Source organism: Methylophilus sp., assembly GCF_052437885.1.
In the GTDB taxonomy this organism is placed as follows: domain Bacteria; phylum Pseudomonadota; class Gammaproteobacteria; order Burkholderiales; family Methylophilaceae; genus Methylophilus.
Genome location: NZ_JBQVPB010000009.1, coordinates 57,672 through 114,515, shown reverse-complemented (window position 1 = coordinate 114,515; position 56,844 = coordinate 57,672). Strand labels below are relative to the sequence as shown.

Here is a 56,844-nt window from a genome sequence, read left to right as displayed (position 1 = left end):
AGCTGGGCGCCGAATACTTCAGGCTCAAACGTTACGACGTCGCGCTTGAAGAGTTCAACACCGCCACCGAACGCAGCCCCGGTTATGCACTGGCGTATAACGGTCTCGGTTTAGTGTATGCGTCACTGGGGGATAAACCGCGTGCAGAAGCGGCTTTCGTACGCGCCATCCAGCTGCAGCCGGCCAACTCCGAATCACATAATAACTATGGACGCTTTTTATGTGACCAGGGCCGTTATGAAGATTCGCAAAAAGAATTCTTGCTGGCAGTTAAAAACCCTTTGTATAAAACACCGCAGGTGGCTTATTACAATGCCGGCGTGTGCGCCCTGCGCAGCAAACAGAAACCGCAAGCCGAAAGCTATTTCAGCAAAGCCTTGCAGGTGGACCCTCTGGCGCACGCCAGTGCTTACCAGCTCGCTAACCTGCAGTTTGCGCGAGGTGATGCCAGCGCGGCTTTGAATTCACTGCAAAACAGCGTCAGTGCCGCCCCTACCCCTGAATCACTGTTACTGGCTGTGCGCATCTACCGTGCATTGCAAATGCCGGATGAGGCGCATCATTACAGTGTACAGTTGCATAAACTGTTTCCAAATTCCAACGAAACCAAACAACTGTTGAAAATGGAGTAAATGCAAGTGACGTCAGAAGATAACATCAACGTCAGCGCCCTTAACACTGAGGCGGCAGATAAACCAAAACGTGGGCGCAAACGTAAGGTCGATACTGAAGCCACGCCTGAACTGGTGCCCGATACCGGCGTTGAGACCCAGACTTCTGATCCACAGCCACCGGCGTTAACAGGCGACACACACAGCATGCAACCTTCTACACCAGAAACGGCCACTCCACTGATTGAAGAGACTTCGGTCATTGAAGAAACCCCACCAATTGAAGAGACCCCGATAGTCACGATACCGGGTTCGGGATGTGGCAATGTGCTGAAAGCCGCACGCGAAACGCTAGGGCTGAGTATCCATGATGTCAGCAGCCATCTGCGTCTGGGGCCAAAACAAATCCAGGCCATAGAGCAGGATGATTTTGACAAGCTGCCACAACCCAGCATAGTGCGCGGCTTTATCCGCAACTATGCCAAGTTGCTGAATATAGACGTGACGCCGGTGCTGGCAGCTTATCAGCGTATCGTGCCCAGCACCGCGCCTTTGCCATTGAGCGTCAGGTCGAATGCCAGCCCGTCGGTGATAGACAAACCGGCCCGCACCATACGTCCGCAGCGCATATTGACGTTTTTTATCTTTCTGATCCTGGCGGCGATACTGGCTTATTTCTATATCAACCATATCAAACCGCAGGCGCTTAAAAATGCTTCGCTGGCGCTGGATGTGGATGAGATCAGTGAAACGACCGGGCAAGAGATCAATGTGCCACCGGCAGTGACCGATGCGGTCACACTGCCGGCAGCAACGGCAGATGCAACCGCCACCACTGACCAGACAGCCACGGCGCCCATAGCAGCAGCGACTGAACCCGCTGCTAGCAGCGCGCCTGAATCGGCACCTGCCCCCGCAGCGGAGCCAGCCACAGTCGCGTCCTCCACGCCTGACAGCACCATAGTCAGCACCCCTACCCCGTCTGCCAGCAATGCGGTGGAAAGCACCACGCTTAAATCTGCAGACCCGCAAAAAGCCATGCTGGTGTTCCGCGTCACTGAAGACTCCTGGGTGCGTATCGAAGATATGCAAGGCAAAAAGATCCTCAGCGAAGTCCTGAATGCGGGCTCTGAACACAATGTAGTGGCCGAAAAACCGGTCAATGTCATTGTTGGCCACGCCCAGGGCACACAGCTGACCATAGATAACCAGCCTTATGACCTGACCCAGGCCACCCGTGGCCGTGTGGCACGCATACAATTGAAATAAGCATGATACAACGTCGAAACACCCGCCAGGTCATGATAGGCCACGTCGCAGTCGGCGGTGGCCTTTATGGCACTACCGCTTCGCCCGTCGTGGTGCAAAGCATGACCAATACCGATACCGCCGATGCCGAAGCCACCATACGCCAGGTGTATGAGCTATGGCAGGCCGGTTCTGAAGTGGTGCGTATCACGGTCAACTCGGCAGAAGCAGCCGCACAGGTAGCGACTATCCGCAAAGGCCTGGATGCCCTGGGTTGCAGCGTACCGCTGGTCGGTGACTTTCATTTTAATGGCCATAAACTGTTACAGGCTTATCCTGAATGCGCACAAGCGCTGGCTAAATACCGCATCAACCCGGGCAATGTCGGCAAAGGCAGCAAGCGCGATGAGCAGTTCGGCGCCATGATAGAAGCCGCCATCCACTACAAAAAAGCAGTGCGCATAGGCGTCAACTGGGGCAGCCTGGACCAGGCCAAAATGGCGCAGATGATGGATGATAACGGCAAGCTGGCCGAGCCGCTGTCTGCCGATGCGCTGATGCGCGAAGCGCTGATCCAGTCTGCGCTGGAAAGTGCCCAGCAAGCCATAGACCTGGGCCTGAGCCCGGACCAGATCATTATTTCCTGCAAGGTCAGCAATGTGCAAGACCTGATCCAGGTCTACAGTGACCTCGGCCAGCGTTGTGACTACCCGCTGCACCTGGGCTTGACCGAAGCCGGCATGGGTTCCAAAGGCATAGTGGCCTCAACGGCTGCACTGGCCATCTTGCTGCAGTCAGGCATAGGCGACACCATACGCGTCTCGCTGACGCCAGAACCTAACGAATCCCGTACCAAAGAAGTGGTGGTCGCCCAGGAGATCCTGCAGACCATGGGCATACGCTCGTTCACCCCTTTAGTGACGGCCTGCCCCGGTTGCGGCCGCACCACCAGCACCTATTTCCAGGAGCTGGCGATGCAGATCCAGACCTGGTTGCGCCAGCAGATGCCGGTATGGCGTGGCCAATATCCCGGGGTGGAGACATTGAACGTCGCGGTCATGGGCTGCGTGGTCAATGGCCCGGGCGAATCCAAACTGGCTAATATCGGCATCAGCTTGCCTGGCACCGGCGAAACGCCGGTAGCACCAGTGTTTGTCGATGGTGAAAAAACGGTGACGCTGAAAGGCGAACGCATTGCGCAGGACTTTCAGTTGCTGGTGGATGAATATGTGCGTACCCATTATGCCGAAGGCGGCAAATTGCGCGCCCTTAAACCCAGCGTGATCCCGATAGTCGCCATCCCACAATAATTAAAGCAAACGGCTGTTAGCAATGACCCAAAAATTCCAATCCATCAAAGGCTTCTATGACATTTTGCCGGAAGCCACCCCGCTGTGGTTTAAGCTGGAAGACACCGCACGCCACATTTTGAGCCAGTATGGCTACAACAATATCCGCATGCCTGTGGTAGAGCCTACCGAATTGTTCGTGCGCAGTGTAGGTGAACACACCGACATCGTCGAAAAAGAAATGTATGCCTGGCAAGATGCGCTTAACGGCGACAAACTCACCTTGCGCCCGGAAGGTACCGCCGGCTGTGTACGCGCGGTGGTTGAACATAACCTGACCTATAACGGCCCGCAACGCCTGTGGTATATGGGCCCCATGTTCCGCCATGAGAATGTACAAAAAGGCCGTCAGCGCCAGTTCCACCAGATAGGCGTGGAAGCCTTTGGTTTTGATGGCCCGGATGTAGACGCTGAACAGATAGTGCTGCTGGCACGTTTGTGGCAGGCGCTGGGTATCAAGGATGTAGAACTACAGATCAACAGCATAGGCGACGCCGATGAGCGTGCGCAATACCGCAATACACTGATCCACTATTTTGAGCAGCATGCCGAGTTACTGGATGAAGATGCCAAACGCCGTTTGCACAACAACCCCTTACGCATCTTGGATAGCAAGAACCCGCGCATGCAGGCCATGTGCGAAGCGGCACCCAAACTGATGGACGGCCTGGGTGATGCCTCTAAACAGCACTTCGCACAGCTGTGTGCCCTGCTCACGCAGGCGGGCATCGCCTACACCATCAACCACAGGCTGGTGCGCGGGCTGGATTACTACAACCGTACCGTATTTGAATGGGTGACCACCAAGCTGGGGGCACAGGGCACGATCGCCGGCGGTGGCCGCTACGACACGCTGGTAGAACGCATCGGTGGCAACGCGACCACCGCCTGTGGTTTTGGCATAGGCCTGGAACGCGTATTCCTGCTCATGCAGGAATATGGTGTCAGCGCCCAGAACCAGCCGGACATTTACCTGGTCAATGTCGGCGAGCTGGCAGAACAAAAAGCCTTTACCGTGGCGGAAACCCTGCGTAATATGGGGCTTAGCGTGGTGCTACATGCCGGTGGTGGCAGCTTTAAATCACAGATGAAGAAAGCCGACCGTAGCGGTGCCCGCTACGCCGCCATTTTTGGCGATGATGAAGCGGCGGCCAATGAGATCAGCCTGAAACCGATGCTGGGCCAGGGTGAACAGGCCCGCGTGCCATTCGAGCAAGTACTCGCCATAGTGCAAGCCGCATGATATGCCACGCCAGCAGGCCAGCAGTTGAATGACACGCAGCTTGCAACCCCAAAGCAGTTACGAACTGTGGCCACTTGTGAACTGTGGTCACTTATGCACCGGGGCCACTTATACACTGACTGGTTTTTTCATGATTAGCACCCTAGCACCCTCAATCAGATGACTGAAATTTTACGCATAGACCAGTTAAACATCGTTCCGGCGCACGCGCCGGAGCGCAAACTGGTGCGTAACGTATCGCTCTCATTGTCGCGCGGCAAAACCACCTGCATCGTCGGCGAATCGGGCAGTGGCAAAAGCCTGACCGCGCTCAGCGTGATGAAACTGTTATCCCCGCAACTGCATATGCAAGGCCATATTGTGTTTCAGGGCCAGGACCTTGCCACTCTGGATGAAAAAGCCATGCAAACACTGCGTGGCCGGCAGATAGGCATGATCTTCCAGGAGCCTATGACTTCATTGAACCCGGTTCTGACAGTCGGTTTTCAGATCGGTGAGCCTTTGCAGACACACCTGGGCCTGAGAGGCGCTGCCTTAAAACAGAAAGTCGCTGAGCTGTTGCAGCAGGTGGGCATAGACCCTGGCCGCGCCAACAGCTACCCCGATGAGCTCTCGGGTGGCCAGCGCCAACGCGTAATGATCGCCATGAGCATCGCCTGCGAACCGGCCCTGCTGATCGCAGACGAGCCGACCACGGCGCTGGATGTGACAGTGCAGGCACAGGTATTGCGCTTGTTGAAACAACTCAAAGACCGCATGCATATGGCCATGCTGTTCATCACGCATGATTTTGGCGTGGTGGCTGATATCGCCGATGAAGTGGTGGTGATGTTCAGGGGCGAGATTGTCGAAGTCGGCAGCGTCAGCCAGGTGCTGACCCGGCCGCAACACCCTTACACCAAAGCATTGCTAGCCTGTGTGCCGGATGCCGAAGGTAAAAAAGTATTGCAGCCTATGACCTATGACTGGCTGACCCCGGCCTGATGGAACGCATATGACTGATCTGATCCTGCAAGCGCGTCACCTGAGCAAGACCTATATACAGCGCACCGGCGCGCTAGGGTTAGGCAAGCAGACCATCCCCGCGCTGGATGATGTCAGCCTGCAACTCAAACGCGGCACCACCCTGGCGGTAGTCGGCGAATCGGGCAGTGGAAAATCGACCCTGGCGCGCGGCATTTTACGTTTACTGGCGCTGGATAGCGGCGAAGTGGAATTTGATGGCAGCGACTTCCTGGCTCTGGATAAATCAGCCTTACGCAGCGCGCGCCGCAATATCCAGATGATATTCCAGGACCCGTTCGCCTCGCTCAACCCGAGAATGCGGGTAGGCGATATTGTTGGCGAAGGGCTGGTGATACACGGCATGGGCACTGCCAGCCAGCAACAAGACAGTGTGCGGCAGATGCTGGAAAAAGTCGGTTTGCAGGCTGAAGACGCACAAAAATATCCTCACCAGTTTTCTGGCGGCCAACGGCAACGCATAGGTATCGCGCGTGCCCTGATACTGCAACCGAAACTGGTGGTATGCGATGAGCCGGTATCGGCACTGGATGTCTCGGTGCAGGCGCAGATCCTGCTGCTGTTAAAGCAGTTGCAGAAAGAAATGGGGCTCAGTTACCTGTTTATCACCCACGATTTAAGGGTGGTCAGACATATTGCCGACGAAGTGCTGGTGATGCAAAAAGGCAAAGTAATTGAGCAAGGAAGCGTAGAAAACATTTATAATGCACCCGATCAAATTTATACACAACAATTACTTAGCGCGATTCCCGGTCATGGCTTGCGCTCGGCGATCACCTAATCACTCACACAAAAAATAAGCAGGAAAATATCATGGCGTACGATTTGGAAGAACAGGAACAGCTGGACGAATTCAGAGTCTGGTGGAACAAGAACGGCAAGATGGCGATACGCTTGCTGCTGGCCGCCATCCTTGCCTTTGCCGGCTGGCAGGGTTACCAGACATGGATGAACAACAAAGCGACTGATGCTTCTACGGCTTATCAGACCCTGGTCAGCAACTCCCTGCTGGACGTAGACGCTAAAAAAGCCGAGCAGATCAGCAAAGATGCCGAAGCCATGCAAAAAGATTACAGCATGACCCCTTATGCTGGCAGAGCAGCCTTGTTTGCTGCACGCGCCTTGCACCAGGCCAAACAGGGCGAAGCGGCCGAAAAACAGCTGCAATGGGCAGTGGCCGAAGCCAAAGAGCCTGCTATCCAGCACATGGCAGCGATAGAGATCGCCGGCCTGCAGATAGAGCGTAATGCGCTGGATGATGCCAAAAAAACACTGGAAGCCATCAACGACAGCGGTTTTGACGGCTTGAAAAACAGCATGCTGGGTGATATCTATATCGCCAAAAAGCAGGAAAAAGAAGCAAAACAGGCTTATATTCAAGCACTTAAAGGCCTGGACCCGGAAGGCAAACTGTTCTACCTGACCCAGCAAAAACTGGACGCATTGGGTTAACATGCAACGCTTGCCGAGCTCAACTATCCTGCCTATGAAAAAAACGCATTTGCTCAACAGCCTGACTCTGGCTGCCATTTTGCTGCTAGGCAGCGGCCTGTCCGCCTGCACCGCTTTTAATGATGTCAAAACCAATCTGAGCGAAAGCATTTTTGGCGCGGAACCTGCCAATCCGCCAGTCGAACTCGAAGATATCAAGAGCTCTTACGAAACACGTATCGCCTGGTCTACCGACGTCGGTGAGCCGGGCCGTTTCACCTATGCGCCAGTGCTGGCTGATAACCAGATCTATGCGGTCAATGCCGAAGGCACAGTCACGCAACTGGCTGCTGATACCGGCAAGATACAGTGGCAAACCGAGCTGAACGAGCCTATCAGCAGCAGCGTCGGCCTCGGTGGCGGCCTGATATTGGCAGGCACCAGTAAAGGTCATTTGTATGCATTGAATATGAATGGCAAAAAATTGTGGAATGCCATCCTCAGCAGCGAGATCCAAGGCCAGCCACGTTATTTTGATGGCACAGTGATAGTGCGTACCAGTGATCACCATATTTACGGCATAGACGCCGCTGATGGCCGTCGCAAATGGGTTTATGAACGCGCCACCCCTTCGCTCTCGCTTAAGAACCAGGCGGGTATCGTGGTTGACGGCGGCGCTGTCTATGCCGGTTTCCCTGGTGGCAAACTAGTTGCGATCCGCGCCGACAATGGCAAACTGCTGTGGGAAGCCACCGTGGCGCAGCCTAAAGGCGTGACCGAGATCGAGCGTATCGCCGATATCACCAGCCTGCCATTCGTGGATGGCGCTATGGTCTATGTGGTGGCCTACCAGGGCAAAGTCGCCGGCGTAGACCGCCAGCGCGGCCAGGTCGCCTGGAGCCGCGATATTTCCAGCTATGTAGGCCTGACCGTTGATAACAACAAGATCTACTTAAGCCACACCATAGGTTCTGTCTACTCGCTGGATACCACCAATGGCAAAACCTTCTGGCGCCAGGGCAACCTGGGTTACCGCCACCTGACCGTACCATTACCAATGAGCTCTGTGGTCGCGGTGGGTGATCTTGAAGGCTATATACACCTCCTCAGTCAGGATGATGGCAGCTTCGTAGGCCGCACTCAGCTTGGCTCCAAACCAATCATGTCACTGGTTGCAGGGACTAATAACCAGTTTCTAGCACAATCACGTGATGGGCACATTTATGCCGTCACTTATAAGTAATGTTACCTACCATTGTTCTAGTTGGCCGGCCAAATGTCGGCAAATCCACTCTCTTTAACCGCCTGACAAGGTCGCGGGACGCGCTGGTTGCAGACCTGCCCGGCCTGACACGCGACCGTCACTACGGCCGCGGCCTGGGCGCAAGCCAGCCTTACCTGGTGATAGATACCGGCGGTTTTGAACCCACCGCCGATAGCGGCATCCTCAAGGAAATGGCCAAGCAGACCCTGCTGGCCATTGATGAAGCCGATGTCATTATCTTTCTGGTCGATGCACGTGCCGGACTGACCCCGCAGGAATTCACCATTGCGCAGACCTTGCGCAAGGCACAACGCCCGGTCCTGCTGGCTGTGAATAAAACCGAAGGCATGCGCAAAGCAGTGGTCAGTGCCGACTTTCACGAACTGGGCATAGGTGAACCCCTATCCATCTCCTCCGCCCATGGCGAAGGCGTGCGTGACCTGATAGAGATCGCACTGGAAACCATGGTCGCGAAAGAGGAAGAAGCCTCGCCACCTATCAACCCGGATACGCCAAGGATAGCCATCGTCGGCCGCCCTAACGTAGGCAAATCCACCCTGGTCAACGCCCTGCTCGGTGAAGACCGTGTGATCGCCTTTGACGAGCCGGGCACCACGCGCGATTCAATCGAGATAGACCTAGAAAAAGACGGCAAACACTACACCATCATAGACACTGCCGGTGTGCGCAAGCGCGGCAAAGTATTTGAAGCAGTAGAAAAATTCTCAGTGGTGAAAACCATGCAGGCGATCGAAGACGCCAACGTCGCCATCCTGGTGGTCGATGCCAAGGAAGGCATCACCGAGCAGGATGCGCACGTCGCCGCCTATATCCTGGACTCAGGTCGGGCACTGGTGGTCGCCATCAACAAGTGGGATGGTTTGCAGGACGATGAACGCGAATGGATCAAACGCGAGATCGACCGCAAACTGCAATTCCTGGACTTTGCCAAATTCCACTACATTTCTGCCCTGCGCAAAAAAGGCCTCAACGAGTTACTGGGTTCAGTTGATGTCGCCTTCAAAGCCGCCATGGCCAAGCTGGCAACGCCACAACTCACTCGCGTACTCGGCGAAGCCACTACCCAGCACCAGCCACCGATCACGCGCGGCATACGCCCCAAATTGCGCTACGCGCACCAGGGCGGCAGCAACCCGCCTATCGTGGTGGTACACGGCAACCATATCGATGGCATCAAGGATAGCTATACCCGCTACCTGGAAGGCATCTTCCGCAAAGCCTTCCAGCTGGTAGGTACGCCATTACGCGTGCAATATCACAAAGGCGATAACCCGTTTGATAAAGAAGACGAGCGCAAACAAGGCGAAGGCCTGGTCACCATGCGCCGCCGCAAAAACGAGTTGCGCGCCAAACTGAAGCAGCGTAACGAAAAGAACAAGACAAAAAAATAATTCTTTATTAAATCAGGTTTTGGCTGAGGCATGCTTGGTTCAAAACCTGATTTAAGCAGAAGACTTTAAAGTACTCGTTTTAAATCTGGATTTGATACGTCTGCCAGTGGGTGTGCTCTGCAACACCGTCATAACAAGCCCTTGCACGCAGATTGTCTTCTGCAGTCATCCAACGTATCACTGACCACTGGTTGGTCTGTCCGATAACAACCACGGCTTTAATCAATTGTCTGGCGACCCCCCGCCTCCTTAGCTCAGGCAGTACAAATATATCGTCTACATAACCACCCATACTAGCGGCAAGTGGACGCACAAATGCCCGGAAATGCAAAAGCCCGACGACATTTCCCTCCTCATCTAGCGCCACCAGCGCGTGAATCAATGGCTGGGATTGATGTATCCACTGCCAGACCTGATCTCGCATGAACTGACTCTGCTTAACGGTATAAAAGTTTGCGTAGGCAGCATATAGCTGATTCCAGGCTGCATAATCATCTGTTTTGAGTGTACGTATCGTAACGGAAAAGTTATTTGTCATGCCGAGCATTCTGATCAATTAAAGTTGCGACATAAAAAAAGGGACCTAAGGTCCCTTTTCCCAAAAAACGATAGTCAGGGCTATCGCAGCATAGGTAACAGGTTTTTAGCATTCAGGCCCAGCTCATGGCCCATGCTCGCACCCAGTTTTTTGGCGAAACGGTCGACCACGGTCTCCTGATAGGTGAAATCCACGATCTCGGACTCTTTGATCACTTCACGCGCCACAAAGTCGGCGCTGCCTTCGGCATCGGCCAGGCCGAGCTTGATGCTTTCTTCGCCGTTCCAGAACAAGCCGCTGAAGGTTTCGTTGGTCTCTTTCAGGCGATTGCCACGGCCGTCACGCACCACCTTGATAAACTGCTGGTGTATCTGGTCCAGCATGTTTTGTGCAAAGGCTTTTTGCTTGGGATTCTCAGGCGAGAACGGGTCCAGCATGCCTTTGTTATCACCGGCGGTCATCAGGCGGCGTTCAACACCGACTTTTTTCATTAATTCGGTAAAACCGTAGCCATCCATCAGCACGCCTATCGAGCCGACGATACTGGCTTTATCGACAAAAATCTTGTCCGCGGCCACGGCAATGTAATAACCGCCAGAGGCGCAGATATCTTCTACCACCGCATACACCGGCACTTCAGGGTGCAGTTTGCGCTGGCGGTGTATCTCATCATTGATGATGCCGGCTTGTACCGGGCTGCCGCCCGGGCTGTTGATACGCAAGATGATGCCTTTGGTGCCTTTATGGTCATAAGCGTCTTTCAGGCTGCTGATGACGGCATCAGCATTCACCTGGCCACCCGCTTCGATCACGCCATTGATATCGATCAGGGCAGTGTGTGCCAGCGAGGAGTTTTTATTCGCCCCTACCCAACCCAGCAGCATCAGCAGCAGGAAAAACAGGTAGAAAAAAGTCAGCGATTTGAACAGTATCGACCAGCGCCTTGAAACCTTTTGTTCCTGCAAGCCGGCCAGGGCTATTTTTTCCAGGCTGCTGATAGCCGAATCCTGAGAGGCCTGGCTGTTTTTCAGGTGTGGCGACTGCTGGTTTTCTTCTTGCATAACTCAACTTTCATTAATAAATTTTAGTCACTTGACGATTTTAATCAGTTTGCCACTATTTAGTCATCATGCGCTGAAAATAAAACTGTTCAGAACTGATCCAGGTGCACGGTCACGATACCATCGTGTTCACTGACCGGGATAGGCGACAGCGATTTACCCTGGCACGGCCCGACGATGCACCGCCCGCTCTGCGGAGAATACATGGCACCATGGGTGGCGCAGATCAGCCATTCTTGTGTCATATTGAAAAATTTTCCGTGTTCCCAGTCCAGTTCCACCGGCACATGGGCGCATCGGTTGACGTAAGCATAGGCCTTGCCCTGGTAGCGAACGACAAATCCGCTGGCATGCGGCCCCAAAGCTGGCATGGCAAAACGCAGGCCGTCGCCTTTTTCCAGCAGATCAGCACTGTTGAATGTCAGCACGGCGTCACTCATGTCGCAGCCAGCAACCAGGCACTCAATGTTGCCACATCATGAAACATGTTATCCGGCGAATACTGCTGCAAATGCGTGGCAGTTTGCGAGCCGTAACTCACCGCCGCGGTGATAACACCGGCATTTTTGCCCATTTGCATATCATATTGCGAGTCGCCTATCATCAAGGTGCGCTCGGGCATGACCACCAGTTCATCCATCAACTCGTCCAGCATCTGCGGATGCGGTTTTGAAAAGCATTCATCTACTGTTTTGGTGGCACTAAAATATTTGGCCAGGCCGGAAAGCTGCAAGGCGGCATTCAGACCACGACGGCCTTTACCTGTCGCCACTGCCTGCTTACAGCCTTTTCTGGCGATGCTGGCGATGGTTTCGCTGATGCCGGCAAACAGCAGTATGGTTTCTTCAGCGGCGTAATAGTTACGGTTGTAGTGTGTGATAAGCGCTTGCGCCTGTTCGGCCGGGATATTGCCGTACAGCACTTCTATGGATTCACGCAGGCCCAGGCCTATGATGCTGCGCGCACGCGCTTCACTGAGCACAGGCAGGCCGGCTTCATCGGCGGCTTTAATCAGCGCTTGTGTGATCATGCCAGTGGAATCGGCAATGGTGCCGTCCCAGTCCCAAACAACCAAATCAAACTGCTTCACGAGATCGCCTTCTATCATTTATTCAGATTCTTTTATTATTTAGCATTGAGTTGACGCTGGTGTTGCAAAAAAGTGTCCAGTTCTGCCGGTAATGGCGCAACCAGATGTAATGGCTCGCCGGTCAGCGGATGCGCGATGCGTGTTTCACTCGAGTGCAGATACATGCGCTTTAACCGTTGCTTGCTTAGCTGTTTATTGAGTGTGAAGTCACCATATTTATCATCACCCAGAATAGGAAAGCCCAGATGCGATAACTGCACGCGCAACTGGTGTGTACGCCCGGTGATCAGTTTGGCCTGTAGCAGGCTGAACTGCCCTAGCGCTTCTTGCAGATAAAACCAGGTCTCAGAGACTTGTGTCTCGACTTCAAAACGGCCTTTGGCGGCCTGCTGCGTGGCGATCACGCCAGCGGATTTGAGTGATTTTCTACCACCTGGTGCATTGTTGAGCAAAGGCTGCTCCACCACATGCACGCGCCGCTCACCGCTTTCAGTCACATATTTCTGCAGATCAAGAATGACCTTCTTTTTTGCTTCCTGCCACTGTCCCTGCACCATCATCACATAACGTTTATCCATTTTGTGCTGGCGCATCGCTTCGTGCAGGGCAGTCAGGGCCGAACGTTTTTTGGCGATCATCAGCACGCCGGAAGTCTCTCTATCCAGCCTGTGCACCAGTTCTAAAAACTTGGCCTGCGGGCGCTCCAGGCGTAACTGTTCGATCACGCCCAGGCTGATGCCACTGCCGCCATGCACGGCCATACCGGCCGGTTTATTCAGCGCCAGCATGGCGTCATCTTCATAGATGACCATCTCGGCCAGTTTGGGCCTGACCGCAGGCAAGCCAGGTTTAGGCGCGGCTTCTGCCATGCGTATCGGTGGCACCCTGACCTCGTCGCCCAGTTGCAGGCGATATTCGGCGGTGACGCGTTTTTTATTCACCCGCACTTCACCACTGCGCAAAATGCGATAGACGTGGCTCTTGGGCACGCCTTTTAGCACCTTGGCCAGGTAGTTGTCCACGCGCTGGGTCTCGGAAGCTTCATCCACCAGTAGCAAAGTGACTCGGTCACTGGCTGGTTTATCCTGGTGGACAGGCTTTTCCACGTTGTCTGGCGAGGCCTGTAGCGGTGTTTGTCGTGAATTCGGGGTCATATGCAGGTCTTGCTTTGCTTTATCAGGACTTATAGATATACTGTCGGCATTCTGGGTCTGCGTTTTTTCCGCTATCGTCAACAATTTTTCACATTGCTGGCAACGAAACAACCTTAGCGACAGCGGCCATTTTACTGGCCCTGCGTGTCAATTCAGAATCAAAAAATTTTGGTGAATACCGCTCGCCATCAAGTAGCGATAATTAATAGAAATACGAAACGCGAAAGCTCAAGCAGAATAATTAACGATATGAGCCCGGCGTTTGCCAAACCCGAATTTTAACGAATTTAGACTCTGCATAGGGTTTTATTTTAGTAGATAGATAGTGTTGGATCACACAGGTGGATAACAATGACACACCTGATCCAGCCTTTCATCAGCTAAACTCTGTCAGATAAGATGAGTATCAATATGATTGCCCTCGTGGTTCATTGACATACTTAAAGATTGTGCATATTGATGCCTGCACTGCTTCATTGCTTTGCAATTGCCATTGCACTGGCCTCTAGTTAAATCTGGCCTCACGTTAAATTCTGGCGGTTGATACACAACCCTGGCTCGCCCTGTACTCATTTTTATTCTGCAGCTTCGCCAAGGAGCACTGCATGAAAAGAATGTTGTTTAACGCAACGCAATCAGAAGAATTACGCGTTGCCATTGTCGATGGACAAAAACTGATAGACCTGGATATTGAACACGCTGGTAAAGAACAGCGTAAAAGCAATATCTACAAAGGGGTGATCACCCGCATTGAACCCTCACTTGAAGCCGCATTTGTCGACTACGGTACTGACAGACACGGCTTTTTGCCTTTCAAGGAAATCTCACGCAGCTACTTTCAGGAGAAACCTGAAGGTCGCGCCCGCATCCAGGATGTGCTCAAAGAAGGCCAGGAAGTCATCGTCCAGGTCGACAAAGACGAGCGCGGCAGCAAAGGTGCAGCTTTAACCACCTTTATCTCGCTGGCTGGCCGTTACCTGGTGCTGATGCCTAACAATCCACGTGGAGGCGGTGTCTCACGTCGCATTGAAGGTGAAGACCGCAATGAGTTGCGTGACACCATGGCGCAGCTGGAAGTGCCGAATGGCATGAGCATCATCGCACGTACCGCCGGCATAGGCCGTACCGCTGAAGAGCTGCAGTGGGACCTGAACTACCTGACACAATTATGGCAGGCGATCGAAGATGCTTCCAATTTCCAGCCTGGTGCTTACCTGATCTATCAGGAAAGCAGCCTGGTGATCCGTGCCATCCGTGATTACTTCAGTGCCGATATCGGCGAGATCCTGATCGACACCGCAGATGTGCATGAACAAGCCTTGCAGTTCATGAACCACGTCATGCCGGGCAATGTGACACGCGTCAAGTTGTACCAGGATGAGATCCCCCTGTTCTCACGCTTCCAGATCGAACACCAGATCGAATCTGCGTTCTCGCGTGAAGTGCGCCTGCCTTCCGGCGGTGCGATCGTGATTGACCACACTGAAGCGCTGGTGTCTATCGACGTCAACTCCGGCCGTTCCATCAAGGGCGCGGATATTGAGCAAACAGCATTTAATACCAACCTGGAAGCGTCTGAAGAAGTCGCACGCCAGATGCGCCTGCGTGACCTGGGCGGTTTAGTCGTGATCGACTTTATCGATATGGAGAACCAGCGTAACCAGCGCGATGTGGAAAATGCACTGCGTGATGCATTGCACCATGACCGTGCCCGTGTACAAATGGGCAAGATCTCGCGCTTTGGTCTGCTGGAGCTGTCACGTCAGCGCCTGCGCCCTAGCCTGGGTGAAACCAACCATATGACCTGCCCACGCTGTAACGGCACCGGCCATATCCGCGGCATAGAATCCACGGCCTTGCATATTCTGCGTATCACGCAAGAAGAAGCGATGAAAGACAACAGTGCCATCATCCAGGTACAACTACCGGTTGAAGCGGCGACTTTCCTGCTCAATGAAAAACGTGCCGATATCCACAAGATCGAACAGCGCACTGGCGTTGAGGTCATCCTCATCCCTAACATCCATATGGAAACGCCTAACTACAATATCGTGCGTATCCGCAGTGATGATGTCAATGAAGAAACCACCCAGGCCAGCTACAAAATGGTCGACCTGCCGACTGAGTCAGACTACCAGCACAGCTTAGAGCAAGCTGCGGGTCCAGGCAAAGTTGAAGCCCTGGTAAAAGGCATCACTCCGGCGACTTCTGCCCCTATCGTGGAAGAAAAACCAGTGGTGGCCGCTGTAGATCCTAAAAAATCATTCTTTGGCGTGATCAAATCCTGGTTGGGCCTGGAAGAGAAACAGGTCGTTGAAGAAACCAGCAAGCCAGCGCGCGAGACCAAAGACCAGAGTCGCGACCGCAACAAGAACCGTAACCGTCGTGACCGTGACCGTCAGCGCGAGCGCCCACAGCAGGAACGTGGCGAGCGCCCGGCCAGAGATCAGGATGCCGCCAACAAACCTAGACAGGAAAGACCGCAACAGGAAAAACCTGCAGGAAAAGACAGACAAGACAGGCCTGAAAGACAGGAAAGACAAGACAGGCAGCCGCGCCAGCCAGCGCAGGATGCAGCCAAGACCGAGACTAACCAGGCCGCATTGACCGCGCAACCAGGTGAGAACAAGGAACGTGGCGAGCGTGGCAACCGCCGCAACCGTCATGGCCGTCGTGACCGTAGGCCGCGTGATGAGTCTGGCAGCACCGAGAACACTGAAGGCCTGAACAACAATGCCCAGGTGAACGAGTCGCAAGCGGCACCACAGACCGAGGCCACTAGCCAGCCGACTGCAGCACCGGTTGCAGCCAAGGTTGAATCCAAGCCTGAAGCCAGGGTTGAGACCCAGGCCAGCGCACCGGCTGAAACGCAAACTGTAGCAAAAGCCAACAGCGCAGACACGGCTGACAATGTAGCGTCAGACAAGCCAGCGCCAGCAGCCAAAGCCGCAGAAAAAGCGCCAGCTGATGACAGCACGACAGAAAAACCGGCACGCAACCGTAGCCGCGGTGGCAAAACCGCTGCAAAAGGCCGTGGTAAAGCAGCAGAAGAGACCTCTGCTACAGCTGCGCCATCGATTGAACTGGTTGAAACAGCACCAGCTGACAAACCGGCCAGCAAACCAGCTGCTGACAAGGCAGACACTGCGGAGAAGAAACCGGCAGCACGTAAACGCAAACCGGCAGCAGCCAAAGCAACGCCTGACAGCACAGCGGCAGACCCAGGCATACAATTGGTAGAAACCAAGTCTGGTGATAGCAAACCTGCAGCTGCCGCGCCGGCAGAAGCAGCGGGCAAAGCCAAAAAGCCACGCTCAGCTGCCAAGTGGAAAAAAGATGAAGCAGCCGCTGAAGCCAACGCTATGGTGATGGTTGAAACGCAAAAGAAATAAGCAGTCTCAGCCTAAGCCAGCCGGTCTCAATGTAAAACTGAGATCGGCAACAAAAAAGAGAGCCAGTGATGGCTCTCTTTTTTTATGTGGCTGGTTTTATGCGGCAGGTCACCGTTTATTGCCAGCGCAGCACGCACCAGTAACCAACGATGGTCAAAACGATAGAGACGACGACATGGCTGCTGATATACAGCATGGCCCAGCCGTAATGCTGCTTTTGCAGCAGTGTGAATGCTTCTGCCGAAAAAGTGGAGAATGTGGTCAAGCCGCCCAGAAAGCCGGTGGTCATCAGCAAGCGCCACTCCGGCGACAAGCTGGGCACAGTTTGCAAGATGCCTAATGCCACGCCCATCAGCAAACCACCTACCGCATTTGCCAGAAAAGTACCCAGGGGGATCACCCCTATTCCATTCAGGCCTAGCGACAAGCCCCACCTGATCCATGCACCTACACTTGCGCCGACCGCCACTGCTAGCCAGGATTTCATTTTAATGTCCTTCTAAAACCGTTTCAGGCAATGTATCATAACTTGCCAGTGACTTTACCTAACTTACTAGTGACACTGCCTATCCACCTCATTCAGTTGATTTAAAGAGATTCCCTTGCGTTTATTATTTGCCACCTCAGAAATTTTTCCCATTATCAAAACAGGCGGTTTAGCAGACGTAAGTGGCGCACTCCCCACTGCATTATTCGCCAGCGGGCTGGATATTCAGATCGTCCTGCCGGCTTACCGTGGCATTCTGGCTACCTGTGAGTCACCGCGTTTACTGGGCTCACTGCAGGTATTCCACGATATACGCTGCGATATTTACCAGACTACCTTGCCTGGCACGCACATTCCGCTGTTGCTGATCGACCACCCGTCACTGTATGACCGCGAGGGCGGGCCTTACCATCATCCGCAGTACGGCGAATGGCAGGATAATGCCTTGCGTTTTGGCGTACTCTCCAAAGTGGCAGCCCTGCTGTGTTTGCCCAATGACTTGCAGGCGTGGCAACCGGATGTGATCCACTGTAATGACTGGCAAACCGGCCTGACGCCCTACTACCTGCGCCAGATGGGCAGCAGCACCAGATCGGTGTTCAGCATACACAATATCGCGTTTCAGGGTAATTTTCATGCCGACTGGCGTCATAGACTGACGCTGGATGAACAGGATTTTAAAGCCGAAGGTTATGAATTCTTTGGCCATGTCTCATTTATGAAAGCCGGGCTTTACTACGCCGATGCGCTGTCTACCGTGAGCCCGACCTACGCCAAGGAGATACAGACCGAGCAGTTCGGCTTTGGCTTTCAGGGCCTGTTGCAGCACCGTTCGGCCGACCTGACCGGCATACTCAATGGCATAGATACCCATGTGTGGGACCCGGCGACCGATGCCTATCTGCCAGTGCACTACAATGTGAATAAATTGCGCTGTAAAAAAGAAGTCAAACATGCGCTACAGACCGAACTGGGGCTGACAGTGGATGCCGAGGCCCCATTGCTGGGGGTGGTGAGCCGCCTGACGCACCAGAAAGGCCTGGATATGCTGGCGACCATTGCCCATCAACTGCTGGACAGCGGCTGTCAGCTGGCAGTGCTGGGCAGTGGCGAGCCGGCGCTGGAACAGCAATACCAGACCTTGATGCAGCTTTATCCCGGGCAAGTGTCTGTCACCATAGGCTATAACGAACCCCTGTCGCACCGCATCATGGCGGGTACCGATATTTTTGTCATGCCTTCACGTTTTGAGCCGTGCGGACTGAACCAGATGTATGGTTTGCGTTACGGCACCATACCCGTGGTGGCCAACACCGGCGGGCTGGCAGATTCGGTGCATGGTGGAGTGCTGACTGCAGAGGGGAAACTGCCGGCAAAAATGACAGGATTTGTTATGCCCTACCATAACCCGTGGACACTTTTGGTCACCTTGCGTCAGGCAATTGCGATTTTTGCCAATTCTGGTCAGTGGTCACAACTGCAAAAACAAGCGATGCGACAGGATGTCAGCTGGGAAACGCGGGCAAAACATTATCAGAAGCTATATGAGACGCTGGTTCCAGGCTGATAAGCCCTGAATTTCAATGATATGCAGGGGAAAAAGGAGAGTTGGCACAAAAGCTGCTAATTACTAATCAAGCTTCTCCAAAGCTAACTTCTCCTCCCTCAAGGCGCCCAAGTAGGCGTCTTTTTTTTATCCTGCATTTGTCGCTTGATCTGATCCCGCTTATTCCGGCTTGGCTGGCGGCGTCATCACCAGGAAATGCTCACGGTAGTATTTAAGCTCATCAATAGACTCATAAATATCTGCCAGTGCTTCATGGCGGCTGGCTTTTTTAAAGCCTGAGTAAATATCCGGGCGCCAGCGACGTGACAACTCTTTAAATACGCTGACATCCAGGTTGCGGTAATGAAAGAACTGCTCCAGACGCGGCATGTAACGCGCCATAAAACGCCTGTCCTGACAGATAGAATTACCACACATGGGCGATTTGCTGGCCGCGACGTGCTCTTTGAGAAAAGTGAGCATGGCATCTGTTGCCGCTTCTTCATCCAGCGTAGACGCTTTCACTTTTTCGATCAGGCCACTGCGGCCGTGTGTGCCTTTATTCCAGGCATCCATCCCATCCAGTACGGCGTCAGACTGGTGAACGACCAGCACCGGGGATTCTGCGATCACATTCAGCTGCGCGTCGGTGACCACCGCTGCAAGCTCAAGAATACGATCAGTCTCTGGCAGCAAGCCACTCATTTCCATATCCAGCCAGATTAAATTGTCCTGATTAGTCGCCAATTGTGTGCCTCACGTCATGATTTCCATTAAAATGAAACATTATATTCAGTTCAGTGAACAAGGTGGATATTAATCCATCAAAATAGCTAACCGAAATCACTTAGCCAGCATCACTTAAGCCTTAATCACTTAGCGAACCCACGACCGATATGCCAGAACTCTTTACTCAACTATTTATTGCTGTCATTGCCATCAGTCTCGCTATCCGTGTCTGGCTGGGCTTACGGCATATCCGACATATCCAGCACAATCGCCAGCAGGTACCCCAGGCTTTTGCGGAAACCATCAGTCTGGAAGCGCATCAACGTGCGGCTGATTACACCAGCGCCAAAGTCAGGCTCAGGTTGGGTGAGACTGTGGTGGAATCCGCTATCTTGCTGGCATTGACCCTGGGCGGTGTGTTGCAGATGCTTGATCAGGTTTGGCAGCAATGGTTACCTGAACATGAGATCATCCGCGGCGCCCTGGTGATTTGCTCCGCCATGCTGATCTCCAGTGCCGCGACTCTGCCTTTTGATTATGTTCAAACTTTCAACATCGACGAAAAGTTTGGTTTTAACAATATGTCGCGTAGTCTGTTTTTTACTGACTTGCTTAAACATACCGGCATAGGTCTGGTGCTTGGTGGCCCTATCCTTTTTGTTGCCCTGTGGCTGATGCAAAGCGCAGGCGACTGGTGGTGGTTATATCTCTGGCTGGTATGGAGCGCATTCAACCTGTTCATGCTGGCAGTCTATCCAATATGGATAGCCCCGCTGCTTAACAAATTCACCCCCATGCAAGACCTCAGTTTAAAAACACGCATTGAAGCATTGATGCAAAAATGCGGTTTTACCAGCCAGGGCTTATTTGTGATGGATGGTTCCAAACGTTCCGGCCACGGCAATGCCTACTTCACCGGTTTTGGCAAAAACAAGCGGGTGGTGTTTTTTGACACCCTGCTGGAGAAACTCAATGCCGACGAGATCGAAGCTGTGCTTGCTCACGAGCTGGGCCATTTCAAGCATAAGCACGTGATCAAACGCATAGTCATGATGTTCGGCCTCAGCCTGCTAGGCCTGGCGTTGCTGGGCTATCTGATGAAACAGGACTGGTTCTACCAGGGCCTGGGCGTGGTGCAGGCCAGCAATCACATGGCTTTACTGCTGTTTCTGCTGGTCAGCCCGGTGTTCATGTTTATCCTGCGCCCCCTGATGGCGGCTTATTCGCGCGTGAACGAGTTTGAAGCAGATCAATACGCCTCGCAGCAGTCGCGTCCGCAGTATCTGATCGATGCACTGGTCAAACTGTACCGTGATAATGCGTCTACGCTGACGCCAGACCCGTTACACTCGGCCTTTTACGACTCACACCCGCCTGCCAGCCTGCGTATCGCCAAATTGCAAACCTACGCATGAAAGCAGCCATCATCCTGGTATTAAGCACATTGGCCGCCGCCAGCGCACACGCAGCGGCGCCTGCCGACCTGCGGGCAGGCGAAAAACTGGTGAAAACACATTGCATCTCCTGCCATGCCAGCAGTTTTGGCGGTGATGGCAGCGGCATCTACACCCGTGAATACCGAAAAGTGCGCTCATTCAACGGCCTGAAAGCTCAGGTCACCAGCTGCAACACCATGCTCAATCTCAAGTGGTTCGACGACGATGAGCAACAGGTGGTGCAGTACCTCAACCAGAACTACTACCATTTCTAATATGCTGGAACAGGGATTGATCGTCGCTGCCTTTGGCAAGCGCTATAACGTCGAGCTGGCTGATGGCCGCAAACTCAGTTGCGTCACGCGCGGCAAAAAAGTCGATAACGCCGCCGGTGACCGCGTCTCGGTCAAACTCACTTCCAACAAAGAAGGCGTGATCGAGAAAACCCTTGAGCGGGATACCCTGCTCTATCGCAGCAACGCCTTTAAAAGCAAGATACTGGCGGCCAATGTCACACAGATACTGATCGTGCTGGCGACCCAGCCCAGTTTTTACGAAGACCTGCTGAACCGTTGCCTGATCGCGGCCGAAGCCGCCGGCATACGCGCGGTGATCATACTGAACAAGAGCGACCTGCCCAACCCGGATGCGCTGGACAAGCTTGCCCGCTATGCGCAACTGGGCTATATCTCGCTGCCTCTTAACGCCAAAGAATCGGTAGCTGCCTTACGGCCTATACTCGCCGGACATACCAGCATACTGGTCGGTCAATCGGGCATGGGAAAATCCACCATCATTAACGGTTTATTGCCGGAAGTGCGCAGCAAGACCCAGGAGATCAGCACCACGCTGGATAGCGGCAAACACACGACCACGGCCACCCATCTGTATCACCTGGATAATGACAGCGCGATCATAGATTCCCCCGGCCTGCAGGAATTCGGTTTATACCATATTGATAGCATCGCGCTCGAATATGCCTTTGTTGAATTCAGGCCGCACATAGGCCACTGCAAATTCAATAACTGCACGCACACACATGAACCGGGTTGCGTGATACTGGAAGCGGTCGCCAAAGGCGAGATCGCACCGGCACGCCACCAGATATTTCAGCAGATACGTGCTGAAAATGCTGTGCATATCTACGGCTAGGCCGCTGGCAACACCCTCTCACGACGAATAATGTTGATGGCCAGTTCTGCTGGCTGATCAAACTCGCGTCTCATCAAAGCGCTGTTTACCCCCAAAGCTGCATCCTGTGATTGGCCTTGCACAAAGCAAAACACCCTGCCTGAGCAGGGTGTTTTTAATACTATGTATGTCTAAAGTAACTTTGAGACGGGTCTCGGATTACAGTGAGAATACATTCAGTGCACCGCCGCCAGGAGCAGCGTTGTACTTGGTCAACTCTTTGTAACCACCAGCAGCACCCAGTGCGTCGGTGTCACTGGTCATACCCAGGTTCATCGCCACGCCAGCCCAACCACCGATACCAGAGAAGATACCAACGTATTGTTTACCTTTGTTACCGTAGGTGAATGCGTTACCGATCGCGCCGGAACCAACCTGGAATTTCCACAGTTCTTTACCAGTTTTGGCATCCACTGCCTTGAACCAGCGGTCCAGAGTACCGTAGAACACTAGGTCTGTTGCAGTCGTCAGAGCGCCACTCCATGCAGAGAATTTCTCTTTGTTGTACCAGACTTTTTTGTTGGTCATCGGATCATAAGCAGCAAAGCCACCCATCACACCGTCAGGACCAGCAAACATGGTCAATGTCGCACCAACCCATGGCTGACCAGCAACGTATTTGGATTCAACTGGCTCGTATGTCATACATACGTGGTTCAGTGGAGAATACATCAAACCGGTTTTTGGTGAGTAAGCAGCAGGTTGCTGGTCTTTAGTACCCAATGCAGCCGGGCAAATGCCTTTAGCGTTGTAGTCCTGGTGAGTAGAGTAACGGCCATCTTTGCTTGGTACGCCTGTTTTCAGATCTACGTCAGCAGCCCAGTTAACAAACGGGTGTACTTTTTCAGCAGCGATCAGAGAACCTGTGTTTGCGTTCCATGTGTAGGCGAAACCGTTACGGTCATGGTGCCATGCGTATGTTTTGCCACCTTTGTCGAACAGGATGACTTCGTTTACGCCATCGTAGTCCCACTCATCGTGTGGTGTCATTTGCATCGCCCATTTGGCCACGCCGGTGTCCAGGTCACGTGCAGTCACTGTCATAGACCATTTGTTGTCGCCTGGACGTACGTCCGGGTTCCATACTGATGGGTTACCAGCACCGTAGTAAACCAGGTTTGTTTTAGCATCATACGGCCACCAGCCCCATACGGAACCACCACCATGTTGCCAGCCATCTTTGATCGCCTGTGGTTTCAACCAGGTACGTGTACCCAGTTCTTTTTCGCCACCTTTGATCTGTGAAGCTTCCAGACGCTTGAAGGAACCGCCTTCTTTGTTACCGCCGTTTACGTCCTGGTAAACTGACAGCGCGTTGTACAGCGGGTTGTCTTTGTTAGTGTTTGCGTCATGCAATGTTTCAGCATCAGGGCCTGTTGAGTAGGCTTTCCATGCCAGAGAACCATCTTTCAGGTTGTATGCAGCGATAAAGCAGCGTACGCCGAATTCAGCACCTGAACAGCCGGTCAGTACTTTGTCTTTGATCACGTGTGGTGCGTTAGTGTTAGTCGCGCCAACTTTTGGATCAGTGTTTTTGACTTCCCAGATCTTTTTACCGTCTTTGGCATCCAGAGCGACCAGCATACCGTCGTTCTGTTGCAGGAAGATCTTGCCGTCGCCAAAGCCCAGGCCACGTGTCACGTTATCACAGCACAGAACCGCTTGAACGCTAGGGTCTTGTTTAGGGAAATAAGACCAGACGATTTTCTGGTTATCGTTCAGGTCCAGAGCGTAAATGTTGTTCGGGAAAGCAGAGACCAGATACATCATGTTACCAACGACGACTGGAGAACCTTCGTGACCACGGTTTACACCGGTAGCGAATGTCCAGGCAGCTTTCAGGTTCTTGATGTTGCCTTTGTTGATTTGTGCCAGGCTGCTATAACCTTGGTTGTTGTGTTGGCCACGTGGATGTGCCCAGTTATTTGGGTCTTTCATGGCGGCTTCCTGATCAGCAGCGGCAAATGCCAGCACTGGCAAGGCAAGTGCTACGCTAGCAGCAACACCAAAAGCAGTTTTGATTTTCATCATAGTTATATCTCCGGAGATAAATCACATGTAGCAATATTGTAAAAATATTGAATAAACGTAAAAACATTGCGCGACGCTTAGTTTGCTACCGGACTAGGCTTCCAGAGCTGTTACTCATCCTGTTACAGATGTATCACTTTATTAAGCGGATGTAACTGTAATATAGATAGCACGCGATGACAGCCAGCCAGTTTCGGGTTTTATTCATGGGCCAGATAAGGAATTTTTCCGAAAACTTTGTTGAAATGCATTTCTTTTGTATCATGCCTGCATTGGAGTACACGTCCTAGTGTGATCTTCAGGTAATTGCGGCATCGTCTTTGCGACGGTATCGCGTCCTTACTTGATACGAATGAAGGTATACACTGGCTGTGCTCAGACCCTGGCATTATTCCCTGGTATTAGATAAAGAAGCTGCGGCGTCTATCCATCAGCAATTGATAGAGCATTTTCGCAGCATGATAGAAGGCGGCGCCTGGCTGGGTGGCAGTGCCCTGCCCAGTTCACGCGATATCGCGCAACGCCTGGGCATCAACCGCAAAACCGTCTCCCGCGTCTATGAAGAACTGTCAGCACTGGGCCTGATCTACACCGAGCCTAAACGCGGCACCTTTGTCACTGCCACCGCCCGCATCAAACAGCCCTCTCACGCCCTGCCCGGCACAGACACTGTGGCGACCTCGCTGCAGCGGCCACACGCAGACCTGTACAGCAACAGCATACACACCCTGATACAGAAGACCAGCCTGCACCACATACGCCGCGCGGCATTGCATATGCACAAACTGCAAACGCATGATTATGATGCCACCGGCCTGTTCAACCTCAAGCACATGCTGGCCAACCTGTTAGCGCATGAAAAACGCTTTCTGGTATCGCCTGACCATATCGCCTGCGGCAACTGGCTCGCGCTGCAAAACGCTGTCATCCATAGCATAGATCCTGATGACGGCATATTACTGGTAGACCACAGCATCAGCACCAGCCTGATCACGCTACTGCAAAAACAGGGCATACATGTGATCCAGCTGAGCGAAACAACAGCTAACCAGGCTGCGGCCCTTGCCGAGCAGATAGAGAAATATTGCATCAACTACCCGGTTTCGGCAGTATGGTGCAACACCTCAGCCCTGTTCAGCAGCGAAAACTATCTGACAGACCAACCCTTGCTGGCGCAAAAACTGGCCGATTACCGCCTGCTGCTGATCGATGACCAGCGCAGCAGTTTCCCCCTCAGCCAGGAAAGCCCGCCGCCATTAGCCAGCAAATATGCCAAAAGCCTGATGATAGGCAGCCTGTATGGCGATTTTTGTGATGCTTTTAACCTGTGCTATATCGCCAGCAATGAAAACCTCTCCAGCGCTTTCCTGAGCGCACTGAATACGCAACAGCAGCAGTCTTCTCTGCTCAATATGCTGGCGCAGAGCGAGCTGATCAAACGCGGTGAGTACAAAAAGCTGCTGACAGGCATACACCGCTTCCTGCAAGCGGCCTGAACCTGCCAGAAAAAACTGGTTGCAAACCGTCAATACAACAACCAATTGGCTGTAATCAACCACCAATAATCCGGGATAAATTCCCATTGACACAAAAAAACATTTTTTCAATCATGCGCTTAAAAAGCAGGGTCTGACTGGCACATTAAATGCTAATTACCAGCAGGGAGTGGACTATCACTAGGACCGATATGAGCAACTGCAAACTTGCTCCTATCGGGGTAGACGCTCCCTAACTTGCATATTGATCTCATGCAAAAAAGGCACCGCAGATGCGGTGCCTTTTGTCTTTGATGAACGCCTCAGAAATACAGGCCGTTCAAGTCAGCCGATTACTCCTGGCCGATCTGCGTTTACTCCTGGCCGATCTGATAGACTTCATAGCTGGTTTCAACGATCTTGCCTGTGGTCGCATCAACTTCCACTTTCACTTCTTCGTTGTCTGCTTCCAGAATATCAAACTCGTATGAAGCTTTGCCGTCTGGCTCAAGCTCGTACTCTGTTTCTACCACTTTACCTGGATGCGCAGCCAGTGCAGTGGCTTTCGCGTCTTCTTCAGACACTTTGGCCAGGGCCTTGAATCTTTCGTCATCCGCTGAGACTTCTTCTTCTACTTCAGTGATCTTGCCAGTTTTAGCATTGCACTCGATATCCCATGCTTTGCCATCGCTGGATTGCACGTCAAACTCGTAAACCAGTTGCTTGCGCTCTGATTTGGCTTCAAGTTTAACGATCTTGCCGTCGTGCTTGGATAAAGCGGCTTTTACGCACTTGCCCAGGCTATCGTAGGCTTTTGGTTTGAGAGTGGCATGGTCAGCAAAAGCTTGACCGGACAATACACCGCACAGCGCGGCAGTGATAAGTGACACTTTTATTTGCATTTTGATCTCCTTGTTAAATGTCATGATTGAAGTGTGATGCTCAAGCTAGGGACTCTTGCACCACGATACATAACGCGAAAAAGGATAACAAAAACAACTTATTTTGTTGCAAAAATTACATCTTGTTAACAAAATGGCTAGAAATAGCCATTTGTCAAGCTTTTTAGCCGCTGGACTATACGGCGACTGGCGCCTTGATAGCCGGGTGCGGGTCGTAACCTTCCAGCGTGAAATCTTCAAAGCGGAAAGCGAAGATATCTTTGACTTCAGGGTTGATACGCATGGTGGGCAAGGCGCGTTCGGTACGCGACAACTGCTCTTTCACCTGGTCCATATGGTTGTTATAGATATGCGCGTCGCCCAGTGTGTGCACAAAGTCACCCAGTTGCAAGTTACAGGCCTGCGCCACCATCATGGTCAGCAGTGCGTAAGAAGCAATATTAAACGGCACACCAAGGAAGATATCTGCGCTGCGTTGATACAGCTGGCAGCTTAATTTGCCATCTGCCACGTAAAACTGGAAAAATGCGTGACAAGGTGGCAGTTTCATCTGGTCCACATCGGCCACGTTCCAGGCAGATACGATCAAACGACGCGAATCAGGCGTTTTCTTGATCTGATTGACGACCTGAGTGATCTGGTCAATGTGCGAGCCGTCCGGCTTGGGCCAGTTACGCCACTGGTAGCCATATACCGGGCCCAGGTTTCCTTCGGCATCTGCCCACTCATCCCAGATTTTCACGCCGTTTTCTTTTAAATAGGCAATATTGGTACTGCCTTTTAAAAACCAGAGCAGTTCATGAATGATGGATTTCAGATGGACTTTTTTGGTGGTCAGCAAGGGGAAACCTTCTGCCAGGTTGAAGCGCATCTGGTAGCCGAATACCGACAGCGTGCCGGTGCCGGTACGGTCGGTTTTCTGGTGCCCGTGTGCAAGCACATGGTTTAGCAGGTCATGATACTGTTGCATATACGGGCTCCTGATCAAGTATTAGCGACTATAAAGGCTTTAATGGCATCGACGCTGGCATCCATGACGGTGGATCTCTGCGGCAAGTCTTCCAGGCCGTTCAGGCTGGCCGGGCGCTCGGGCGCTTCGCCCAGCGCTTCGATGATGGCATCTTCAAACTTGGCCGGCAAAGCGGTTTCCAGCACCAGCATGGGCACTTGCGGATTGCGTTTTTCCAGCGCGACTTTCAGGCCATCGGCGGTATGCGTATCTATGGTCACCCCATATTGCTGCTTGCTTGCGCGTATGGTTTTCAGACGGTCTGCATGATTGCTGCTGCCAGACACAAAACCAAAATCACCGACCTGGTCAAAGTAGCCATCGGCATTCAGATCGAACTTGCCGCCATGGTCCACTGCTGTCCATAGCTCGCGCACCCTGGCACTATCCTGCCCGACCAGGTCATACACAAAGCGCTCGAAGTTGGACGCTTTGCTGATATCCATGGACGGACTGGAAGTATGGTAGGTATTGGCCGCGCCACGCGGGGCATAGACCCCGGTCCTGAAGAACTCGTCCAGCACATCGTTTTCGTTGGTGGCTACGATCAGCTGATCCACTGGCAGACCCATCATGCGTGCGATATGCCCGGCACACACGTTACCGAAGTTGCCGCTAGGCACGGTAAAACTGACTTTCTGTTTATTATCCTGGGTGACGGCCAGGTAGCCTTTAAAGTAATAGACGATCTGCGCGGCGATACGGCCCCAGTTGATGGAGTTCACCGCACCTATCTTGTATTGCGCCTTGAAGCCATGGTCATTGGACACGGCTTTGACGATATCCTGCGCATCGTCGAACACGCCTTTGACGGCAATATTAAAGATATTGTCATCCTGCAGGCTGAACATCTGCGCAGTCTGAAAACGGCTCATCTTCTGATACGGCGACAGCATAAAGACGCGCACGCCTTTTTTACCGCGCATGGCGTATTCTGCCGCCGAGCCGGTATCGCCTGAAGTCGCACCCAGAATATTGGTGGTCTGGCCGGTTTTGGCCAGCACGTATTCAAACAGGTTACCCAGTAACTGCATGGCCATGTCTTTAAAAGCCAGGGTCGGCCCGTTGGACAGGCTTAACAGGTACAGATTCTCTTCCAGCTTGAGTGTAGGCGTGATGTCTTCGGCAGACTGCCCGGCACGCGCAAAACCATACACCTCGGCCCTATAGGTCTTATCAATGATGGCTTTAAGGTCGCTGTGCGGAATATCGCTGTCATCTACCAGGCGCGACAGAATGGCAAACGCCAGTTCACGATAGTTCATGCCACGCATGGCGGTGAGGTCAGCGTCGCTGAATTGCGGATATTGCTCAGGCAGGTAGAGGCCGCCATCCGGCGCCAGGCCACCAAGCAGGATCTCACTAAAACTCAAGGCCGGGGATTGGCCGCGGGTACTGATATATTTCATTACAGGTTACCTAATGTATTAATGCTGGCTCAGGCATAGCGCGCAAACCAGCATGGCTAGCGTTAGCGGGACAATGTTTCCAGACGAATCTTGGTCACTGCACCGTCAATGGCAGGCAAAGCCTCAATGTTGGCGATGGCAGCGTCCATGGTTTTTTCCTGCGTGGTATGCGTCAGGATAATGATATCGGCCTCGGCTTCACCTTCTTGCGGCTCTTTTTGCAGCATGGCGTCTATGGATATCTTCAGATCGGCCAGTATCTTGGTCACATCTGCCATCACGCCAGGCTTGTCAGAAGCGCGCAGACGCAGGTAGTAGCCGGACTGCACATCGGCGATAGGCAACACTGGCAAGGCCTGCTGCTGCTCCAGCTGATAACCGAGGAAAGCCACGCGCTGCTCTGCAGTCGTGCCTTGCAAACGGGCGATATCCACCAGGTCTGCCACCACGGCGCTGGCCGTTGGCTCGGCACCGGCACCGGCGCCGTAATACAGGGTAGGCCCTACCGCATCACCTTTGACCACTACGGCGTTCATCGCGCCATCCACGTTGGCGATCAGGCGTTTTTCCGGGATCAGGGTCGGGTGTACCCGCAGCTCGACACCGGCTTCGGTTTTTTTGCTGATACCCAGCAACTTGACGCGGTAACCCAGCTCTTCGGCATACTGGATATCCTGTATCGTCAGCTTGGTGATGCCTTCGGTATAAGCCTGCTCAAACTGCATAGGGGTACCAAAGGCGATGCTGGCCATGATGGTCAGCTTGTGGGCGGCATCAATACCTTCCACATCAAACGTAGGGTCCGCTTCTGCGTAACCCAGGCGTTGCGCCTCTTTCAGCACATCGGCAAAAGCCAGGCCTTTGTCACGCATTTCAGTCAGGATGAAATTGGTGGTGCCATTGATAATGCCGGCCACCCACTCTATCCTGTTTGCACTCAAGCCCTCACGCAGCGCCTTGATGATAGGGATACCGCCAGCCACTGCCGCTTCAAACGCGACGATCACGCCTTTTTCAGCGGCAGCCTTGAAAATCTCGTTACCGTGTACTGCCAGCAAAGCCTTGTTAGCGGTGACTACGTGCTTGCCATTGGCAATGGCTTTTAACACCAGTTCTTTGGCAATGGTATAACCACCGATAAGCTCGACCACCACATCCACTTCAGGGTTATTCACCACGGCAAAAGCATCGTCAGTCACAGCCACCTGGCCGCCGGTGACTTGCCTGGCTAATTCCAGGTTACGGTCTGCCACCTGCACGATACGGATATTGCCGCCGAGCCGGCGCGCAATATCTGACTGGTTGCGAGTGATCACAGTGTATGTACCACCGCCTACAGTGCCAATGCCTAACAAACCTACTTTGAGTTCTTTCATATTCACATTCTATAACTTAAGTCACACTCTAAATGAATCATCAGCACGTGCAGGCACGCGCTATTTGCCATGTTTTTTACGGTAGCCATCCAGATAACGGCCTATGCGCGTCATCGCCTCTGTCAGGTCATCGACATTGGGCAGGAAAACCACCCTGAAATGGTCAGGCGTAGCCCAGTTAAAGCCGGTGCCCTGCACCAGCAATACTTTTTCTTCCAGCAACAAATCCAGGATGAATTGCTGGTCATCCTGAATCGGATAAATTTTGGGATCCAGCCTGGGGAACAGATACATGGCCGCCTGCGGCTTGACACAGCTGACGCCGGGCAAGGCGGTCAGCATGTCATATGCGAGGTCGCGCTGTTTGCACAAACGTCCGCTGGGTGCCACCAGGTCATTGATACTCTGGTAGCCGCCCAATGCGGTCTGTATCGCCAGTTGACCGGGCACATTGGCGCACAGGCGCATGGAGGCCAGCATATTCAGGCCTTCGATATAATCCCTGGCCGGTTTTTTGTCGCCGGAAATAATCATCCAGCCAGCACGATAGCCACAGGCACGGTAGTTTTTTGAAAGCCCGTTGAATGTCACGAACAGCACATCATCTGCCAGCGAGGCGATAGAAGTATGCGTATTACCGTCGTACAACACCTTGTCATAGATCTCATCGGCAAAAATCACCAGACCATGGTGACGCGCGATCTCGACAATGCCGCGCAGGATCTCGTCAGGATACAGGGCACCAGTCGGGTTATTCGGGTTGATGATGACTATGCCCTTGGTATTGGCGGTGATCTTGTTTTCGATATCCTTCAGGTCTGGCAACCAGCCTGATTGTTCGTCACAGATATAATGGCGAGCACTGCCGCCAGCCAGATTCACTGCGGCCGTCCACAAAGGATAATCCGGCATCGGGATCAACACCTGATCGCCATTATTCAGCAACCCCTGCATCGCCATCACGATCAGCTCAGACACACCGTTACCGATGATGATGTCGTCTATGGTCACGCCTTCGATATTTTTTTGCTGGGTGTAATGCATGATGGCTTTACGCGCGGCAAACAGGCCTTTGGAGTCAGTGTAGCCAGAGGCCTGATCCATGTTGTGGATCACGTCCTGCACGATCTCTTCCGGGGCATTGAAACCGAATGGCATCGGGTTTCCGATGTTCAGCTTGATGATGCGTTGGCCGTCTTCTTCCATCTGGCGGGCGCGCTGCAACACCGGGCCGCGGATGTCATAACAGACATTACTTAATTTGTTTGATTTATTGACTGGCTGCATACACTGTTAACAAACACATTTAGCGTGTGTTAAGCTCTTAAAGTAAAACTTTCATTCTACCTGCAAACCCTTGCTTCATCAATGAAACAGGCGAGCAGTTAATGCCCCTGCAGGTAGATGCAAGGTTTTATTTTTGAATGTTTAGAGATGATCACCACGCATGAAATTACACCTGCATAACAGCGAGCAGCAATACCAGATCAATGGCGTGGACAGCCAGGCCATCACCATCAATCAGCAGCCATACACGCAGTCGCTGATCATCAGTGACGACTCTCTGAGTACAGACTGGTTCAGTGGTGCGTGGGAGACCCTGGATGCGCAGGCGCTGGCATCTATTCTGGCATTCAAACCCGAAGTGGTGTTACTCGGCAGCGGTGACAAGCAACGTTTTGTGCACCCCAAACATCTGCAGGCATTTCTGGCGGCACATATTGCGGTCGAATGCATGACCACCGCCGCCGCTTGCCGCACCTTCAATATACTGACCGCAGAAGGCCGCAAGGTGGTGGCGGCCTTATTGCTGGAAAAACATCTGACCCCGCCATAGTTAGCACAAGGGCGGTTGTATTATCACCCTGATTTCAATATCACTGGGGTAGCAAAGTCACCCTGTTTTCAAAGTCACTAGATTGAAAAAGTCACTGGGGCTTTAAAGTCACCAGTACTTCATCAGCGGTGATGCGCAGATCAGTCGGCTGGTAATGCGTGCCACCATACACCAGCTGTTCCGGCTTCACCTCATATAACACCAGTTGATTCAACCACTTGCTGCCTGCCTCCCTGGCAAGCTGCTGCAGCATGCCGTTCCATTCGCTATTGGCACCGTCCAGCTGTATGGTTTCTATCGCAGGCTGATCCAGGATCACGGCATTGCGCGCCGCATCGAATTTGAGCAGCCCGGACAAGGTCGCCTTGCCGGTCGCCGTGTTGGCCAGTAATTCACTGCCTATATTGGCATCCATGCTGGTATGTATCCTGCCCGTGGCCGGGTCCAGCGTCACCAGGGCGTTGGAAAGCTGCACATGAAACACTTTCTTCACTGTGAACGGCTTTTCCAGCTTGCTGTTCAGTTTTTGCTGGAGCTGACTGGCACTCATGCGCACGGTGCGTTCACCCATCATGGTGGCACACTGGCTAAGCAACAGGACGACCAGCAATGCTGAAAAAATGATTTTTAAAAGACGCATTTGTAAGCCTTATTTAACACTTGCAACATTCATCAAAAATTCGCATTCGCTGCATCTGGCTACAGTAAGATAGCGCGCGATGCATAAAAATGACACTTTAAATCCTGCGCTGAAACCAGCGGCGAGTCCTCAATCCGGGTTCACCCTGGTCGAACTGGTGATTGCGCTGCTGGTCATCGCTATACTGGCGATCACGGCTTATTCGCGCCTGTCTAACACCGATACCCGGGCCAGGCTGGCATCATTACAGTCTTTCAAGGCCACAGTACTGTCTGTCGCCGCCATGGCAAAAGGCATGTGTATCTCAGACCCGCAATGCGATATCGATCAATACCAGACGACTTCGTCTACCACCATAGAAGGCAACACCATTTTATTCACCGGCAGGTACCCGGTAGGTTTGGCCCCCAATGGCGCCGGTGGGCTGGACCAATTGATGATGCCAGGCAAATTCACCATACAGCCAGCACTTTCTGACACCCACCGTGCCACCTACTTTCTGGCAGGCGCGCATGACGAGTATCACTGCAAGCTGGAATATAGCATCACTTCAGCGCCGGCCAACCCATCTGTACTCTCAGTCACCATAGACAGCAGTGGCTGCTAAGAAATAAATATAGGCAGCAGCAGCTAAACAATCAGCATAGACAGCAGCGGCTGCTAAGAAGATCCTGCCGCGCAAACAAAGCGGCGGCTGAAAAAATAAAAGTGTGCTCCTGGCTTTCAGGAACACACTTCAGGTGCTTGCATGCAGACTACTGAGAATCTAGAGGTTTCTGGTAGAAAGTGTCAATGTGGCGTTAGTGCCGCCAAAGCCAAAGCTATTTGACAATGCAGTCTCTATTTTTGTGGATGCGATCGGCTGGCGCACGATGTTCAAGCCTTCGGCTGCCGGATCCAGGTTATCGATATTGGCAGAAGCCGCGATAAAACCATGCTGCATCATGAGCAAGGTGTAAATAGCCTCGTTGACACCCGCTGCGCCCAATGCGTGCCCGGACAACGATTTGGTCGAAGCGATGGCCGCTTTGCTATCGCCAAACACCGTGCGGATAGCTTCCAGCTCCTTGGTATCGCCTACCGGGGTGCTGGTGCCATGGGTATTGATATAATCGATATCATTGATGTCCAGCCCCTGCAGTGCCTGCTGCATACAGCGTACAGCGCCCTCACCGCTAGGCGCCACCATGTCATAGCCATCCGAGGTCGCACCATAGCCCACCACTTCGGCATAGATATGCGCACCGCGGGCCTTGGCATGTTCGTACTCTTCAAGCACGACGATGCCACCACCGCCGGAAATCACGAATCCGTCACGGTCAGCATCGTAAGTACGTGAGGCTTTATCCGGGGTTTCGTTATATTTGCTGGACAGCGCGCCCATGGCATCAAACAGATAGCTCATGGTCCAATGCTCTTCTTCGCCACCGCCAGCAAACACGATATCCTGCTTGTTCAGCTGGATCTGCTCCACCCCTGCGCCTATACAGTGCGCACTGGTAGAACAAGCCGAGCTGATACCGTAATTGACACCCTTGATCTTGGCACCGGTGGCCAGGCAGGCGACTATGCCGCTGCTCATGGTCTTGGTCACCATATAGGGGCCGACGCGGCGTATGCCTTTTTCGGCCAGGGTATTGGTGCCTTCCAGCATGCTTTCGGTAGACGTACCACCGGCACCGACGATCAGGCCAGTGCGCACATTGGAAACCAGGTCTTCCGGCAGTTTGGCATCGGCGATCGCTTCCTGCATCGCCAGCCAGGCATAAGCATGCCCTTTGGCCATAAAGCGCAGCAATTTGCGATCTATCAGTGCTTCGACATCCAGATTTTTAATAGAGCCAGCCACATGCGAACGCAAACCGCGCTCAGCATATTCCGGTTGATAGGTGATGCCGGAACGGCCTGCTTTCAGGCTGTCCAGCACTTCCTGTTTGTTATTACCAAGACTGGATACGATACCAAATCCTGTAATCACTACGCGACGCATTGCGCCTCCTTAGACTTCAACACTATAACGACTTCTAGAAATGATCCGTGGTAGTAAACAAGCCTACACGCAAATCACTGGCATTATAAATCTCACGGCCATCAATTTCCATGCGTGCATCGGCAATACCCATAACTAATTTACGCATGATCACACGCTTGAGATCAATGTGGTAACGGATCATTTTAGCGGTAGGCAACACCTGGCCGGTAAACTTGACCTCACCTGAACCCAGCGCGCGACCACGACCCAGGCCACCTTTCCAGCCCAGGAAAAAACCAACCAGCTGCCACATGGCATCCAGGCCCAGACAGCCTGGCATCACCGGGTCACCGGTAAAATGGCACTGGAAAAACCATAAATCAGGGCTGATATCCAGCTCGGCTATGATCTCGCCCTGGCCATACCTGCCGCCTTCACTGGATATTTTAACTATCCGGTCAAACATCAGCATTGGAGGCAAAGGCAGTTGTGCATTACCCTCACCAAACATCTCACCCCGGCCACAGGCCAATAGTTCTTCTTTACTGAAACTGCTTTTTCCAGACATGGAATTCGTGGACATGTAATTTTAATTTTTTCGATAAAACAATATTTTCGCCGGAAATCGCGTTTAGTCAAAGCTTTTTGTCAGACCAACAATATACAGACCTGTATACTTTTGCACAAAACCTAGGTAAGATTCCCGAAATTGTTACGGAATTTTACATATTGGAAAATGTCCTTGCATAAGGCTTTAAGCGATAATCTGCGACAAATGGCTGTTAAGAAATTACAATTTAGTTACAATTAACCTTCAAAAAATTATATTACGTCAGGAAATCAGCAATGCATGATCAACAACTAGCCGATTGGCGGGTACACGCGTTAAAACTTGAATCAGAAGTCAATAAAGTGGTGGTCGGGCAGGAAAGCCCGGTGCGTTTGATCACCACGGCAGTGTTTGCGCGTGGCCATGTATTGCTTGAAGGTGATGTAGGCGTAGGCAAGACTACGCTGTTGCGTGCATTCACCCGCGGCATCGGCGGTGGATACCAGCGTATCGAAGGCACCATAGATCTGATGCCTAACGACCTAGTCTACCACACCTACCTGGGTGAAGACGGCAAGCCGCATGTGAGCCCGGGGCCTTTGCTGATGTCAGGCCAGGATTTATCCATCTTTTTCTTTAACGAGATCAACCGTGCCCGCCCGCAAGTGCACTCGCTGATGCTGCGCGTGATGGCAGAACGCACCCTGACCGCCTTTAACAAAGAACATTACTTCCCGCACATGCTGGTTTTCGCTGACCGTAACCAGGTCGAAAGAGAAGAGACCTTTGATATCCCGTCTGCCGCGCGTGACCGTTTCATGATGGAGATCCCTATCCTGGTACCGCCTGCGCACGACATTATGGAATCACTGATCTTTGATACGCGCTTTCATGATGTGGATCAACTGATTGGCAATGTAGAGGCAGATGTACTGAAGTTCGACCAGCTCAACAGCTTTGCAAAAGTCATACAGGAAAACATCACTGCCAGCCCTGCCCTGCGCAAATACGCATTGAACCTGTGGCTGGCCACTAAAGACCCGCTGGCTTACGGCATCAAGGTCTCCAACGTGGACATGAAACGTCTGGTATTGTCTGGGGCCAGCCCGCGCGGTATGGGTATGTTGCTGCGTGCCGCGCGTGTCAATGCCTGGCTGAACGAGCGTGATGCGGTGGTGCCTGAGGATATTCATGCCGTGTTCCACGAAACCATTGCTCACCGTCTGGTGTTCAGCCCGGTGTATGAGATGCGCCGTACCGAGATCGCGCGGGAGATGCTGTCCGGCATCATCAATGCTGTGTCTGCGCCTTGATACACGCCTGAACTGACCGCAGCTTATGGATTACATCAAGGAATTCAGCTACCACATCAGCTGGCGCTCACGCTCCCGCCGTCCTGGTCGCCATAAAAGTAACCAGCGCGGCATGGGCATGGAGTTTCGTGGACATACCACCTTGCTCTCCTACCCTGACCCGCGCCGTATCGATATACGCCAGACCATACGTGACCCGATGGAGCAGGTGTATGTGCGCATTTTCAACCAGAAAAGCGCTACGCCGGTGTTTGTCATGTGTGATCTGTCTGGTTCCATGCAATATGGGGTGCCGCATACCAAGCTGACCACCGCCGCAGAGATCACGCGCTCGGTGGCGCAATCCGCGACCCGTAATGGCGACCCGGTGGCGTTTGTCGGGTTTGATGATGAGCTGCGCGATGAATGGCTGAGCACCCTCTCCGCCAGGCCGCATAGCATGCTGGAACTGGCTGACCGCCTGGAGAACCATTTGCCGAGCGAAGTCGGCGCCGGTGCACTGATAGACAGCGCCCGCCTGCTGCCGCGCGAACGGGCATTGATCTTTCTGGTATCAGACTTTCACATGCCGCTGGAACACCTGGAAGAGACCCTGTTGCTGATGCTGCGCCACCATATCGTGCCGGTGGTGTTATGGAACAGCACTGAATACAAGGACCTGCCGGAGTTTGGTATCACCAGCATCAACGACCCTGAAACCGGCGAACGGCGTACCCTGTTCCTGCGCGCATCTTATCGCCAGCGCATACTGGATACCTTTGCCGCCAGACGCCAGGCGATAGAAGATATATTTATGAAATTTGATATGCAGCCATTTTTTGTGGAAGACACGTTTGACGCAGACCTGCTGTCCGACTACTTCCATCAATACGTGACTGTCTGAGGAATGCGATTGATGAGAGCGCCTAAATCCCTGTTCACCTGTTTGTTGCTGGCGGTATCAGTATTCGCCGCACACCCGGCCGGTGCCGATGTCACCTTGCCCAACGTAGACAGTAAATATGTCACGGTCAAGGAGATCAACCCTACGCGTGACGCCGGTTATGTGGTGGGCGACAAGCTGGAACGCACCATTATCCTGACGGTGAAAAAACCTTATGAACTAGTGCGCGAATCGCTGCCTATCGTCGGTTATGAGCACCGCTATCGTGGCCAGGTCTCTGGTGTCGAGCTGTCTGGCATCAGTGTAGAGGATGAAAGTTTCTCGGACCGCAGCGTGCACACTATCCGCCTGGTCTACCAGGTGTTCAAGTCCGGGCGCGTGGTCAGGCCAGCCATACTGCGCGGCGAGATCGTCAAGCTGCGCCACAACGGCAAAACAGAACTGCGCCAGTTACGCTTTCCTTCCTTCAATTTCAGGACCTCGCCGCTGTCTATCTATGGTGAAGTCAACCTCAAGAGTGAAATGAGCCCGCTGATCCCGCCTTTCACCATCAGCACCGTTAAAGAAGAGCAAGCCCTGAAGATAGCGGCGGCGGTGCTGGCGTTCAGCCTGCTTGGTTTACTGTATATCCTGGGCGCCCGCACCTGGCTGCCACGCATGGGTGGCGCCTTTGCCAAGGCTTATCGCAAAGTGGGCAAGCTGCCTGATAACGAAGAAGGCCTGCAACAAGCGATAGGCGTGGTACACCAGGCCATACAGCAGGTGGCCGGGCACAGCGTGTTCGGCAACAACGTCGCGCAATTCATACAGGAAAAACCGGCCTACCAGCCAGCCAGGGCCGAGATTGAGCGTTTCTTCAACCTCTCGCGCCAGGTATTTTTTGATGCCAAGACCGCGCCGGAACTCGGCATGCCGGCCAAACAATGGCTGCGCACGTTTTGCCGGCATATGCGCGATTGCGAACGCGGCCTGACACCAGACTTGCAAGCTAACTTGCAACCTGACTTGCAAGCAGGGGCGAAATAGCATCATGGCATTCACTCACCCCTGGGTACTGTGGGCCTTGCCACTGGCATTGCTGCCATTGCTGCTGGAACGCTCGCACAGCAAACATTATTCGTGGATAGGCCTGCTGCCGCCTGACCCTTTATCCAGCATCATAGGCCTGTTATTGAAAGCGCTGGCAGCGCTCAGCATCCTGTTTGTGATCCTGGGGCTGGCCGGGCCACACACGCTGGAACAAAAGGCCCTGCGTACCGGCATAGGTGCGCAGATCGGTCTGGTGCTGGACCGCAGCGCCAGTATGGATGATGCATTTGTCGGCGATAAAGACGGCCATATAGGCGAAACCAAATCGGTGGCGGCTGCGCGTATCATCACCAACTTTATTAAAGGCCGCCGCAATGACATGATGGGCGTCATCACCTTTAGTAACTCGGCCATGTATGTGTTGCCGCTGACCGAGAACAAGGAAGCCGTGCTTTCTGCCGTGCAGGCCACAGCCGGTAACTCGCTGTTCCAGACCAATATCGGCGGCGGCCTGACCAGTGCGGTAGAGTTGTTCAAAGACGTGCCGGACTCGGGTTCACGCGCCATCATCCTGATCTCGGATGGTGCCGGGCGTGTCAGCGACATGGTGCAGCAGAAGCTGCGTGACTGGCTGCAACGCTACAACATCGGTTTGTACTGGATAGTGTTGCGCCAGCCAGGCGGCATCACCATTTTTGACCCCAAGTACACCGCAAGCGGTTATGACGGCCATATGCCTACCGAGGTGTTGCTGTACCAATACTTCCAGACGCTGCGCACCCCGTTCAATGCTTATGAAGCGTCTGACCCGCGCTCACTGGAAACAGCGATCGCCGACATCAACAGCAAAGAAAAAAAACCGATTCAATATATGGAAAAAATCCCCGGCCATGATTACACCAACGTGTGTTACTGGATCGCGATCGTCATGATCGCCTTCCTGCTGGCGGTTAAATATCTGGAGATCAACACATGGCGCTCAGCGTAAAAAAACTGGTCACAGGCCTGATCGTGGTGGCTGTGGCTGCCACAGTCACCATGGCTTATTCCTGGCAACGCATACAACAGGCCAGGGCATTCAATGCAGCCATCACCACGGCGAAGACTCCGCAAACCGACCAGCAGAGTTTTGAGGCCAAATATGCAGTGGCTTACTGGCTGGCTAAGAACGAGCGTTATAAAGAAGCCACCCTGCTGTTTGCCAAACTGATAGATGGCACCACGCCTGTGCAACGCGCCGCCATCCTGCATAACATAGGCAATATGTTCTTTCTCAAGGCGATACAGGTCACCGGCGGCAACGACAATAACACCCGCGATGAAGTGGAATACCTGCTGACGCAGGCCATGACCTCTTACAAGAGCGCGCTGAAAGCAGATAATAACCACTGGGGCACACGCCGCAATTACGACCGCGTGCTGAGCCTGCTGCCGGAAAAACCTACCCCGGGTGTGGGCGAATCCGATAATCCCGGCCTGATCATGGGCAATATCCCCAATGGTCTGCCTTAATCGCTGGCGTGACCGCTCGCATTTTATAAACCGAAAAGTATGAATATCTGGCTCAGACGATTTATCAAACACCGCGACTCTGTCCTGCTCGGGCTGGCGCTGCTATTCCTGCTGGGTGCTATTTTGCGCCCCAGCATCCCGTTCAAGCACAATATCTACACCTATTTTCTGGTGGCCGATATTTCGCAGAGCATGAATACCAAAGACATGGTCATCCGTGGCCAAAAAGTCACGCGGCTGGCCTATATGCAGAACATGATGCATGAGGTGGTGGGCTCCCTGCCCTGCGGCACCAAGGTCAGTATCGGCCTGTTTGCCGGTAACTCGGTAGCTGCCATGTATTCTCCGATAGAGATCTGCCAGAACTTTGCTGCTATCCAGGACACCATAGACCACCTGGATTGGCGCATGGCCTGGTCAGGCAACAGCCGCCTGCGCGAAAGCCTGTTTGTCACGGCCAAAGTGGTGCGTGGCCTGTCAGAACCTGCGCAAGTGGTCTATTTCACCGATGGTGAAGAAGCCCCCAAACTGCATGCCTTCAACACCAAGAACCTGGAAGAGTTTCAGGGCGGCGACGACTGGATCTTTGTCGGCATAGGCTCTGAAGAAGGCGATGCCATCCCCAAACTCAGTGAAGATAATCAGGTGATCGGTTACTGGTCGAATGAAAGTTTCGCCATGCAGCCTGGCATCGCGCAGATATCGGAAAGCACCCTGGGGGTGCGCGATGACAACGTGGCCGGTGACAACGACCGCTATATCTCCAAAATGGCGGCTGAATATATGCAGAGCCTGACGCAGGAGATAGGCGCCAAATATATCAAGGGTGATAGCAGTTATAGCGTTCTGCAAGCCATGCGCGCGCAAAAGCCCGCCCGCCGCGATATCGCGCCGCTGCCGCTGGGCTGGCTGCTGGCCACACTGGCCGGGCTATGCATAGTCGGCACCTATGCCAGCCGCCACCCGCTACGCCAGATAAAACAGAACCTGAAGATCTATCATCATGAGATCAGGTCCAGGCTATTTAACCGCAGTGAGGCGGTCGCGCACGACAACCATTTTCAGTAAGATTTTTTGTTAACGCCTGATTTACCTCGGACATCCTAGGCCAGTGATGCAGGCACATCATGAAGGAAACACCTCATCAGTATCCGTACGCGAGTGAGTGCCATTCACGCGCAGACGCTGATGACGGTTTTCCGGGGAAAAACCATGAACCATCACTGGCTCAAATACTGGCTTAAACATCGCGACACCTGCCTGCTCACATTGGCTTTACTGTGTTTGCTGGCTGCCATCCTGGTGCCCACTGTGCCGATAAAGCGCAACGTACATACCTACTTTCTGATCGCCGACGTCACCCAGAGCATGAATGCCAAGGACGTGTCGCTCAACGGCCACACTGTCAGCCGTTTGGACTACACCAAACGCATGATGCATGAGATCGTGGCCCAGCTGCCCTGCCACACCCGTCTCAGCATAGGCCTGTTCGCCGGTGATGCGGTGGCGGCACTTTATACACCGCTGCAGGTGTGCCAGCATTTTTCGGCGATACACGAGACCATAGATCACCTGGACTGGCGCATGGCCTGGACCGGCAACAGCCAGTTACGTGAAAGCCTGGCGATCACGGCCAAACTGCTGCGGCAGATGCCGGAAGCGACTAAAGCGGTCTATTTCACCGACGGTGATGAAGCCCCCTTGCTGCATGCGTTCAATACGCGCAACCTCAGGGATTTCCAGGGGGGTGATGGCTGGTTCTTTGTCGGTATAGGTTCGGACAAAGGCACAGGTATACCCAAACTGACTGAAGACAACCAGATGATAGGCTACTGGTCGAATGAAAGTTTTGCCGTGCAGCCCAATGTCGCGCAGGTGACTGCCAGCAAAAGCAGCGGTCGCGATGACAGCGTGGCGCTCTCGGATTATGACCGCTTTATTTCCAAGCGCGACGGGCCTTACCTGCAAAAACTGGCGCAGGAGATAGGTGCGCAATATGTCAGCGGCGATGATACCTACCAGGTGCTGCAAGCCATACAAGCACACAAATCGCCGCGTCATGAAGTCGTGCCGTTCTCTATCGCCTGGATACTGTCTACGCTTGCCGGCCTGTGTCTGCTGGCGACCAGCATACACAGAGAATCTATACGCCAGTTCAGGCATGCTTTCGGCCTCTATCGCAAAAAGGTAAACGCCAGGTTGTTTGCCCGCAGTGATTCGGTGGCGCATGACAATCACTTTCAGTGATGCCGCACCGCTTATTCGCGCAGGCCCCACTTCAGCCACACCCGCATAGACTTTTGCGCGACTGCATCTGCCTGGTCGAACAAGATCAGCAGCCGCCTGGGGCGTAACCCTCGCCACCGCTGGTCAGCTGCCTCCTGCATTTGCGCTTCTGCCACTAGCGGCTGCGATGGCAGATAGTCTATATGCAACACTATCAGGCCATGATGCACCACGCTATCCGGCAACACCTTTATCAGCCAACGCTGGCCCGAGGTATCGGTCACGCTCATCTCGCCAAACACATCCACCCGCAGTGTCTGCGGACTGAATCTCCAGCGCGTGGCGACCAGCTGCGTCCATTGCCAGACACTGGCGACCACATAGATGAAAGACGCGGCGATCGCCCATACCACTGGCAGACAAAGCCAGACACTGGACAGCACCGCCATTGAAAATAGCCACCACCACCCCCATAAAAATTTAGAGGGATGAAAGCGCAATACAATTTCAGTTGGTAGAATAGGTTTTTTCATCAAGTCTGCATGCAGCCGATTGATATCACATCATTCGCGCTCCTAAGGAAGGTCTTTTATGTCCAGCGCAACTATGTCCAGCACAACCTGGCAACAATTCTTGATTTCACAAGGTGCCCAGTTCAGTGCATCAGGTGAAGCTGCCTTTATTTCACCGGCCGCGCCTGCCTCCGGCCAGTTATTCGATCTGTCTACCCATGGCCTGATCGCAGTCAGCGGCGCGGATGCGCTGACCTTTCTGCAAGGCCAGTTCACCAATGATATAAAACAGCTGCCACAGGCCGCGCAATTCACTGGCTACTGCACGGCAAAAGGCCGCTTGCTGGCACTGTTTTATGCCTTTAGCATCAATGAGACTATCTACCTGCAATGCCCGCGTGACTTGATTGCGGCGCTGATCAAACGCTTGCGTATGTTCGTTATGCGCAGCAAAGTGGTGGTAGAAGATGCCACTGAACAGTTTGCCATCCTGGGTCTGGCAAGTGCTGACTCGGCAGCGCATATTCAGCATCTGCCGCTGCATGCGCACCAGTACAGCCAAACACCTTTGGGCACCCTGATACGCCTGCCGGACAGCCACGGCAAACAGCGCGCACAGCTGCTGGTTGAGTCGGCCCAGGCAGAAGCTGCCTGGAAGACCCTGGCGGCCACCTTTAACCCAGCCGATAGCGAGCAATGGGACACGCTGGAGATCCAGGCCGGTATCCCGCAAGTGTATCAATCGACCCAGGAGCAATTTGTACCGCAAATGCTGAACCTGGATGCACTGGATGGCATCAACTTTAAAAAAGGCTGCTATACCGGCCAGGAGATTGTGGCACGCACCCATTACCTGGGCAAAGTAAAACGCCGCACACTGTTGGCGACCCTGCCGGAAACGGCAGTGGCGCCCCAGGTGGGCGAAGCGGTACTGGATGCCAAACAGCAGGAGGCAGGCCAGCTGGTGCGTGTAGCACCGAACAAACAAGGTGGCTGGTGGCTGCTGGCGGAATGCAGGCTGGAAGCCAGGTCTGCAGGCAGCATCTATTGGCAGGAGTATGAATTGGCGTTTTCGGAGCTTCCGTATACGCTGGCGTAAACTTCGCCTGGCAGAAACAGAAAATGGCGCCTCAGGCGCCATTTTCTGTTTAAAGCTTTAGTGTTAGTCAGGCACTGCTGCCGGTGTTTCTGGCGCGGGCGCCACCGGCAGCACTGCCTCTTTAGGCGGCGTTGCCGTGATCACGCTGGCAGGCGCGGCAGGATTCGGGTTCTTGCGCTGCATCACCTGGTAAAACACTTCGTCCTGCTTGATCATGCCCAACTCACTGCGGGCACGTTCTTCTACCGCTGACTGGCCCTGTTTCAGGTCACGCACTTCAGCACGCAAAGTCTCATTGCGCTGACGGTAATAATCATTGCGCTTTTCATGCGCCTCTATCTGCTGTGAATACTGCCAGACGCGCAACCAGCCGCCCTTGCCCAGCCACAATGGATATTGCAGCAGGGCTATCAGCACCACCAGGACTATTGTCAGTTTGCGCACATCGGCCTGTGTAGCAGTGGCTCAATTATTTGAATAATTGATAGAAAGCAGACAAGCCGGCATAACTGGTGGCATCGCCCAACTCTTCTTCAATACGCAGCAACTGGTTGTACTTGGCGATGCGCTCGGACCGGCACAGGGAACCAGTTTTGATTTGCAAAGCGTTGGTTGCGACAGAGATATCGGCAATGGTCGTATCTTCTGTTTCGCCAGAGCGGTGAGAAACTACAGCGGTGTAGTTTGCACGTTTTGCCATCTCAATCGTCTGGAAAGTCTCAGTCAAAGTACCGATCTGGTTGACTTTGATCAGCACAGAGTTAGCCACGCCCTTCTGGATGCCTTCACGCAGGATCTTGGGGTTGGTCACAAACAAGTCATCACCTACCAGCTGGGTAGTTTTACCCAGGCGTTTTGTCAGCAGATCCCAACCGGCCCAGTCGAATTCGTCCATGCCATCTTCGATGGTGATGATAGGATATTTGCCAGCCAGATTAGCCAGGTAGTCACTGAACTCAGCGGAAGTCAATGAAGCGCCTTCTGATTCCAGGTGGTATTTGCCATCTTTGTAGAACTCGGTACTGGCGCAATCCAGGCCCAGGTAGATATCTTTGCCTGGCTCGTAACCTGCAGCTTCAATCGATTCCATGATCAATTGCAAGGCAGACTCGTTAGATGGCAGGTTAGGTGCAAAACCACCTTCATCACCCACTGTGGTCGCCAGGCCTTTGTCATACAGTGTTTTTTTCAAGGCATGGAAGATCTCGGCACCGGCACGTAGTGCTTCGCGGAAAGTCGGCAGGCCAGCCGGCACTATCATAAACTCCTGAATGTCGACAGAGTTGTCAGCATGCGCGCCACCGTTGATGATGTTCATCATAGGCGTAGGTAATTGCATGAATGCAGAACCGCCCAGATAACGATAGAGTGGCAAACCGCTTTCTTCAGCTGCTGCGCGGGCACAGGCCATGGAAACACCCAGGATCGCATTGGCGCCCAGACGGTCTTTGTTTTCTGTGCCATCGAGCTCTATCAGTGTTCTGTCGATAAAGCTTTGCTCTTCAGCATCCAGACCCAAAATGGCTTCAGTGATCTCGGTATTGACGTTTTCAACAGCAGTTAATACACCTTTGCCCAGATAACGGCTTTTGTCCCCATCACGCAACTCGACCGCTTCTTTTGCACCGGTAGACGCGCCTGAAGGCACCGCAGCACGGCCGATCACGCCGCTTTCCAGCAACACATCCACTTCAACGGTCGGGTTACCACGAGAATCCATGATCTCGCGGGCGATAATATCTACAATTGCGCTCATACTATTTTCCTTATGTTTTTCTAACTTAAAACTTTACGAATATCTGCGATGCGTGGTGTAGGGCAAGGCTTAAAGCGTTTGTTCTGCGAAACCTGCTTTTTTCACCAATTTGTCGAGATCGACCAGTAAATGCAGTAAATCTTCCATTTTGCCTAATGGCCAGGCGTTAGGGCCATCCGAAAGTGCCTGGCTAGGGTCAGGGTGGGTCTCCATAAACACGCCGGCAATACCACTGGCCACCGCGGCACGCGCCAGCACAGGCACAAACTCACGCTGGCCACCGCTTTTTTCGCCCTGCCCGCCCGGTTGCTGCACCGAATGCGTGGCGTCAAACACCACCGGGCAATCAGTCTCGCGCATGATGGCCAGGCCGCGCATATCGGAAACCAGGGTGTTATAGCCAAAAGAAGCACCGCGCTCGCAGACCATAATATTGTCTGCACCGCCATTGGCTTCCTTGGCTTTGTTGACTACCTGTTTCATATCACCCGGGGCCAGGAACTGGCCTTTCTTGATATTGACCGGCTTGCCGGATTGCGCACAGGCGACGATAAAATCAGTCTGCCGGCACAGGAAAGCTGGCGTTTGCAGCACATCGACCACCGCGGCCACATGTGGCACCTGCGCTTCGGTATGCACATCGGTCAGGATAGGCACATTTAATTGCGCACGCACGTCGTCCAGTATCCTCAGGCCTTCATCCATGCCAAAACCACGGAAGGTCTTGGTAGAACTGCGGTTGGCCTTGTCATAAGACGATTTATAGATAAAAGGCACACCCACGCGTGCCGCCATCTCTTTTAACTGGCCGGCGGTATCGATCGCCATTTGTTTGGACTCAATGACACAAGGCCCGGCAATGATAAACAGGGGGTGTTGCAGACCTACCTCAAAACCACATAATTTCATATTGTTCCTTGTTTGCCTGTTCAGGCCTGAGTTTTGTTTTTCTGGGCAAGCGCAGCTTGCACATAAGCTTTAAACAGAGGGTGGCCGTGTCTTGGGTTGGAAGTGAATTCAGGGTGGAACTGGCAAGCGACAAACCACGGATGCTCGGTCTGCGGCAACTCTATCATTTCACACAATTCTTCACGTGGCGTACGTGCCGAAACCACCAGACCGGCTGCTTTGAGCTGCTCTACATAATGGTTGTTGACTTCATAACGGTGACGGTGACGCTCGTTAACCTCACTGCCATAAATGCTTGCCGCCAGCGTGTCCGGCTCGATTGGCGAGCTTTGTGCGCCCAGGCGCATGGTGCCGCCCAGGTCAGAATGTTCATCCCGTTTCTCGATCTTGCCGGTGGCATCCTGCCACTCATCGATCAGGCCTATCAGTTTATGTTCTGTGGCCGGGTTGAATTCAGTGCTGTTGGCATCGGTTAAACCCGCCACATTACGGGCGAACTCGATCACCGCCAGCTGCATGCCCAGACAGATGCCCAGATAAGGCACTTTGTTTTCACGCGCGAACTGGATCGCCTTGATCTTGCCTTCGGTACCACGCACACCAAAACCGCCAGGGATCAGGATGGCGTCCATGCTGTTCAACGCATCGGTGCCAGATTTCTCGATATCTTCACTGTCTATATAGTGGATCTTGACTTTAGATTCAGTGTGTATACCGGCGTGTATCAAGGCTTCGGTCAATGACTTGTAAGACTCGGTTAGGTCTACATATTTACCGACGAATGCGATATCCACCTGCGCCTTGGGGTTGGCAACCGCGTAGGTGATCTTCTGCCAGGCAGACAGATCGGCAGCCTTGGCCAGGATATTCAATTTATGACAGACGATCTCGTCCATCATCTGCTCATGCAGCAAGCCAGGGATCTTGTAAATAGAGTCGCTATCGATGGCGCTGATCACCGCCTCAAAAGGCACGTTGGTGAACAAGGCTATCTTGCGTTTTTCATCTTCAGGGATCTCGCGCTCGGCGCGGCACAACAGGATATCCGGTTGGATACCGATCTCGCGCAGCTCCTTGACTGAGTGCTGGGTAGGCTTGGTTTTCAACTCGCCTGCGGTCGGGATCCACGGCAACAGGGTCAGATGCACATAACAGGCGTTGTTCTTGCCTTCTTCAAAGCCCATCTGGCGTATGGCTTCCAGAAACGGCAACGACTCGATATCACCTACCGTGCCACCGACTTCGACGATGGCGACATCGGCACCTTCGGCACCGCGCTTGATGTGGGATTTGATCTCGTCAGTAATGTGCGGGATCACCTGTACGGTTTTACCCAGATATTCACCGCGACGCTCTTTCTTGATCACGGTTTCATAGATCTGGCCGGTGGTAAAGTTGTTGCGCTTGGACATCTTGCTACTGATGAAGCGCTCGTAATGCCCCAGGTCGAGGTCGGTTTCCGCGCCATCATCGGTGACGAACACTTCACCATGCTGGAATGGCGACATAGTGCCGGGGTCGACGTTGATATAGGGGTCAAGCTTGAGCATGGTCACTTTGATGCCACGCGATTCCAGAATAGCGCCCAGACTAGCCGCTGCGATACCTTTTCCAAGAGAAGAAACTACACCGCCGGTTACGAATACATATTTGGTCATGGATGAGGTACTTTGAGATTGTTGCAGACGGGAGAACATTTTACCGTAAAGCCCCCTCGCCCACAATGAAGCAAAGGGATAAAATCTTGCACAAACTCGCTAATCCACACATACAAGCATACAATCCAGCCATGTCTCACACTCAGTCCAACTCGCCTGCCCTGTGGCAGGCCTTATTGCCCAGGCCGCATAGCAACAGCCATAAATACAGCCGTGGCTATGTGCTGATCCAGGGTGGATACCCGGTGACAGGCGCCGCCAGGCTGGCGGCATTAGCCGCCGCGCGCAGTGGCGCCGGCATCACGGCGATCGCGGTGCCGGCAGAAGCATTATCGATTTACGCCAGCCAGTTATTGAGCATCATGGCCAAACCTTATGCCAGCACGCTGGATCTATACAGCCTGATACACGACCCCAGGGCAGGCGCTTTTCTGATAGGCCCGGGTGCAGGCCCTGGCAAGGAGACCCGCCAGACCACACTGACCATGCTGCAAACCGCCAAACCGGTGGTGATAGATGCGGATGCGATCACCGCCTTCGCCAGAAAATCAGACAGCTTGAAAAAAGCCATCCTGGGCCAGTGCGTGCTGACGCCGCACGACGGCGAGTTTGAAAAGCTGTTTGGCCTGCAGCCAGCAGCTCAGCTGCCTGAAAGGATAGAGCAGGCCCTGGTTGCCGCCAGGCAAACCAATGCCATTATTCTGCTTAAAGGCGCAAACACCATTATTGCGGCGCCTGATGGGCGCGTCATCGTCAACCAGGATGCGCCCGCTACCCTGGCCACCGCAGGTGCCGGCGATGTACTGGCGGGCTTGATCACCGGGCTATTGGCGCAGGGCATGCCGGCATTTGAAGCGGCAGCGGCGGCGGTATGGCTGCATAGCAGAGCGGCTGAATTGTATGGGATAGGTCTGATCGCTGATGATCTGCCGGGCCTGATCCCGGTAGCGTGGCGCCAGCTGACGCCTTGAATGTCTGAGATTTAACAGAATGGTGCGCTATTCACAGCTCAAGTATTAGAGTGCGGCTAAAAATCAGCGGCTGCGCACTTTGTTTTTCAGCAACTGGCTTTGTTCACGCTTCCAGTCTTTTTCACGTTCCACATCGCGTTTGTCATGCTGTTTCTTGCCTTTTGCCAGGCCGATCTGCACTTTCACCCGGCCACGCGTGAAATGCATGTCCAGCGGCACTATGGTGTAACCGGCACGTTCCACCTTGCCGATCAGCTTGCCTATTTCTTCGTTATGCAGCAGCAACTTGCGTGTGCGTATCGCATCAGGGCGCACATGCGTAGAAGCCGCCCCCAGGGGCGTGACGTGGCAGCCTATCAGGTAGATCTCGCCGCGCATGATCACCACATAGGCTTCTTTCAGGTTGATACGGTTATCGCGTATGGCCTTGACTTCCCAGCCTTCGAGCACGACACCGGCCTCGTACTTCTCTTCGATAAAGTAGTCAAAAAACGCTTTTTTATTTTGCGCGATGGTCATAACGCTGGTTTGCTGGCTTAAATCACTTAAAATAGCATTTTAACCCAAAACCAAACTCCGTTCCGGCGCTATAGTTAATAATGGCTCAAGTAGAAAAAACCGTATTGGTCATGCATTCCTGCGCAACCATGTTTCAACTGGTGGACGCGGTAGAGGATTACGCCAGCTTTTTACCGTGGTGTGGCGGCAGTGACGTGCTAGAACGCACAGAACAGGTGACCCAGGCGACCATCCATATCCGCTACCACGGCATAGTGCAACACTTCACCACCCGCAACCACAAACAGTTTCCGCATCAGATGGATATCACCCTGGTGGATGGCCCGTTCAAGCAGCTGACCGGCCACTGGCACTTCACCCCCTTGCGTGAGGATGCCTGCAAAATCGAATTCAAACTGGAATATGTGTTTGCCAACGGCCTGATAGAACGCATCATCGCGCCGGTATTCAGCCATATCGCCAATACGTTTGTCGACAGCTTTGTCAAACAGGCCGACAAGCTTTATTCCAAGTGATGATGGATCTATGCGTGCAGTGATCCATGCGTGAAGCGCTTACAGATATGATGACGGTGGAAGTCGCGTATGCACTGCCGCAGAAACAGTGGCTGATCGCGATCAGCGTCCCCGGCGGGACCACTGCGCTGCAAGCCATTCAGCGATCAGGGCTGTTGCAGGAGCTGCCTGAACTATCGGTTGAGCAGTGCAAGATAGGCGTGTTTGGCAAGATAGTCAGTCGCGATACTGTATTACAGGCCCTGGACCGGGTGGAGATCTACCGGCCGCTGATCGCCGACCCTAAACAGGCTCGCAGACTGCGAGCTGCGCTAAAAGATAAGTTGACCGAAAAAAAGCAGGCTGCCAAAACTGGTCAGCAAAAACCCAAAAAAGCTTGACCTTAGCCAGGTCAGCGTTCGTCAACTGGACAATTTTCGTCAATCTCGAACTGGGCACGGGCCAGATTCTCACGGATCTGCTCATCGCTTAAATACTCTTTCTCACCGAGCTCGTTGACGTTTTGCATGCGCCCGCCCACCGCATAATTGCGGTAATTAGAGCGTGCGGCGGCACAGTTTTGCGCTTTCATACGGGTTTCTGCAGCCAGGGCCACCGCCGCCGCTTCATCGGAGAGCGGCTTACGCAACTGGCCTTTTCCGGCCGCGCTATCGTTATCTGCAGGGGTGGCTGGTACATCCTCTTTATAAGCATCGGCGCGGGTCAACGGGTATTCACTGGAGACTTTGGTGGCTTTGATCTGCTGGGCTGCCTGCTTGCCTTCCGCTGGCGGCACGTCCGAATAATTCATCACCCCTTTGGCATCACGCCATTTATATATCTCGGCGTGCGCGGGTATATGCAAAATACAAATCATGCATACGATATTCCGAATCACTTTCATTAATCTCACGTTCAATTCCCGCCTTAACAGTCTGTGCCCATGCCCGGCATTCGAAATAGCCATGCATAAACCATGCCAGACAGTGCTGTTTTAGCAGCCAAAAATGCAAAACGCTTTGTCAAGCTAAAACGAAATCGGTATAATTATATTTTGGAGATAAGGATTCCACATGCGTTTGTTGCAACAAGCTCTAACCTTTGACGATGTTTTACTCGTTCCAGCCCATTCTACCGTGATGCCTCGTGATGTCAGCTTGCGCACAAAACTCACAAAAAGCATCACTTTAAACATCCCCCTACTTTCTGCAGCCATGGACACCGTGACGGAAGCCCGCATGGCGATCGCACTGGCACAGTTGGGTGGCATGGGTATCATCCACAAGAACATGTCGATAGAGATGCAGGCTTCACGCGTCTCGCGCGTCAAACGCTTTGAATCCGGCGTCGTGATAGACCCGGTGACCATACACCCGGCGATGACAGTGCGCGAAGTGATAGAGCTGACCAAGCATCACAAGATCTCCGGCTTGCCGGTATTGCAGGATGGCAAAGTGGTCGGCATAGTCACCAACCGCGATCTGCGTTTTGAGACCAACCTGGACCAGGCTGTCAGCAATGTCATGACCTCGCAAGACCGCCTGGTGACAGTACGTGAAGGTGCCAGCCGCGAAGAGATCATGGGTTTGCTGCATAAACACCGCCTGGAACGCCTGCTGGTGATAGGCGAGCAATATGAGCTCAAGGGCCTGATCACCGTTAAAGACATACAAAAATCCAGCGACCATCCGCTGGCCTGTAAAGATGAAAAAGGCCGTTTGCTGGTCGGTGCTGCAGTCGGTGTCGGTGACGGTACCGATGAACGTATCGCCGCCCTGGTTGAAGCAGGTGTGGATGCTATCGTGGTGGATACTGCGCATGGCCACTCACAAGGCGTGCTCGACCGCGTGAAATGGGCCAAGACCCGTTACCCTGACCTGCAAGTGATAGGCGGCAATATCGCCACCGCCGATGCTGCGCTCGCACTGGTAGACCACGGTGCCGATTGCGTCAAAGTCGGCATAGGCCCCGGCTCTATCTGTACTACCCGTATCGTGGCCGGTGTCGGTGTGCCGCAGATCACTGCCATCAGCAATGTCGCCAAGGCGCTGGAAAAATCCGGCGTGCCTTTTATTGCCGATGGCGGTATCCGTTTCTCAGGTGATATTTCCAAAGCGATCGCAGCCGGTGCCAACAGTGTGATGCTGGGTGGCATGTTTGCCGGTACAGAAGAAGCGCCTGGCGAAGTCGAGTTATACCAGGGCCGTTCTTATAAGTCTTATCGTGGCATGGGTTCTATCGGAGCCATGCAAAAAGGCTCTTCTGACCGCTATTTCCAGGAAAGCTCCAACGCTGACAAGCTGGTGCCTGAAGGCATTGAAGGCCGTGTGCCTTACAAAGGCAGCGTAGTGGCAGTCGTGCATCAACTGATGGGTGGCCTGCGTGCTTCCATGGGTTATGTCGGCTGCTCCACGATTGAAGACATGCGCAGCAAAGCCGAATTCGTACAGATCACCAGTGCCGGCATGCATGAATCGCATGTGCACGATGTGCAGATCACTAAAGAAGCACCGAACTACCGTATTGATTAAATTAACTTTCAAACACTAAACCTGGCCACAGAGGACACAGAGGACGCAGAGATTTTTCTCTGACCCCCCTGTGTCCTCTGTGCACTCTGTGGCTAAAAAAATGTCTCACTCAAAAATCCTTATTCTTGATTTCGGTTCGCAAGTAACGCAGCTGATCGCCCGCCGTGTGCGCGAAGCTCATGTCTACTGTGAAATCCATCCCTGTGATGTGTCGGACGAATTTGTTCGCAACTTTGGTGCTGACGGCATCATCCTCAGCGGCAGCCATGCCAGCGTATATGAAGAGGAAACCGATCAGGCGCCGCAGGCCGCGTTTGAACTCGGCATCCCGGTGCTTGGTATCTGCTATGGCATGCAAACCATGGCGCAGCAACTGGGCGGCAAGGTAGAAGCAGGCCAGAAACGCGAATTCGGCTATGCCCAGGTACGCGCACGTGGACACTCTGCGCTGTTCCGCGACATTCAGGATGCGACCAATGAACAAGGTCACGGTCTGATAGACGTATGGATGAGCCATGGCGATAAAGTCACCGAGTTGCCAGCCGGCTTTAAAGTGATCGCCAGCAATGACACCACCCCTATCGCCGCCATGGCCGACGAAGAACGCAAGTTCTACGCCGTGCAGTTTCACCCTGAAGTCACGCATACCAGACAAGGCCAGGCCATGCTGGAGCGTTTTGTCCTAGAGATCTGTGCCGCAAGACCTGACTGGGTCATGGGCGACTATATTGCCGAAGCCGTGGCCAGTATCAAGGCACAAGTCGGTGATGAAGAAGTCATCCTCGGCTTGTCCGGCGGCGTCGATTCCTCGGTGGCTGCGGCATTGATACACCGTGCCATTGGCGACCAGCTGACCTGCGTATTCGTAGACCACGGCCTGTTGCGCCTCAACGAAGGCGATATGGTGATGGAAATGTTTGCCGGCCGCCTGCACGCGAATGTGATCCGTGTCGATGCCAGTGCGCAATTCATGGGCAAACTGGCCGGGGTCAGTGACCCGGAAGCCAAGCGCAAGATCATAGGCGGCGAGTTTGTAGAAGTATTCAAGGCCGAAGCCGCCAAACTCAAGGCCAGCGGCGGTGGACACAAAGGCGCGACCTTTCTGGCGCAAGGCACTATCTACCCGGACGTGATTGAATCCGGCGGTGCCAAATCCAAGAAAGCCGTTACCATCAAAAGCCATCACAACGTAGGCGGTTTGCCGGAACAGCTGGGCCTGAAGCTGCTGGAACCATTGCGTGAACTGTTTAAAGATGAAGTACGCGAACTCGGCGTCGCCCTGGGCTTGCCGCGCGACATGGTCTACAGGCACCCTTTCCCCGGCCCTGGCCTGGGCGTACGTATCCTCGGTGAAGTGAAAGCCGAATTCGCCTTGCTACTGCAACGTGCCGATGCCATTTTTATTGAAGAATTACGTAATACCGTAGACGAAAAATCCGGCAAAACCTGGTACGACCTGACCAGCCAGGCCTTTACCGTGTTTCTGCCGGTGAAATCGGTAGGCGTGATGGGCGATGGCCGCACTTATGACTATGTGGTGGCCCTGCGTGCGGTGGTGACCAGCGACTTTATGACTGCGCACTGGGCAGAATTACCTTATAGCCTGTTAGGCAGAGTATCCAACCGCATCATTAACGAAGTGCGCGGCATCAACCGGGTGGTTTACGATATTTCCGGCAAACCACCGGCCACCATAGAGTGGGAATAAACCCCGATTTTTGATTCGATCTCACATTAAACAGAGAACAAGACGATGAGCACAAAACCGATTATCCTCACTGGCGACCGCCCTACCGGACCTTTGCATCTGGGGCATTTTGTCGGCAGTTTGCGCAACCGCGTCAAATACCAGCACGAATACAAGCAATACGTGATGCTGGCTGACGCACAGGCGCTGACCGACAATATGGATGATATTGATAAAGTGCACCGCAATGTGGTGGAAGTGGCGCTGGATTACCTGGCGGTGGGCATAGACCCCAAGCTCTCGACCATTTTCATCCAGTCACAAGTGCCTGAGCTGACCGAACTGGCGTTTTACTACCTCAATCTGGTCACTGTCGCGCGCCTGGAAAGAAACCCGACCGTGAAAGAGGAGATCCGTCTGCGCGACTTTGAGCGCGATATTCCCGCCGGCTTTCTCACCTACCCGGTCAGCCAGGCGGCAGATATCACCGCATTCAAGGCGACTCTGGTGCCAGTGGGCGAAGATCAGATCCCTATGATAGAACAGACCAACGAGATCGTACGCCGCTTTAACCGCACCTATAAAAATGCCAGCACCAGGAAGGAGATTCTGGTGGAAACCAAGGCGCTGGTGCCGGAACTGGGCCGTTTGCCCGGCATTGATGGCAAAGCCAAAATGAGTAAATCGCTGGGCAATGTGATCAACCTGGGGGCGACTGCTGACGAGATCAGCAAGGCGGTGAAAAAAGTCTACACCGACCCGCTGCACTTAAAGATAGAAGACCCTGGCCATGTAGAAGGCAATATTGCCTTTACCTACCTGGATGCGTTTGATACCGACAAAGCGGCCGTGGCCGAACTCAAAGCGCATTACACGCGTGGCGGCCTGGCAGACAGCATAGTAAAAAAACGGCTGGAAGCAGTATTGCAGGAAATGCTGGAACCTATACGCACGCGCCGTGCCGAACTGGCTGACGATAAAGGCTATATTTTGCAGTTGCTGCGTGAAGGCACTGAGCAGGCACGCGAAGTGGCAGCACAAACCATGAGTGAAGTGAGAGCTGCGCTCGGCTTGACTTACTTCTAATAGATTTCAGCCAACAGGAAACGATGATACCTAAAGCATGAGTCGCGGATTTGTAAAGGAAGACGACCTTGAACGGGCTGGCACTGACCTGCCGGAGCGCCCTGTCAGTCCGCATGCAAATTATGTGACGCCTGCCGGCCTGCAGCAGTTACAGCAAAGCGCCAAAACGCTAGAGAGCGAACGCGCGGAATACACCAGGCGCAAGGAAGAAACCAATGCGCAACAAAAGCTGGCAGAGATAGATCGCGACTTGCGTTATTTTGTCGCCAGGCTGGAGTCTGTTCAACTGGTCACACCAGAGCAGCAGCCACAACATACAGTGCTGTTTGGCGCCAAAGTCACGGTTGAAGATGAAGACGGTGAACAGCAGCAGTTCCAGATCGTCGGTGAAGACGAAGCGGATATCGCCCAGCACAAAGTCAGTTATGTGTCGCCGCTGGCAAAAGCATTGCTGGGCCGCAAGGTGGGAGACAGCACCGTTTGGCAACGCCCGGCCGGTGCCATGCAGTTAGACATTTTAAATATTGAATATTGAAGAAGCACATGAACGTATCACAAGCCATACACGAGCGGCGCTCGATTAAAAGCTACGACGCCAGCCACCGCATGACAGAAGCCGAGATAGAGCAGCTGCTGTCGCTGGCCATGCTGTCGCCGACCGCATTCAATATCCAGCACTGGCGTTTTGTGGTGGTGACTGACCCGGTGCTGCGTCACCAGATTCGCGCCGTCAGCTGGAACCAGGCTCAGGTCACCGATGCCTCTTTGCTGATCATTTTAACGGTAGACCTCAAAGCCTGGCAGAAAGATCCGGCCCGTTACTGTGCCAGCGCGCCTGAACCAGTACGCGAGTATCTGGTGAATGCTATCCTTGGCTACTATCAGGACCATGCCCAGGCCGAGCGCGATGAAGGCATGCGTTCCGGCGGCATGGCGGCGATGACGCTGATGCTGGCCGCCAAGGAAATGGGCTATGACACCTGCCCTATGGATGGCTTCGAGTTTGACGCCGTTGCCAAACTGATCAACCTGCCGGCAGACCATGTGCCGGTCATGTTCGTGGTGGTCGGCAAAGCATTGGAGGCAGCGAAACCGCGCGGCGGGCAACTGCCCATGCATGAAGTCGTCGTCTATAACCGTTTTGAATAAGCTGCGCACCTTTTACAAGATCGCATCCCCAGTTAACTATTTTTTGAGAGTTCTTGCATGTTAGTTGCAAACAATATCACCATGCAGTTTGGCTCCAAGCCACT

General features: G+C 53.3%; 57 protein-coding genes (2 of these 57 running past the window's edge). 34 read left to right on the top strand and 23 right to left on the bottom strand.

Annotated features, from left to right (window positions below; all coding sequences use genetic code 11):
- The 9 genes from pilW to der all read left to right on the top strand — a co-directional run.
- Positions 1-632: the 3' portion of a type IV pilus biogenesis/stability protein PilW gene (gene pilW, locus ACT6RZ_RS10710; protein ID WP_444702102.1), read on the top strand. It extends 169 nt beyond the left edge of the window; the window shows 632 of its 801 coding nt (coding positions 170-801); its start codon lies off the left edge, out of view; the stop codon is at positions 630-632.
- Entirely contained in the window at positions 633-1,880 is a 1,248-nt protein-coding gene (locus ACT6RZ_RS10705; protein WP_444702101.1) for a helix-turn-helix domain-containing protein, read from the top strand.
- A gap of 2 nt (positions 1,881-1,882) precedes the next feature.
- Complete coding sequence (gene ispG, locus ACT6RZ_RS10700) at positions 1,883-3,169, top strand: flavodoxin-dependent (E)-4-hydroxy-3-methylbut-2-enyl-diphosphate synthase (protein ID WP_444702100.1); 1,287 nt, start codon at positions 1,883-1,885, stop codon at positions 3,167-3,169.
- Positions 3,170-3,191: 22 nt separating this feature from the next.
- Entirely contained in the window at positions 3,192-4,451 is a 1,260-nt protein-coding gene (gene hisS / locus ACT6RZ_RS10695) for a histidine--tRNA ligase (RefSeq protein WP_444702099.1), read from the top strand.
- Positions 4,452-4,610: 159 nt separating this feature from the next.
- Entirely contained in the window at positions 4,611-5,435 is an 825-nt protein-coding gene (locus ACT6RZ_RS10690; protein ID WP_444702098.1) for an ATP-binding cassette domain-containing protein, read from the top strand.
- Positions 5,436-5,445: 10 nt separating this feature from the next.
- A complete protein-coding gene (locus tag ACT6RZ_RS10685; protein WP_444702097.1) occupies positions 5,446-6,255 on the top strand; it encodes an ATP-binding cassette domain-containing protein in 810 nt (269 codons plus the stop codon).
- 32 nt (positions 6,256-6,287) lie between these two features.
- Entirely contained in the window at positions 6,288-6,926 is a 639-nt protein-coding gene (locus ACT6RZ_RS10680; protein ID WP_444702096.1) for a YfgM family protein, read from the top strand.
- 1 nt (position 6,927) lies between these two features.
- Positions 6,928-8,148, top strand: coding sequence for an outer membrane protein assembly factor BamB (bamB, locus tag ACT6RZ_RS10675; protein ID WP_444702095.1), 1,221 nt, complete (start codon positions 6,928-6,930; stop codon positions 8,146-8,148).
- A complete protein-coding gene (gene der / locus ACT6RZ_RS10670; RefSeq protein WP_444702094.1) occupies positions 8,148-9,581 on the top strand; it encodes a ribosome biogenesis GTPase Der in 1,434 nt (477 codons plus the stop codon). The genes bamB and der overlap by 1 nt, the downstream gene beginning before the upstream one ends.
- Positions 9,582-9,660: 79 nt before the next feature.
- Here der and ACT6RZ_RS10665 read toward each other — a convergent pair whose 3' ends face one another.
- From ACT6RZ_RS10665 to ACT6RZ_RS10645, 5 genes are all read right to left on the bottom strand, one after another.
- Positions 9,661-10,119 carry a GNAT family N-acetyltransferase gene (locus tag ACT6RZ_RS10665; RefSeq protein WP_444702093.1) on the bottom strand — a complete coding sequence of 153 codons (459 nt, stop codon included), beginning with the start codon at positions 10,117-10,119 and terminating at the stop codon, positions 9,661-9,663.
- A gap of 80 nt (positions 10,120-10,199) precedes the next feature.
- Positions 10,200-11,180: a S49 family peptidase gene (locus tag ACT6RZ_RS10660; protein WP_444702092.1), complete on the bottom strand. Its 981-nt coding sequence runs from the start codon at positions 11,178-11,180 to the stop codon at positions 10,200-10,202.
- A gap of 89 nt (positions 11,181-11,269) precedes the next feature.
- Entirely contained in the window at positions 11,270-11,620 is a 351-nt protein-coding gene (locus ACT6RZ_RS10655; RefSeq protein WP_444702091.1) for a Rieske (2Fe-2S) protein, read from the bottom strand.
- Positions 11,617-12,270 (bottom strand): HAD family hydrolase, encoded by a 654-nt coding sequence (locus ACT6RZ_RS10650; protein WP_444702090.1) that lies wholly within the window; start codon positions 12,268-12,270, stop codon positions 11,617-11,619. Before ACT6RZ_RS10650 ends, ACT6RZ_RS10655 begins: the two co-directional genes overlap by 4 nt.
- Positions 12,271-12,305: 35 nt before the next feature.
- A complete protein-coding gene (locus ACT6RZ_RS10645) occupies positions 12,306-13,424 on the bottom strand; it encodes a pseudouridine synthase (RefSeq protein ID WP_444702089.1) in 1,119 nt (372 codons plus the stop codon).
- 605 nt (positions 13,425-14,029) lie between these two features.
- Between ACT6RZ_RS10645 and ACT6RZ_RS10640 the strand changes: the two genes are divergently transcribed.
- Positions 14,030-16,816: an Rne/Rng family ribonuclease gene (locus ACT6RZ_RS10640; RefSeq protein WP_444702088.1), complete on the top strand. Its 2,787-nt coding sequence runs from the start codon at positions 14,030-14,032 to the stop codon at positions 16,814-16,816.
- Positions 16,817-16,931: 115 nt separating this feature from the next.
- Here the strand turns inward: ACT6RZ_RS10640 and crcB are convergent, their stop codons facing one another.
- Complete coding sequence (gene crcB / locus ACT6RZ_RS10635) at positions 16,932-17,303, bottom strand: fluoride efflux transporter CrcB (RefSeq protein ID WP_444702087.1); 372 nt, start codon at positions 17,301-17,303, stop codon at positions 16,932-16,934.
- Between the two features lie 115 nt (positions 17,304-17,418).
- Here crcB and glgA point away from each other — a divergent pair, with 115 nt between their 5' ends.
- A complete protein-coding gene (gene glgA / locus ACT6RZ_RS10630) occupies positions 17,419-18,870 on the top strand; it encodes a glycogen synthase GlgA (RefSeq protein WP_444702086.1) in 1,452 nt (483 codons plus the stop codon).
- A gap of 159 nt (positions 18,871-19,029) precedes the next feature.
- On the opposite strand, the gene orn is transcribed toward glgA, so the two are convergent.
- Entirely contained in the window at positions 19,030-19,596 is a 567-nt protein-coding gene (gene orn, locus ACT6RZ_RS10625; RefSeq protein WP_444702085.1) for an oligoribonuclease, read from the bottom strand.
- Between the two features lie 149 nt (positions 19,597-19,745).
- Here orn and ACT6RZ_RS10620 point away from each other — a divergent pair, with 149 nt between their 5' ends.
- From ACT6RZ_RS10620 to rsgA, 3 genes are read left to right on the top strand one after another with little or no spacing between them, the layout of a single operon-like run.
- The gene (locus ACT6RZ_RS10620) at positions 19,746-20,993 is read left to right on the top strand and encodes a M48 family metallopeptidase (RefSeq protein WP_444702084.1); all 1,248 of its coding nucleotides are present in this window, start codon (positions 19,746-19,748) and stop codon (positions 20,991-20,993) included.
- Positions 20,990-21,289, top strand: coding sequence for a c-type cytochrome (locus tag ACT6RZ_RS10615; RefSeq protein WP_444702083.1), 300 nt, complete (start codon positions 20,990-20,992; stop codon positions 21,287-21,289). Before ACT6RZ_RS10620 ends, ACT6RZ_RS10615 begins: the two co-directional genes overlap by 4 nt.
- Position 21,290: 1 nt before the next feature.
- Entirely contained in the window at positions 21,291-22,166 is an 876-nt protein-coding gene (gene rsgA, locus ACT6RZ_RS10610; RefSeq protein ID WP_444702082.1) for a ribosome small subunit-dependent GTPase A, read from the top strand.
- 198 nt (positions 22,167-22,364) lie between these two features.
- On the opposite strand, the gene ACT6RZ_RS10605 is transcribed toward rsgA, so the two are convergent.
- Positions 22,365-24,236, bottom strand: a complete 1,872-nt coding sequence (locus tag ACT6RZ_RS10605; protein WP_444702081.1) for a PQQ-dependent dehydrogenase, methanol/ethanol family — start codon at positions 24,234-24,236, stop codon at positions 22,365-22,367.
- A 371-nt stretch (positions 24,237-24,607) separates the two neighbouring features.
- Here ACT6RZ_RS10605 and ACT6RZ_RS10600 point away from each other — a divergent pair, with 371 nt between their 5' ends.
- The gene (locus tag ACT6RZ_RS10600; RefSeq protein ID WP_444702080.1) at positions 24,608-25,732 is read left to right on the top strand and encodes a GntR family transcriptional regulator; all 1,125 of its coding nucleotides are present in this window, start codon (positions 24,608-24,610) and stop codon (positions 25,730-25,732) included.
- A 353-nt stretch (positions 25,733-26,085) separates the two neighbouring features.
- On the opposite strand, the gene ACT6RZ_RS10595 is transcribed toward ACT6RZ_RS10600, so the two are convergent.
- The 5 genes from ACT6RZ_RS10595 to ACT6RZ_RS10575 all read right to left on the bottom strand — a co-directional run bounded on the left by ACT6RZ_RS10595 (position 26,086) and on the right by ACT6RZ_RS10575 (position 31,694).
- A complete protein-coding gene (locus ACT6RZ_RS10595) occupies positions 26,086-26,613 on the bottom strand; it encodes a PepSY domain-containing protein (RefSeq protein WP_444702079.1) in 528 nt (175 codons plus the stop codon).
- Positions 26,614-26,788: 175 nt separating this feature from the next.
- Positions 26,789-27,583, bottom strand: a complete 795-nt coding sequence (locus ACT6RZ_RS10590; RefSeq protein WP_444702078.1) for a thymidylate synthase — start codon at positions 27,581-27,583, stop codon at positions 26,789-26,791.
- Between the two features lie 14 nt (positions 27,584-27,597).
- Positions 27,598-29,031, bottom strand: coding sequence for a threonine synthase (thrC, locus tag ACT6RZ_RS10585; RefSeq protein WP_444702077.1), 1,434 nt, complete (start codon positions 29,029-29,031; stop codon positions 27,598-27,600).
- Positions 29,032-29,093: 62 nt separating this feature from the next.
- Entirely contained in the window at positions 29,094-30,407 is a 1,314-nt protein-coding gene (locus tag ACT6RZ_RS10580; protein WP_444702076.1) for a homoserine dehydrogenase, read from the bottom strand.
- A gap of 60 nt (positions 30,408-30,467) precedes the next feature.
- Positions 30,468-31,694 (bottom strand): pyridoxal phosphate-dependent aminotransferase, encoded by a 1,227-nt coding sequence (locus ACT6RZ_RS10575; RefSeq protein ID WP_444702075.1) that lies wholly within the window; start codon positions 31,692-31,694, stop codon positions 30,468-30,470.
- Between the two features lie 160 nt (positions 31,695-31,854).
- Here ACT6RZ_RS10575 and ACT6RZ_RS10570 point away from each other — a divergent pair, with 160 nt between their 5' ends.
- Complete coding sequence (locus ACT6RZ_RS10570; RefSeq protein WP_444702074.1) at positions 31,855-32,244, top strand: Mth938-like domain-containing protein; 390 nt, start codon at positions 31,855-31,857, stop codon at positions 32,242-32,244.
- Positions 32,245-32,335: 91 nt separating this feature from the next.
- Here the strand turns inward: ACT6RZ_RS10570 and ACT6RZ_RS10565 are convergent, their stop codons facing one another.
- Positions 32,336-32,884, bottom strand: a complete 549-nt coding sequence (locus ACT6RZ_RS10565; protein WP_444702073.1) for a DUF1439 domain-containing protein — start codon at positions 32,882-32,884, stop codon at positions 32,336-32,338.
- Between the two features lie 79 nt (positions 32,885-32,963).
- Between ACT6RZ_RS10565 and ACT6RZ_RS10560 the strand changes: the two genes are divergently transcribed.
- A complete protein-coding gene (locus ACT6RZ_RS10560; RefSeq protein WP_444702072.1) occupies positions 32,964-33,491 on the top strand; it encodes a type II secretion system protein in 528 nt (175 codons plus the stop codon).
- A gap of 159 nt (positions 33,492-33,650) precedes the next feature.
- On the opposite strand, the gene fabB is transcribed toward ACT6RZ_RS10560, so the two are convergent.
- Together fabB and fabA are read right to left on the bottom strand one after the other, a co-directional pair.
- Complete coding sequence (gene fabB / locus ACT6RZ_RS10555) at positions 33,651-34,874, bottom strand: beta-ketoacyl-ACP synthase I (protein ID WP_444702071.1); 1,224 nt, start codon at positions 34,872-34,874, stop codon at positions 33,651-33,653.
- Between the two features lie 34 nt (positions 34,875-34,908).
- The gene (gene fabA / locus ACT6RZ_RS10550; protein WP_444702123.1) at positions 34,909-35,424 is read right to left on the bottom strand and encodes a 3-hydroxyacyl-[acyl-carrier-protein] dehydratase FabA; all 516 of its coding nucleotides are present in this window, start codon (positions 35,422-35,424) and stop codon (positions 34,909-34,911) included.
- Between the two features lie 278 nt (positions 35,425-35,702).
- Between fabA and ACT6RZ_RS10545 the strand changes: the two genes are divergently transcribed.
- The 7 genes from ACT6RZ_RS10545 (at position 35,703) to ACT6RZ_RS10515 (ending at position 42,390) form a co-directional block, all read left to right on the top strand.
- Entirely contained in the window at positions 35,703-36,719 is a 1,017-nt protein-coding gene (locus tag ACT6RZ_RS10545; RefSeq protein WP_444702070.1) for an AAA family ATPase, read from the top strand.
- Between the two features lie 25 nt (positions 36,720-36,744).
- Positions 36,745-37,602 carry a DUF58 domain-containing protein gene (locus ACT6RZ_RS10540; protein WP_444702069.1) on the top strand — a complete coding sequence of 286 codons (858 nt, stop codon included), beginning with the start codon at positions 36,745-36,747 and terminating at the stop codon, positions 37,600-37,602.
- Positions 37,603-37,614: 12 nt separating this feature from the next.
- Positions 37,615-38,628, top strand: coding sequence for a hypothetical protein (locus ACT6RZ_RS10535; protein WP_444702068.1), 1,014 nt, complete (start codon positions 37,615-37,617; stop codon positions 38,626-38,628).
- Positions 38,629-38,632: 4 nt separating this feature from the next.
- Entirely contained in the window at positions 38,633-39,619 is a 987-nt protein-coding gene (locus ACT6RZ_RS10530) for a vWA domain-containing protein (RefSeq protein WP_444702067.1), read from the top strand.
- The gene (locus ACT6RZ_RS10525) at positions 39,604-40,143 is read left to right on the top strand and encodes a hypothetical protein (RefSeq protein WP_444702066.1); all 540 of its coding nucleotides are present in this window, start codon (positions 39,604-39,606) and stop codon (positions 40,141-40,143) included. The genes ACT6RZ_RS10530 and ACT6RZ_RS10525 overlap by 16 nt, the downstream gene beginning before the upstream one ends.
- A gap of 39 nt (positions 40,144-40,182) precedes the next feature.
- A complete protein-coding gene (locus tag ACT6RZ_RS10520) occupies positions 40,183-41,211 on the top strand; it encodes a vWA domain-containing protein (protein ID WP_444702065.1) in 1,029 nt (342 codons plus the stop codon).
- A gap of 144 nt (positions 41,212-41,355) precedes the next feature.
- A complete protein-coding gene (locus ACT6RZ_RS10515; protein ID WP_444702064.1) occupies positions 41,356-42,390 on the top strand; it encodes a VWA domain-containing protein in 1,035 nt (344 codons plus the stop codon).
- An 11-nt stretch (positions 42,391-42,401) separates the two neighbouring features.
- Here ACT6RZ_RS10515 and ACT6RZ_RS10510 read toward each other — a convergent pair whose 3' ends face one another.
- Entirely contained in the window at positions 42,402-42,902 is a 501-nt protein-coding gene (locus ACT6RZ_RS10510; protein ID WP_444702063.1) for a hypothetical protein, read from the bottom strand.
- Positions 42,903-42,960: 58 nt separating this feature from the next.
- Here ACT6RZ_RS10510 and ygfZ point away from each other — a divergent pair, with 58 nt between their 5' ends.
- Entirely contained in the window at positions 42,961-43,980 is a 1,020-nt protein-coding gene (gene ygfZ, locus ACT6RZ_RS10505; RefSeq protein WP_444702062.1) for a CAF17-like 4Fe-4S cluster assembly/insertion protein YgfZ, read from the top strand.
- A 63-nt stretch (positions 43,981-44,043) separates the two neighbouring features.
- Here the strand turns inward: ygfZ and ftsB are convergent, their stop codons facing one another.
- From ftsB to ACT6RZ_RS10485, 4 genes are all read right to left on the bottom strand, one after another.
- Complete coding sequence (gene ftsB / locus ACT6RZ_RS10500) at positions 44,044-44,424, bottom strand: cell division protein FtsB (protein WP_444702061.1); 381 nt, start codon at positions 44,422-44,424, stop codon at positions 44,044-44,046.
- Between the two features lie 25 nt (positions 44,425-44,449).
- The gene (gene eno, locus ACT6RZ_RS10495; protein WP_444702060.1) at positions 44,450-45,736 is read right to left on the bottom strand and encodes a phosphopyruvate hydratase; all 1,287 of its coding nucleotides are present in this window, start codon (positions 45,734-45,736) and stop codon (positions 44,450-44,452) included.
- 69 nt (positions 45,737-45,805) lie between these two features.
- Complete coding sequence (kdsA, locus tag ACT6RZ_RS10490; RefSeq protein WP_379056070.1) at positions 45,806-46,645, bottom strand: 3-deoxy-8-phosphooctulonate synthase; 840 nt, start codon at positions 46,643-46,645, stop codon at positions 45,806-45,808.
- A 20-nt stretch (positions 46,646-46,665) separates the two neighbouring features.
- Positions 46,666-48,303 (bottom strand): CTP synthase, encoded by a 1,638-nt coding sequence (locus ACT6RZ_RS10485; protein WP_444702059.1) that lies wholly within the window; start codon positions 48,301-48,303, stop codon positions 46,666-46,668.
- A gap of 131 nt (positions 48,304-48,434) precedes the next feature.
- On the opposite strand from ACT6RZ_RS10485, the gene ACT6RZ_RS10480 reads away from it, so the two are divergent.
- Complete coding sequence (locus ACT6RZ_RS10480) at positions 48,435-49,274, top strand: NAD(P)H-hydrate dehydratase (protein ID WP_444702058.1); 840 nt, start codon at positions 48,435-48,437, stop codon at positions 49,272-49,274.
- Between the two features lie 63 nt (positions 49,275-49,337).
- Here the strand turns inward: ACT6RZ_RS10480 and smpB are convergent, their stop codons facing one another.
- Positions 49,338-49,826: an SsrA-binding protein SmpB gene (gene smpB, locus ACT6RZ_RS10475; protein WP_444702122.1), complete on the bottom strand. Its 489-nt coding sequence runs from the start codon at positions 49,824-49,826 to the stop codon at positions 49,338-49,340.
- A gap of 47 nt (positions 49,827-49,873) precedes the next feature.
- Between smpB and ACT6RZ_RS10470 the strand changes: the two genes are divergently transcribed.
- Positions 49,874-50,308 carry a type II toxin-antitoxin system RatA family toxin gene (locus tag ACT6RZ_RS10470; protein WP_444702057.1) on the top strand — a complete coding sequence of 145 codons (435 nt, stop codon included), beginning with the start codon at positions 49,874-49,876 and terminating at the stop codon, positions 50,306-50,308.
- Between the two features lie 26 nt (positions 50,309-50,334).
- Positions 50,335-50,688: an RnfH family protein gene (locus ACT6RZ_RS10465; RefSeq protein ID WP_444702056.1), complete on the top strand. Its 354-nt coding sequence runs from the start codon at positions 50,335-50,337 to the stop codon at positions 50,686-50,688.
- Between the two features lie 11 nt (positions 50,689-50,699).
- On the opposite strand, the gene ACT6RZ_RS10460 is transcribed toward ACT6RZ_RS10465, so the two are convergent.
- A complete protein-coding gene (locus tag ACT6RZ_RS10460; protein WP_444702055.1) occupies positions 50,700-51,191 on the bottom strand; it encodes a DUF4124 domain-containing protein in 492 nt (163 codons plus the stop codon).
- Positions 51,192-51,360: 169 nt separating this feature from the next.
- Here ACT6RZ_RS10460 and guaB point away from each other — a divergent pair, with 169 nt between their 5' ends.
- The 6 genes from guaB to ACT6RZ_RS10430 all read left to right on the top strand — a co-directional run.
- Entirely contained in the window at positions 51,361-52,818 is a 1,458-nt protein-coding gene (gene guaB, locus ACT6RZ_RS10455) for an IMP dehydrogenase (protein ID WP_444702054.1), read from the top strand.
- A gap of 100 nt (positions 52,819-52,918) precedes the next feature.
- Positions 52,919-54,526, top strand: coding sequence for a glutamine-hydrolyzing GMP synthase (gene guaA, locus ACT6RZ_RS10450; RefSeq protein ID WP_444702053.1), 1,608 nt, complete (start codon positions 52,919-52,921; stop codon positions 54,524-54,526).
- A 45-nt stretch (positions 54,527-54,571) separates the two neighbouring features.
- A complete protein-coding gene (trpS, locus tag ACT6RZ_RS10445) occupies positions 54,572-55,591 on the top strand; it encodes a tryptophan--tRNA ligase (RefSeq protein ID WP_444702052.1) in 1,020 nt (339 codons plus the stop codon).
- Positions 55,592-55,628: 37 nt separating this feature from the next.
- A complete protein-coding gene (locus tag ACT6RZ_RS10440; RefSeq protein ID WP_444702051.1) occupies positions 55,629-56,126 on the top strand; it encodes a GreA/GreB family elongation factor in 498 nt (165 codons plus the stop codon).
- Positions 56,127-56,134: 8 nt separating this feature from the next.
- On the top strand, positions 56,135-56,740 hold the full coding sequence (locus ACT6RZ_RS10435; RefSeq protein ID WP_444702050.1) for a nitroreductase family protein: 606 nt from the start codon (positions 56,135-56,137) through the stop codon (positions 56,738-56,740).
- A 57-nt stretch (positions 56,741-56,797) separates the two neighbouring features.
- Positions 56,798-56,844: the beginning of an ABC-F family ATPase gene (locus tag ACT6RZ_RS10430; protein ID WP_442586668.1), read on the top strand. It continues 1,549 nt past the right edge of the window; the window shows 47 of its 1,596 coding nt (coding positions 1-47); its start codon is at positions 56,798-56,800; its stop codon lies off the right edge, out of view.

Bases quoted from the DNA above. Each gene is read 5' to 3' on its own strand.
- ACT6RZ_RS10705 (WP_444702101.1), top strand. From the start codon at position 633: ATGCAAGTGACGTCAGAAGATAACATCAACGTCAGCGCCCTTAACACT.
- ispG (WP_444702100.1), top strand. From the start codon at position 1,883: ATGATACAACGTCGAAACACCCGCCAGGTCATGATAGGCCACGTCGCA.
- hisS (WP_444702099.1), top strand. From the start codon at position 3,192: ATGACCCAAAAATTCCAATCCATCAAAGGCTTCTATGACATTTTGCCG.
- ACT6RZ_RS10690 (WP_444702098.1), top strand. From the start codon at position 4,611: ATGACTGAAATTTTACGCATAGACCAGTTAAACATCGTTCCGGCGCAC.
- ACT6RZ_RS10685 (WP_444702097.1), top strand. From the start codon at position 5,446: ATGACTGATCTGATCCTGCAAGCGCGTCACCTGAGCAAGACCTATATA.
- ACT6RZ_RS10680 (WP_444702096.1), top strand. From the start codon at position 6,288: ATGGCGTACGATTTGGAAGAACAGGAACAGCTGGACGAATTCAGAGTC.
- bamB (WP_444702095.1), top strand. From the start codon at position 6,928: ATGCAACGCTTGCCGAGCTCAACTATCCTGCCTATGAAAAAAACGCAT.
- der (WP_444702094.1), top strand. From the start codon at position 8,148: ATGTTACCTACCATTGTTCTAGTTGGCCGGCCAAATGTCGGCAAATCC.
- ACT6RZ_RS10665 (WP_444702093.1), bottom strand. From the start codon at position 10,119: ATGACAAATAACTTTTCCGTTACGATACGTACACTCAAAACAGATGAT.
- ACT6RZ_RS10660 (WP_444702092.1), bottom strand. From the start codon at position 11,180: ATGCAAGAAGAAAACCAGCAGTCGCCACACCTGAAAAACAGCCAGGCC.
- ACT6RZ_RS10655 (WP_444702091.1), bottom strand. From the start codon at position 11,620: ATGAGTGACGCCGTGCTGACATTCAACAGTGCTGATCTGCTGGAAAAA.
- ACT6RZ_RS10645 (WP_444702089.1), bottom strand. From the start codon at position 13,424: ATGACCCCGAATTCACGACAAACACCGCTACAGGCCTCGCCAGACAAC.
- ACT6RZ_RS10640 (WP_444702088.1), top strand. From the start codon at position 14,030: ATGAAAAGAATGTTGTTTAACGCAACGCAATCAGAAGAATTACGCGTT.
- crcB (WP_444702087.1), bottom strand. From the start codon at position 17,303: ATGAAATCCTGGCTAGCAGTGGCGGTCGGCGCAAGTGTAGGTGCATGG.
- ACT6RZ_RS10620 (WP_444702084.1), top strand. From the start codon at position 19,746: ATGCCAGAACTCTTTACTCAACTATTTATTGCTGTCATTGCCATCAGT.
- ACT6RZ_RS10615 (WP_444702083.1), top strand. From the start codon at position 20,990: ATGAAAGCAGCCATCATCCTGGTATTAAGCACATTGGCCGCCGCCAGC.
- rsgA (WP_444702082.1), top strand. From the start codon at position 21,291: ATGCTGGAACAGGGATTGATCGTCGCTGCCTTTGGCAAGCGCTATAAC.
- ACT6RZ_RS10605 (WP_444702081.1), bottom strand. From the start codon at position 24,236: ATGATGAAAATCAAAACTGCTTTTGGTGTTGCTGCTAGCGTAGCACTT.
- ACT6RZ_RS10595 (WP_444702079.1), bottom strand. From the start codon at position 26,613: ATGCAAATAAAAGTGTCACTTATCACTGCCGCGCTGTGCGGTGTATTG.
- ACT6RZ_RS10590 (WP_444702078.1), bottom strand. From the start codon at position 27,583: ATGCAACAGTATCATGACCTGCTAAACCATGTGCTTGCACACGGGCAC.
- thrC (WP_444702077.1), bottom strand. From the start codon at position 29,031: ATGAAATATATCAGTACCCGCGGCCAATCCCCGGCCTTGAGTTTTAGT.
- ACT6RZ_RS10580 (WP_444702076.1), bottom strand. From the start codon at position 30,407: ATGAAAGAACTCAAAGTAGGTTTGTTAGGCATTGGCACTGTAGGCGGT.
- ACT6RZ_RS10575 (WP_444702075.1), bottom strand. From the start codon at position 31,694: ATGCAGCCAGTCAATAAATCAAACAAATTAAGTAATGTCTGTTATGAC.
- ACT6RZ_RS10570 (WP_444702074.1), top strand. From the start codon at position 31,855: ATGAAATTACACCTGCATAACAGCGAGCAGCAATACCAGATCAATGGC.
- ACT6RZ_RS10565 (WP_444702073.1), bottom strand. From the start codon at position 32,884: ATGCGTCTTTTAAAAATCATTTTTTCAGCATTGCTGGTCGTCCTGTTG.
- ACT6RZ_RS10560 (WP_444702072.1), top strand. From the start codon at position 32,964: ATGCATAAAAATGACACTTTAAATCCTGCGCTGAAACCAGCGGCGAGT.
- fabB (WP_444702071.1), bottom strand. From the start codon at position 34,874: ATGCGTCGCGTAGTGATTACAGGATTTGGTATCGTATCCAGTCTTGGT.
- fabA (WP_444702123.1), bottom strand. From the start codon at position 35,424: ATGTCTGGAAAAAGCAGTTTCAGTAAAGAAGAACTATTGGCCTGTGGC.
- ACT6RZ_RS10545 (WP_444702070.1), top strand. From the start codon at position 35,703: ATGCATGATCAACAACTAGCCGATTGGCGGGTACACGCGTTAAAACTT.
- ACT6RZ_RS10540 (WP_444702069.1), top strand. From the start codon at position 36,745: ATGGATTACATCAAGGAATTCAGCTACCACATCAGCTGGCGCTCACGC.
- ACT6RZ_RS10535 (WP_444702068.1), top strand. From the start codon at position 37,615: ATGAGAGCGCCTAAATCCCTGTTCACCTGTTTGTTGCTGGCGGTATCA.
- ACT6RZ_RS10530 (WP_444702067.1), top strand. From the start codon at position 38,633: ATGGCATTCACTCACCCCTGGGTACTGTGGGCCTTGCCACTGGCATTG.
- ACT6RZ_RS10525 (WP_444702066.1), top strand. From the start codon at position 39,604: ATGGCGCTCAGCGTAAAAAAACTGGTCACAGGCCTGATCGTGGTGGCT.
- ACT6RZ_RS10520 (WP_444702065.1), top strand. From the start codon at position 40,183: ATGAATATCTGGCTCAGACGATTTATCAAACACCGCGACTCTGTCCTG.
- ACT6RZ_RS10515 (WP_444702064.1), top strand. From the start codon at position 41,356: ATGAACCATCACTGGCTCAAATACTGGCTTAAACATCGCGACACCTGC.
- ACT6RZ_RS10510 (WP_444702063.1), bottom strand. From the start codon at position 42,902: ATGAAAAAACCTATTCTACCAACTGAAATTGTATTGCGCTTTCATCCC.
- ygfZ (WP_444702062.1), top strand. From the start codon at position 42,961: ATGTCCAGCGCAACTATGTCCAGCACAACCTGGCAACAATTCTTGATT.
- eno (WP_444702060.1), bottom strand. From the start codon at position 45,736: ATGAGCGCAATTGTAGATATTATCGCCCGCGAGATCATGGATTCTCGT.
- kdsA (WP_379056070.1), bottom strand. From the start codon at position 46,645: ATGAAATTATGTGGTTTTGAGGTAGGTCTGCAACACCCCCTGTTTATC.
- ACT6RZ_RS10485 (WP_444702059.1), bottom strand. From the start codon at position 48,303: ATGACCAAATATGTATTCGTAACCGGCGGTGTAGTTTCTTCTCTTGGA.
- ACT6RZ_RS10480 (WP_444702058.1), top strand. From the start codon at position 48,435: ATGTCTCACACTCAGTCCAACTCGCCTGCCCTGTGGCAGGCCTTATTG.
- ACT6RZ_RS10470 (WP_444702057.1), top strand. From the start codon at position 49,874: ATGGCTCAAGTAGAAAAAACCGTATTGGTCATGCATTCCTGCGCAACC.
- ACT6RZ_RS10465 (WP_444702056.1), top strand. From the start codon at position 50,335: ATGCGTGAAGCGCTTACAGATATGATGACGGTGGAAGTCGCGTATGCA.
- ACT6RZ_RS10460 (WP_444702055.1), bottom strand. From the start codon at position 51,191: ATGAAAGTGATTCGGAATATCGTATGCATGATTTGTATTTTGCATATA.
- guaB (WP_444702054.1), top strand. From the start codon at position 51,361: ATGCGTTTGTTGCAACAAGCTCTAACCTTTGACGATGTTTTACTCGTT.
- guaA (WP_444702053.1), top strand. From the start codon at position 52,919: ATGTCTCACTCAAAAATCCTTATTCTTGATTTCGGTTCGCAAGTAACG.
- trpS (WP_444702052.1), top strand. From the start codon at position 54,572: ATGAGCACAAAACCGATTATCCTCACTGGCGACCGCCCTACCGGACCT.
- ACT6RZ_RS10440 (WP_444702051.1), top strand. From the start codon at position 55,629: ATGAGTCGCGGATTTGTAAAGGAAGACGACCTTGAACGGGCTGGCACT.
- ACT6RZ_RS10435 (WP_444702050.1), top strand. From the start codon at position 56,135: ATGAACGTATCACAAGCCATACACGAGCGGCGCTCGATTAAAAGCTAC.